45 protein-coding genes and 1 pseudogene are annotated in these 52,402 nt (G+C 59.0%); 20 read left to right on the plus strand and 26 right to left on the minus strand.

The genetic code is table 11. The features are described from left to right. Positions 1-268: 268 nt before the first annotated feature. Positions 269-646 (minus strand): DUF6124 family protein, encoded by a 378-nt coding sequence (locus BK662_RS13795; protein ID WP_123358521.1) that lies wholly within the window; start codon positions 644-646, stop codon positions 269-271. Positions 647-979: 333 nt separating this feature from the next. Further along, on the minus strand, positions 980-1,948 hold the full coding sequence (locus BK662_RS13800) for a LysR family transcriptional regulator (protein ID WP_123358522.1): 969 nt from the start codon (positions 1,946-1,948) through the stop codon (positions 980-982). 375 nt (positions 1,949-2,323) lie between these two features. Here BK662_RS13800 and BK662_RS13810 point away from each other — a divergent pair, with 375 nt between their 5' ends. From BK662_RS13810 to BK662_RS13825, 4 genes are all read left to right on the plus strand, one after another. Further along, the gene (locus BK662_RS13810; protein ID WP_123358524.1) at positions 2,324-3,823 is read left to right on the plus strand and encodes an efflux transporter outer membrane subunit; all 1,500 of its coding nucleotides are present in this window, start codon (positions 2,324-2,326) and stop codon (positions 3,821-3,823) included. 139 nt (positions 3,824-3,962) lie between these two features. After that, positions 3,963-6,167, plus strand: coding sequence for an FUSC family protein (locus BK662_RS13815; protein WP_123358525.1), 2,205 nt, complete (start codon positions 3,963-3,965; stop codon positions 6,165-6,167). Then, entirely contained in the window at positions 6,157-6,357 is a 201-nt protein-coding gene (locus tag BK662_RS13820) for a DUF1656 domain-containing protein (protein WP_007896379.1), read from the plus strand. Before BK662_RS13815 ends, BK662_RS13820 begins: the two co-directional genes overlap by 11 nt. 10 nt (positions 6,358-6,367) lie before the next feature. Beyond that, positions 6,368-7,216 (plus strand): efflux RND transporter periplasmic adaptor subunit, encoded by an 849-nt coding sequence (locus BK662_RS13825; protein WP_123358526.1) that lies wholly within the window; start codon positions 6,368-6,370, stop codon positions 7,214-7,216. A 128-nt stretch (positions 7,217-7,344) separates the two neighbouring features. On the opposite strand, the gene BK662_RS13830 is transcribed toward BK662_RS13825, so the two are convergent. From BK662_RS13830 to yaaA, 16 genes are all read right to left on the minus strand, one after another. Further along, on the minus strand, positions 7,345-7,743 hold the full coding sequence (locus BK662_RS13830; protein WP_123358527.1) for a DUF4440 domain-containing protein: 399 nt from the start codon (positions 7,741-7,743) through the stop codon (positions 7,345-7,347). Between the two features lie 79 nt (positions 7,744-7,822). Further along, complete coding sequence (locus tag BK662_RS13835) at positions 7,823-8,647, minus strand: SDR family oxidoreductase (protein WP_123358528.1); 825 nt, start codon at positions 8,645-8,647, stop codon at positions 7,823-7,825. A gap of 29 nt (positions 8,648-8,676) precedes the next feature. Next, on the minus strand, positions 8,677-9,141 hold the full coding sequence (locus tag BK662_RS13840; protein WP_123358529.1) for a multidrug transporter: 465 nt from the start codon (positions 9,139-9,141) through the stop codon (positions 8,677-8,679). A gap of 290 nt (positions 9,142-9,431) precedes the next feature. Then, on the minus strand, positions 9,432-10,883 hold the full coding sequence (locus BK662_RS13845; RefSeq protein ID WP_123358530.1) for a mannose-1-phosphate guanylyltransferase/mannose-6-phosphate isomerase: 1,452 nt from the start codon (positions 10,881-10,883) through the stop codon (positions 9,432-9,434). 213 nt (positions 10,884-11,096) lie between these two features. Further along, on the minus strand, positions 11,097-11,750 hold the full coding sequence (locus tag BK662_RS13850) for an alginate O-acetyltransferase AlgF (RefSeq protein ID WP_123358531.1): 654 nt from the start codon (positions 11,748-11,750) through the stop codon (positions 11,097-11,099). A gap of 15 nt (positions 11,751-11,765) precedes the next feature. Continuing rightward, on the minus strand, positions 11,766-12,941 hold the full coding sequence (locus tag BK662_RS13855) for an alginate O-acetyltransferase (RefSeq protein ID WP_123358532.1): 1,176 nt from the start codon (positions 12,939-12,941) through the stop codon (positions 11,766-11,768). 11 nt (positions 12,942-12,952) lie between these two features. Beyond that, positions 12,953-14,518: an MBOAT family O-acyltransferase gene (locus BK662_RS13860; protein ID WP_123358533.1), complete on the minus strand. Its 1,566-nt coding sequence runs from the start codon at positions 14,516-14,518 to the stop codon at positions 12,953-12,955. Positions 14,519-14,730: 212 nt separating this feature from the next. Further along, on the minus strand, positions 14,731-15,861 hold the full coding sequence (locus tag BK662_RS13865; protein ID WP_123358534.1) for a mannuronate-specific alginate lyase: 1,131 nt from the start codon (positions 15,859-15,861) through the stop codon (positions 14,731-14,733). 11 nt (positions 15,862-15,872) lie between these two features. After that, positions 15,873-17,336, minus strand: a complete 1,464-nt coding sequence (locus tag BK662_RS13870) for an alginate O-acetyltransferase (protein WP_123358535.1) — start codon at positions 17,334-17,336, stop codon at positions 15,873-15,875. Between the two features lie 10 nt (positions 17,337-17,346). Then, on the minus strand, positions 17,347-18,936 hold the full coding sequence (gene algG / locus BK662_RS13875; protein WP_123358536.1) for a mannuronan 5-epimerase AlgG: 1,590 nt from the start codon (positions 18,934-18,936) through the stop codon (positions 17,347-17,349). Between the two features lie 26 nt (positions 18,937-18,962). Then, complete coding sequence (locus BK662_RS13880; protein ID WP_123358537.1) at positions 18,963-20,450, minus strand: alginate export family protein; 1,488 nt, start codon at positions 20,448-20,450, stop codon at positions 18,963-18,965. Continuing rightward, positions 20,447-21,958 carry an alginate biosynthesis TPR repeat lipoprotein AlgK gene (gene algK, locus BK662_RS13885; RefSeq protein ID WP_375538992.1) on the minus strand — a complete coding sequence of 504 codons (1,512 nt, stop codon included), beginning with the start codon at positions 21,956-21,958 and terminating at the stop codon, positions 20,447-20,449. Before algK ends, BK662_RS13880 begins: the two co-directional genes overlap by 4 nt. Positions 21,959-21,967: 9 nt before the next feature. Continuing rightward, the gene (locus BK662_RS13890; protein WP_123358538.1) at positions 21,968-23,137 is read right to left on the minus strand and encodes an alginate biosynthesis protein Alg44; all 1,170 of its coding nucleotides are present in this window, start codon (positions 23,135-23,137) and stop codon (positions 21,968-21,970) included. Positions 23,138-23,172: 35 nt separating this feature from the next. Beyond that, complete coding sequence (gene alg8, locus BK662_RS13900; RefSeq protein WP_375538993.1) at positions 23,173-24,654, minus strand: mannuronan synthase; 1,482 nt, start codon at positions 24,652-24,654, stop codon at positions 23,173-23,175. 203 nt (positions 24,655-24,857) lie between these two features. After that, complete coding sequence (locus tag BK662_RS13905; RefSeq protein ID WP_123358540.1) at positions 24,858-26,174, minus strand: nucleotide sugar dehydrogenase; 1,317 nt, start codon at positions 26,172-26,174, stop codon at positions 24,858-24,860. Positions 26,175-26,993: 819 nt separating this feature from the next. Continuing rightward, on the minus strand, positions 26,994-27,773 hold the full coding sequence (gene yaaA, locus BK662_RS13910; protein ID WP_123358541.1) for a peroxide stress protein YaaA: 780 nt from the start codon (positions 27,771-27,773) through the stop codon (positions 26,994-26,996). A gap of 232 nt (positions 27,774-28,005) precedes the next feature. Between yaaA and BK662_RS13915 the strand changes: the two genes are divergently transcribed. The 12 genes and pseudogenes from BK662_RS13915 to cyoE all read left to right on the plus strand — a co-directional run bounded on the left by BK662_RS13915 (position 28,006) and on the right by cyoE (position 38,867). Then, on the plus strand, positions 28,006-29,130 hold the full coding sequence (locus BK662_RS13915; RefSeq protein WP_123358542.1) for a polysaccharide deacetylase family protein: 1,125 nt from the start codon (positions 28,006-28,008) through the stop codon (positions 29,128-29,130). 337 nt (positions 29,131-29,467) lie between these two features. Beyond that, positions 29,468-30,862: a PhoH family protein gene (locus tag BK662_RS13920; protein ID WP_008010591.1), complete on the plus strand. Its 1,395-nt coding sequence runs from the start codon at positions 29,468-29,470 to the stop codon at positions 30,860-30,862. Positions 30,863-31,098: 236 nt separating this feature from the next. Continuing rightward, on the plus strand, positions 31,099-31,572 hold the full coding sequence (gene moaC / locus BK662_RS13925; protein ID WP_123358543.1) for a cyclic pyranopterin monophosphate synthase MoaC: 474 nt from the start codon (positions 31,099-31,101) through the stop codon (positions 31,570-31,572). Next, entirely contained in the window at positions 31,569-31,811 is a 243-nt protein-coding gene (moaD, locus tag BK662_RS13930) for a molybdopterin converting factor subunit 1 (protein WP_008010586.1), read from the plus strand. The genes moaC and moaD overlap by 4 nt, the downstream gene beginning before the upstream one ends. Positions 31,812-31,814: 3 nt before the next feature. Beyond that, a complete protein-coding gene (moaE, locus tag BK662_RS13935; RefSeq protein WP_123358544.1) occupies positions 31,815-32,267 on the plus strand; it encodes a molybdopterin synthase catalytic subunit MoaE in 453 nt (150 codons plus the stop codon). A gap of 226 nt (positions 32,268-32,493) precedes the next feature. Then, positions 32,494-32,659, plus strand: a pseudogene (locus BK662_RS35700) (ester cyclase); the annotation flags it as partial. 25 nt (positions 32,660-32,684) lie between these two features. Further along, entirely contained in the window at positions 32,685-33,194 is a 510-nt protein-coding gene (locus tag BK662_RS13945) for a disulfide bond formation protein B (protein WP_123358545.1), read from the plus strand. A gap of 829 nt (positions 33,195-34,023) precedes the next feature. Then, complete coding sequence (cyoA, locus tag BK662_RS13955; RefSeq protein WP_123358546.1) at positions 34,024-34,968, plus strand: ubiquinol oxidase subunit II; 945 nt, start codon at positions 34,024-34,026, stop codon at positions 34,966-34,968. 3 nt (positions 34,969-34,971) lie between these two features. After that, positions 34,972-37,002, plus strand: coding sequence for a cytochrome o ubiquinol oxidase subunit I (gene cyoB / locus BK662_RS13960; RefSeq protein ID WP_123358547.1), 2,031 nt, complete (start codon positions 34,972-34,974; stop codon positions 37,000-37,002). A 3-nt stretch (positions 37,003-37,005) separates the two neighbouring features. Further along, positions 37,006-37,632, plus strand: coding sequence for a cytochrome o ubiquinol oxidase subunit III (locus tag BK662_RS13965; RefSeq protein WP_123358548.1), 627 nt, complete (start codon positions 37,006-37,008; stop codon positions 37,630-37,632). Then, positions 37,633-37,968 (plus strand): cytochrome o ubiquinol oxidase subunit IV, encoded by a 336-nt coding sequence (gene cyoD / locus BK662_RS13970; RefSeq protein ID WP_008025399.1) that lies wholly within the window; start codon positions 37,633-37,635, stop codon positions 37,966-37,968. 11 nt (positions 37,969-37,979) lie between these two features. After that, positions 37,980-38,867, plus strand: a complete 888-nt coding sequence (cyoE, locus tag BK662_RS13975; RefSeq protein ID WP_095055612.1) for a heme o synthase — start codon at positions 37,980-37,982, stop codon at positions 38,865-38,867. Between the two features lie 277 nt (positions 38,868-39,144). Here the strand turns inward: cyoE and BK662_RS13980 are convergent, their stop codons facing one another. The 3 genes from BK662_RS13980 to BK662_RS13990 all read right to left on the minus strand — a co-directional run bounded on the left by BK662_RS13980 (position 39,145) and on the right by BK662_RS13990 (position 42,226). Next, complete coding sequence (locus BK662_RS13980) at positions 39,145-39,849, minus strand: hypothetical protein (RefSeq protein WP_123358549.1); 705 nt, start codon at positions 39,847-39,849, stop codon at positions 39,145-39,147. Between the two features lie 137 nt (positions 39,850-39,986). Then, positions 39,987-41,513: a sensor histidine kinase gene (locus BK662_RS13985; RefSeq protein ID WP_123358550.1), complete on the minus strand. Its 1,527-nt coding sequence runs from the start codon at positions 41,511-41,513 to the stop codon at positions 39,987-39,989. Continuing rightward, the gene (locus BK662_RS13990) at positions 41,510-42,226 is read right to left on the minus strand and encodes a response regulator transcription factor (protein WP_052966637.1); all 717 of its coding nucleotides are present in this window, start codon (positions 42,224-42,226) and stop codon (positions 41,510-41,512) included. The genes BK662_RS13985 and BK662_RS13990 overlap by 4 nt, the downstream gene beginning before the upstream one ends. 153 nt (positions 42,227-42,379) lie before the next feature. Here BK662_RS13990 and msrB point away from each other — a divergent pair, with 153 nt between their 5' ends. From msrB to msrA, 3 genes are read left to right on the plus strand one after another with little or no spacing between them, the layout of a single operon-like run. Next, complete coding sequence (gene msrB / locus BK662_RS13995; protein ID WP_123358551.1) at positions 42,380-42,895, plus strand: peptide-methionine (R)-S-oxide reductase MsrB; 516 nt, start codon at positions 42,380-42,382, stop codon at positions 42,893-42,895. 43 nt (positions 42,896-42,938) lie between these two features. Further along, positions 42,939-44,726, plus strand: coding sequence for a cytochrome c biogenesis protein DipZ (locus BK662_RS14000; protein WP_123358552.1), 1,788 nt, complete (start codon positions 42,939-42,941; stop codon positions 44,724-44,726). A 27-nt stretch (positions 44,727-44,753) separates the two neighbouring features. Then, positions 44,754-45,461, plus strand: coding sequence for a peptide-methionine (S)-S-oxide reductase MsrA (gene msrA / locus BK662_RS14005; RefSeq protein WP_123358553.1), 708 nt, complete (start codon positions 44,754-44,756; stop codon positions 45,459-45,461). 8 nt (positions 45,462-45,469) lie between these two features. Here the strand turns inward: msrA and BK662_RS14010 are convergent, their stop codons facing one another. From BK662_RS14010 to BK662_RS14025, 3 genes are all read right to left on the minus strand, one after another. Continuing rightward, positions 45,470-45,874 (minus strand): GNAT family N-acetyltransferase, encoded by a 405-nt coding sequence (locus tag BK662_RS14010; RefSeq protein WP_123358554.1) that lies wholly within the window; start codon positions 45,872-45,874, stop codon positions 45,470-45,472. Next, the gene (locus BK662_RS14015; RefSeq protein ID WP_123358555.1) at positions 45,871-46,884 is read right to left on the minus strand and encodes a sensor domain-containing diguanylate cyclase; all 1,014 of its coding nucleotides are present in this window, start codon (positions 46,882-46,884) and stop codon (positions 45,871-45,873) included. Before BK662_RS14015 ends, BK662_RS14010 begins: the two co-directional genes overlap by 4 nt. A gap of 343 nt (positions 46,885-47,227) precedes the next feature. Next, positions 47,228-48,133, minus strand: coding sequence for a LysR family transcriptional regulator (locus tag BK662_RS14025; protein WP_123358556.1), 906 nt, complete (start codon positions 48,131-48,133; stop codon positions 47,228-47,230). Between the two features lie 102 nt (positions 48,134-48,235). Here BK662_RS14025 and BK662_RS14030 point away from each other — a divergent pair, with 102 nt between their 5' ends. Then, positions 48,236-49,411: an aspartate aminotransferase family protein gene (locus BK662_RS14030; protein WP_123358557.1), complete on the plus strand. Its 1,176-nt coding sequence runs from the start codon at positions 48,236-48,238 to the stop codon at positions 49,409-49,411. Positions 49,412-49,569: 158 nt separating this feature from the next. Here BK662_RS14030 and BK662_RS14035 read toward each other — a convergent pair whose 3' ends face one another. Both BK662_RS14035 and BK662_RS14040 read right to left on the minus strand, forming a co-directional pair. Further along, positions 49,570-50,097 (minus strand): P-loop NTPase family protein, encoded by a 528-nt coding sequence (locus tag BK662_RS14035; protein WP_123358558.1) that lies wholly within the window; start codon positions 50,095-50,097, stop codon positions 49,570-49,572. A 16-nt stretch (positions 50,098-50,113) separates the two neighbouring features. After that, positions 50,114-52,051, minus strand: coding sequence for an alkaline phosphatase D family protein (locus BK662_RS14040; protein WP_123358559.1), 1,938 nt, complete (start codon positions 52,049-52,051; stop codon positions 50,114-50,116). Between the last annotated feature and the right edge of the window lie 351 nt (positions 52,052-52,402).

Raw genomic sequence — 52,402 nt, forward strand, 5'->3', positions numbered from 1 at the left:
TGAAGGCGAGGACGGTTTTGTTCATTGGAGATGGCTCGTCGGGCGGTGGTGAATGCCAAGCAAGATAACATTCTTCCCGGACATTTTGCGAGTCTCGGACCGCCGGGTGTACGCCATTCAAAACCTGTAGGAGCGAACTGTGGCGAGGGGGCTTGCCCCCGTTGGGCTGCGAAGCAGCCCCAAAATCTCTGATGTATCAAATATCTTGTGAGTGCTACGCACTCAAACGGGGGCAAGCCCCCTCGCCACAGTTCGCTCCCAAAGGGGATTAGCTGTGTGGCGAAGGTTTTGGTACGGCGACGTTATCCAGCATCCGGTTCACTGCCAGCTCGGCCAACATGACGATCTGTTGAATCGCCATCGCGGTGTGCCGGTGCGGTCCTTCCAGATACCCCGCGAAATCACCCGCCATCACACTCGCCTGGGCCAGCGACTCGCAGGTGTGGGCCAATAGGTCTTCGTCTTTGATATCCGGTGCAACCAAAAACATCGTGCTGGGTTTGCGGACGACAGGGGATTTGAGGGCAGCGGGATTGAGGTAGTGATTCAACGCGCGCTCGGCGGCTTCGTTGAGTTTTTTGGAATTGGGGGATTCGTAGGGGGAAACGTCGTCGGTTTCCGGAGGGTTCGGTGTTTCTTTGATCATGCGGAAGTTACTCATTGGCAGATGAAGTGGAACTGCCATCTTTCGTTTTCCAGACGAAAGGGTGGCAGCCATGCGCGGACTGGAAAAACCGGTACACCCACCAAAACCGGCAGACCCGAAGGTCTCCCGCGCACAGCCGCCATAACAAGGATTGCGTGCAGAAAAAGCGCCGCAGTATGCCATGAGCTGTGGTAAGTGCTTGCCAGGTTTTCCAGACCTGATCGCTGATTTTGCAGCGACCCACAAAGCCTACCCATTTCCCTTCCGACCCAACAACCGACAGAACTTGTCGGAAACATCCCCCAAAATCACCGCGTCTGTAGGACCGTGAAATCAATTCGCCACCCGAACCCCACCCAGACTCCCACTCAATTCATACGCCGCCAATTCCGCCTGATGCGCCGCCAATATCTCCGGCAATGACCCACGCAAGTACTCCACCCACGTCTTGATCTTCGCATCCAGATACTGCCGCGACGGGTAGATCGCATACAGATTCAGTTCCTGCGAACGGTAATTCGGCATCACCCGCACCAGCGTGCCGTTACGCAGCCCTTCAATCGCCGCATACACCGGCAAAACGCCAACCCCCATGCCACTGGTGATCGCCGTCTTCATCGCGTCAGCGGAGTTCACCAAAAACGGCGAGCTATTAATGGTGACCATTTCCTGGCCGTCGGGGCCGTCGAAGGCCCACTTCTCCAGCGGGATCACCGGGCTTACCAGGCGCAGGCAGGCGTGGTTGAGCAAATCGCTGGGTTTGTGCGCGCAACCGTTGGCTTTTACATAGGCGGGTGATGCGCAAACGATGCTGTAGGTGATGCCCAAACGCTGGGAGACGAAGCCCGAGTCCGGCAGTTCGCTGGCGAGCACGATGGACACGTCGTAGCCCTCGTCGAGCAGATCCGGCACGCGGTTGGCCATGGTCAGGTCGAAGGTCACGTCCGGGTGGGTTTTGCGGTAGCGGGCGATGGCGTCGATCACGAAGTGCTGACCGATACCGGTCATGGTATGCACCTTGAGTTGCCCGGCCGGGCGCGCGTGGGCGTCGCTGGCTTCGGCTTCGGCTTCTTCGACGTAGGCCAGGATCTGCTCGCAGCGCAATAAGTAGCGCTTGCCGGCCTCGGTCAAAGCGATCCGGCGGGTGGTGCGGTTGAGCAGACGGGTTTGCAGGTGGGCTTCCAGATTGGAGACCGCGCGCGAGACGTTGGCCGTGGTGGTGTCGAGTTGCACGGCGGCGGCGGTGAAGCTGCCGGCCTCGGCCACGTAACTGAAGGCGCGCATGTTTTGCAAAGTGTCCATGGGGTGCTCTCTTGGCGAATGGCAAATTGTGACACGAAGTTGCTGATTCTTTACAGGCGACTAAAGGCACGACCAAGGGATTATCGCGTTAACGGTAACAAAGATTCACAGGATTCCCGGCTTATCGCCAACAGAGCCCACCCCTAGAATTGCGCCCCTGTAGGCATGGGCTTGTGTGGCGAGGGGGCTTGCCCCCGTTGGGTTGCGAAGCGACCCCAAAACCAGTCACCGCGATCTTCAAATCAGAATGCGGTGACCGGTTTACGACTGCTGCGCAGCCGAACGGGGCGATGCGGCGTTCCGACAAGCTCCCTCGCCACAAAAAGCCGTTCCCACACGTTCTCCGTACCTCTCCCATCTCAGGAAATCGCAGCAGTGCCGCGTCGCATCAACAGAGCGCTCAAGACGCTCAGTGTTTTGGCTTTAACCCTGGCAATCAGCGGCTGCATCGGCACCGCAGGTATTGCCCCACAGGGCAAGGCACTGGAGGCTGATTCACTGGCCACCGATGAAGCCATTCGGAGCGCCGCCCAGGACGCTCACTGGCCGACTGCCCAATGGTGGCAAGCCTACGGCGACCCGCAACTGAACCGCTGGATCGACCTCGCCTTGCAAGGCAGCCCGAGCATGGCCATGGCCGCGGCGCGAGTGCGTCAGGCCCGGTCCATGGCTGGCGTTGCCGAGTCCGCCGAGTTGTTGCAGATTAATGGCCAATCCACCCTCAAGCGCCACAACTGGCCCACCGATCAGTTCTATGGCCCCGGCGAGTTGGCCAACACCACCACCTGGGACAACAACGCCGCACTGGGCTTCAGCTATGCCCTCGACCTTTGGGGCCGCGAAAGCAACGCCAGCGAACGGGCCGTGGACATGGCCCACATGAGCGCCGCCGAGGCGCGGCAGGCCCAGCTCGAATTGCAGAACAACATCGTGCGCGCCTATATCGAGCTCTCGTTGCATTACGCGCAACGGGACATTGTCGCGGCGACCTTGAAGCAGCAACAGCAAATTCTCGACCTGGCACAGAGACGTCTGGACGGCGGCATCGGCACGCATTTCGAAGTCAGCCAGGCCGAAACACCATTGCCGGAAACCCATCGGCAAATCGATGCGCTGGACGAAGAAATTGCTCTAAGCCGCAACCAACTCGCCGCGCTGGCCGGCAAGGGACCGGGGGAGGGCGCGCAATTGCAACGGCCGACGCTGTCGTTGGGCGCGGCGCTGAAGTTGCCGTCGTCTTTGCCGGCGCAATTGCTCGGTCATCGCCCGGACGTGGTTGCCAGTCGCTGGCAAGTGGCGGCGCAGGCACGAGGTATCGATGTTGCCCACGCCGGCTTCTACCCCAACGTCGATCTGGTCGGCAGCCTCGGCTACATGGCCACCGGCGGTGGGGCGCTGGAGTTTTTGACCGGCAAGAAACTCAACTACAGCGTCGGCCCGGCGATTTCGTTGCCGATCTTCGATGGCGGCCGCTTGCGCTCGGAGTTGGGGGAAGCCTCGGCCGGTTATGACATCGCCGTGGCCAAGTACAACCAGACCCTGGTCAATGCACTGAAGAACATCTCCGACCAACTGATTCGCCGCGAGTCGATGGACAAGCAACAGGCCTTCGCCGCCGAGTCGGTGGCCACGGCGCAGAAGACCTACGACATCGCGATGATCGCCTATCAGCGCGGGCTCACCGATTACCTTAACGTGCTCAATGCGCAGACCTTGTTGTTCAAGCAGCAACAATTGCAGCAGCAGGTTCAGGCTGCACGCTTGAGTGCTCATGCGGAATTGGTGACTGCTTTGGGCGGAGGCCTCGGCGCTGGCAACGACGTGCCGAATGCCGAGAAAACCCAGCCCCCGAAAACCCCGGTTCTTTTGCGTTGAACACAAAACCTGTGGGAGCGAGCCTGCTCGCGATAGCGGTGTGTCAGTCGACATCAATGTTGAATGTGAAATCGCCATCGCGAGCAGGCTCGCTCCCACAGGCTCCGCGACCTGACTGAATTTCAATGAGCAAAATTCCATGACTCCCTTGCCCGCACCTTTGCGCTGGCTGTATTCCCTTGAATGGCGCCGGGGGTTCTTCGACTGGGCACGCAGCGATGGCGTGACCTGGGTGTACATTTTCAAGGTGTTGTTCGCGGCGTTCCTGACCCTGTGGCTGGCCATGCGTCTGGAGTTGCCGCAACCGCGCACCGCGATGATCACCGTGTTCATCGTCATGCAACCGCAAAGCGGCCAAGTGTTCGCCAAGAGTTTCTATCGCTTCCTCGGCACGTTGGCCGGGTCGGCGGTGATGGTCGCGTTGATTGCCTTGTTTGCGCAGAACACCGAACTGTTCCTCGGCTCGCTGGCGATCTGGGTTGGCCTCTGCTCAGCCGGCGCGGCGCGTTATCGCAACTTCCGCGCCTACGGATTTGTGCTCGCTGGTTATACGGCGGCGATGGTCGGGCTGCCTGCATTGGCTCACCCCGATGGCGCGTTCATGGCGGCAGTCTGGCGCGTATTGGAAATCTCCCTGGGGATTCTCTGCTCGACGCTGGTCAGCGCCGCGATCCTGCCGCAAACCGCCAGCGCCGCGATGCGCAATGCCTTGTATCAGCGCTTCGGCGTGTTTGCCTTGTTCGTCACCGATGGTCTGCGCGGTCGCAGCCGGCGCGAGGCGTTTGAAGCGAACAACGTGCGGTTTATCGCCGAGGCGGTGGGCCTGGAAGGGCTGCGCAGCGTCACGGTGTTCGAAGACCCGCACATGCGTCGGCGCAACGGGCGGCTCAGTCGTTTGAACAGCGAATTCATGGGCATTACCACGCGCTTCAATGCGTTGCATCAGTTGCTCGAACGCCTGCGCAGCGGCGGCACCGATCACGTAGTTGCGGCGATCAAACCGGGGTTACAGGATCTGGCCGAAGTGCTCGACGGCTTCAGCGGTCGCGCCTTGACCAGCCCCGACGCTGCACGCCTGGCCAGCGCTTTGGCGACCTATAAGGAAAATTTGCCGGCGCGGGTCCGCAGCCTGCGGGCGACCTTTCAGGAGAGTGATCCGAGCGACGCCGAGCAGCTGGATTTTCACACCGCCTACGAGCTGCTTTATCGCTTCGTCGACGACTTGCACAGTTATGCACAGACCCACGCGTCGCTCGCCGATCACAGCCACGAACGGGAACGCTGGGACGAGCCCTTTACCCCGCAAACCAACTGGCTGGCCTCGGCGGCGTCGGGCATTCGCGCCGCGTTCATCCTGGTAGTGCTCGGCAGTTATTGGGTCGCCACCGCGTGGCCGAGCGGGGCGACCATGACCTTGATCGCCGCCGCCACCGTGGGCCTTTCAGCGGCGACACCGAACCCCAAACGCATGGCGTTTCAGATGGCCTGCGGGACGTTGCTCGGGGCGCTGATCGGCTTCGTCGAGATGTTTTTCATCTTCCCCTGGATCGACGGTTTTCCGTTGCTTTGCGTGATGCTGGCGCCGGTAATCGTGTTCGGTGCGTTCCTGACTTCACGGCCGCAATACGCCGGGGTTGGCCTGGGGTTGCTGATCTTCTTCAGCACCGGTTCGGTGCCGGACAACCTCACGGTTTACAACCCTTACGCCTTCATCAACGACTACATTGCGATGATCATGGGCATGCTGGTGTGCGCGGCGGCCGGGGCGATCATTCTGCCGCCCAACAGCCGCTGGTTATGGCGGCGGTTGGAGCAGGATTTGCGCGGGCAAGTGGTGTACGCCATCAGCGGCAAACTCAAGGGCCTGGCGTCGAGTTTCGAAAGCCGCACTCGCGATCTTTTGCATCAGGCCTACGGCCTCGCAGCGGGACAGCCGCAGGTGCAACGGGACTTGCTGCGCTGGATGTTCGTGGTGCTGGAAGTCGGCCACGCGATCATCGAGTTGCGCAAGGAACAGGCGATTCTGCCGGTGCATCCGGCGTACGCAGAATCCCAGCCGTGGCGTCAGTCAATCCGGGTGATGGGGCGTTCGCTGGTGCGACTTTTTCTGCAACCGAGCCAGAGCAATCTGGAACGTGCTCTGGTCGCGGTCGACCATGCGATCGGACGCGTGCAGGCCACCGACGAACCGTTCGCACCGCACTTCGACACCTCTGCCTTGCGCCGGGTGAAGAGCTACCTGCACTTCATCCGCACCTCGCTGCTCGATCCGCAATCGCCGCTCGCGGACTACATAAATGCCATCGCCACTGCCAAGCCACAAGGACTTGAACATGCCTCGTGAAATCGCCTTCCACGGCGTGTACATGCCGACCATGACCCTGATGTTTTTCATTGCGGCGGCGCTGGCCTGGGCGCTGGATCGATTCCTGTCCGGGTTCGATCTGTACCGCTTCTTCTGGCACCCGGCGCTGCTGCGCCTGAGTCTGTTTACCTGTCTGTTTGGCGCCCTGGCGCTGACTGTTTACCGTTGAGAACACCGTGATGAAAAAGCTTTTCAGCCTGCTCGCGACCCTGCTGGTGTTGGCCCTTGCCCTGTGGATCGGCCGAACCCTGTGGGTGCATTACATGAACACGCCCTGGACCCGCGACGGCCGGGTGCGCGCCGACATCATCAACGTCGCCGCCGACGTTACCGGTGAAGTGGTGGACGTACCGGTGCGCGACAACCAGCTAGTGAAGAAGGGCGATTTGCTGATGCGCATCGACCCCGAGCATTACCGCATCGCGGTGAAACAGGCGCAGTCGCTGGTGGCCTCGCGCAAAGCCACGTGGGAGATGCGCAAGGTCAATGCCCATCGCCGCGCCGACCTCGATAACCTGGTGATCTCCAGGGAAAACCGCGACGACGCCACCAACATCGCCGACTCGGCCCTGGCCGATTACCAGCACGCACAGGCGCAACTGGAAGCCGCCGAACTGAACCTCAAACGCACCGAAGTGCGCGCGGCGGTGGACGGCTATGTCACCAACCTCAACGTCCATCGCGGCGACTACGCACGCATCGGCGAAGCGAAAATGGCCGTGGTCGATATGAACTCGTTCTGGGTTTATGGCTTCTTCGAAGAAACCAAACTGCCTCATGTGCGCGTGGGCGATAAGGCCGATATGCAACTGATGAGCGGCGAAGTGCTCAAGGGCCATGTGGAAAGCATTTCTCGGGGCATCTATGACCGCGACAACCCGGAAAGCCGCGAGCTGATCGCCGACGTGAACCCGACCTTCAACTGGGTGCGCCTGGCGCAGCGGGTGCCGGTGCGGATTCACATTGATGAAGTGCCAGAGGGCGTGCTGTTGGCGGCGGGGATTACTTGTACGGTGGTTGTTAACTAACCGTTAGACCGAGTTGCGCCCATCGCGAGCAGGCTCGCTCCCACATTGATCGAGTTCGGACGCTGATTCGGTGAACGACGAAAATCCCCTGTGGGAGCGAGCCTGCTCGCGATGGGCGCAACTCGGTCTCACTCCTTGCAAAACGTCTCATGCAAATGCCGCCAAAGCACCTTGCCATCGGCCTGTTTCTCAAACACCACCGAGGATCGCCGATCAGAATGCAGCCCCGTCGCATCGGTCTGCTGCTCGCGGTAACTCACCACTGCGCCACCGTCGTACCGCGCGACACCTCGCAACTCGCTGAGCTCAATCCTGAACCCGAGCTTCTTCCCGCCCGCCAGCAGAAACAATTCTTTCAACGCCTCAAAGTCCAGCACCCGGCCCAATGGCGAGATCATGGAAAACTGCGGCGAAAAACGCGTCAGCAATTGCTCAAGCTCGGACTCGTCTCGCTCCTCGGCCAACCATTGTTCGATGGCTATGTGGGCCTGGATCACTTCGTCAAAGTATTCGGTGTAGTCAGTCATGGGACGTTCGATCACTTATGGATTTCAGAAATGTTTCGGAGTTTTCGATGATTGTGCCCGCGAACGCGTCAACCCGGTCTCAAAGTTGCCCGCGCAACCCGAACCGCTTCATCAACCCCGACTCCAACAACCCCTTGGGCAACAACCCTGCCATCAACGGCAACGCCCGGCTGCCGTTACCCAAACGCACCAGACGCGGCGGTTTATTCTGCTGCACGGCCTTCAATAAACCGGCGGCAAATTCACTGGCCGGCGTCGGTTTGTCCTGAGACGCCTTGGCCCGCGCACGAATGCCTTCACGCAGCGGCCACCACGGAGATTGTTCGGTGATCAGTTGCTCAGCCTCTTGACCGGCATTCTTCGCGAAGCTGGAGGCGATAGCCCCCGGCTGAACTTCCATGACCCGCACGCCGAACGGCGCCAGTTCCATGCGCAACGCATCGCTCAAGGCATGCACCGCGGCTTTCGAAGCACAGTAAGCACCTGCAAACGGCGTGACCAGAACCCCGGACACGCTGCCGATGTTCACCACCAAGCCCCTGGCGCGACGCAGCACCGGGAACATCGCGCGAGTCACGCCGACAATCGCAAACACGTTGGTTTCGAATTGCCGCTGCATGGCCGGCACACCGCCATCGAGCAGCGGCCCCATGGCGCCATAACCGGCGTTGTTGATCAGCACATCGAGGCCGCCGCGCTGCTGATTGATCCGCTCGCTCAGCTGTTCGAGGGCCGGGCCATCGTTCACGTCCAGTTGCACGGCAGTGAACCCGGCGGCGGTTAGAGCGGCTACGTCTTCAGCCTTGCGGGCGCTGGCCCAGACTTCGTAACCGGCACTTTTGAAGGCGTCAGCGAGGGCGCGGCCAATGCCGCTGGAGCAACCGGTAATCAACGCAACGGGCATGGCGCGGTCCTTGTGCAAAAAAGGGAGAGTCAGTCGGAGAAACTACCCTGCAAACGCTCGGCGCGAAACTCCAGGGTTTGCGGGCGATAACCGGGGCGCAGGGGCGGCATTGGCAAGCAGTCTTCCCAATTGCCGCCGGCCTGCAATTCACCGGGGCCACGATAGCGCGGTGCGGCGTATTGATTGTCAGCCAGATTGACCGTATCGCCCGGTGCATAAGCGGCGATTCGCCAACGCAGCTCGGTCAACGGTACGTCGTTGCCGTTGTTCATGGTCAGTTTCAAGGGGCGATCCGCCGGGCAGTGTTCCGGGGCATAGACGATACGCAGCTCAAGGCGCGCCAGTTGCTTGACCTCGCGGTTGTCCAGCCAGAACACCCACACCGCCACCAGGCCCAATCCGACAGCGGCGGCCATGGACACCGGCACGGCCTTGGCCGGGTAGCGCAGCAGCAGGATCAGCCAGGTGATGACCAGCAGGACGCCGATGAACATGACGCGAAACCTCGGGAAGGGAAAGAGCATCCTACCTAAGCGTAGGTGGAATTGGCGATGGGCATTCATTCAGCGGCGGCTGGTCAGGCCCCATCGCGAGCAGGCTCGCTCCCACATTGACCGAGTTCGGACGCTGATTCGGTGAACAACGCAAATCCCCTGTGGGAGCGAGCCTGCTCGCGATGGGGCCGGTTGAGGCAACAAAAAACCAAAAAAAAGCCCCCGCCCAACCCACTGCGGATAGGGACGCAGCGGGCTGGACGGGGGCTTTTTATTTTTTACCGGTCAAATCACTGCGCGATGGTTTTCACCGACACGCCGCGTTCGATCGGGGTGGAGCGACCGTAGATATCTTCGAAGCGCTCGATATCGTCTTCACCCAGGTAGCTGCCCGATTGCACTTCGATGATCTCGAGTGGAATCTTGCCCGGGTTGCGCAGACGGTGAACCGAGGCGATCGGGATGTAGGTCGACTGGTTTTCAGTGAGCAGGAACACGTTTTCGTCGCAGGTCACTTCAGCGGTGCCACTGACCACGATCCAGTGTTCGGCGCGGTGGTGGTGCATTTGCAGCGACAGGCAGGCGCCCGGCTTGACCGAGATGCGCTTGACCTGGAAACGGCCGCCCATATCGACCGAGTCGTAGGAGCCCCACGGACGATAGACTTCGCAGTGGTTCTGGGTTTCGCTGCGGCCCTGCTCGTTGAGGGTGTTGACCATCTGTTTCACGCCTTGGACCTTGTCCTTGTGGGCGATCATCATGGCGTCCTTGGTTTCGACGACCACGATGTTTTCCAGGCCGATCACCGACACCAGTTTGCCGTTGCCGTGGATCATGCAGTTTTTGCTGTCCTGGATGACCACATCGCCCTTGGTGACGTTACCGTTGGCGTCTTTTGCATTGACTTCCCACAGCGACGACCAGCAGCCGACATCGCTCCAGCCGGCGGTCAGCGGCACCACGCAGGCACGCTGGGTTTTTTCCATCACCGAATAGTCGATGGAGTTGTCCGGGCAGCAGGCGAAGGTGGCGGGGTCGATGTCGACGGTGTCGGCATCCTGTGCGCTACGTTCCAGCGTCAGGACGCAGGTGTCGTAGATGTCCGGATCGTGTTTTTTCAGCTCTTCGAGGAAGCGGCTGGCGCGGAACAGGAACATGCCGCTGTTCCAGAAGTAACCACCAGACTGGACGAATTCGGTGGCGCGTTTTACATCGGGTTTTTCGACGAAGTGCGAGACACGGCTGACGCCTTCCGGCAGCAGGGCATCGTTGGTGGATTTGATGTAGCCGTAACCGGTTTCCGGTTTGGTCGCCGGCACGCCGAACAGCACCATCTCGCCACGCTCGGCTGCCACAGTGGCCAGGGCCAGGGCACGTTGCAGGGCTTTCTGGTCTTCCAGCACGTGGTCGGCCGGCAGCACCAGCATCAACTCGTCGCGACCTTCATTGACCAGCATCATCGCGGTCAGGGCCACTGCTGGCGAGGTGTTGCGGCCGAAGGGTTCCATCAGCACGCGCTGCACGTCCAGGTTGCGGGCGCTCAGCTGCTCGTTGACGATGAAACGGTGTTCCTTGTTGCAGACCACGATCGGGGTGTCCATGCCTTCGAACACCAGGCGTTCCAGGGTCTGCTGGAACAGCGTTTGTTCGCCGGTCAGGGCGAGGAATTGCTTGGGGAATTGCTTGCGCGAAAGCGGCCAAAGACGTGAGCCGCTACCACCTGACAAGATCACCGGAATCATGTTGTTACTCCTTTAAAATCGATTGGTTAGAGCTACTGCGTTCTGTCGTTTCACTCTTGTTCTTGTTCCGTGTCCGAATTGACGCCTCGGTTTAATGTGGGAGCGAGCCTGCTCGCGAAGGCGGTGTATCAGTCGACATCAATGCTGAATGTCAGACCGCAATCGCGAGCAGGCTCGCTCCCACAGAGGGGATGCGTCAGTCAGGAAAGTTTATTAGCGCGTCGAAACCGGGCGCTTGACCCACACTGGCGACAGGCTGCTGCCTTTGCCGGTGACGTACAGCACTGCGGCTTCACCGCGTTCCAGGGCAACCGGTTTCACGTCGCCGACTTTGGTGGCGCCGTCGTACAGTGCCAGGCTGACTTTCACCGGGTTGATTTCACGCTCGCCACGGCCCTTGGCCGCCACGGACGGGACCACTTCGGTCTTGCCGTCGGCGGTTTTCAGGGTCAGGGCCTTGTCGCTGAGGTTCTGTACGCGAACCAGGGATTTCTGCTTGTTCTTGAACGGCGGCTCTTCGATCAGTTGCGGTGCGCCGCTGGCGTTGTTGACCAGGGTGTAATAGTGGTCGCCGGCCAGTTTCACCGGCAGGGTCTGGCTGCCGACCTTGGCGCTGTAGTCGCCGCCCGGCATGAAGCTGAAGTCTGTGCTGGACAGCGGCGCGACTTCGTTCAGGTTGGTAGTACCAACGGTGGCGCTGACTTCAGCGTTACCGGCGTTGTAGACACGCACGAAGCTGGAGCCTTTCGGTGCGGTCGGGCCGTAGAGCGCGGCGTCGCCAGCGAAGGCGGACATCGACAACACGCTCATGCCAGCAACGAGAGCGAAGGTCTTGGCGAGACGGCGAGGAGTAGTAGTGAAAGTCATGGAAGTACCTCTCTTTCAGTTTTGCGCCCGGTCGGGCGTCTCGGATTTAGTGTTTGCAGCTACGTTTTGTTGGCGTGCGCCGGCTTGTTTAAGCTCTGCGACCCACTGCGGGTCGGCGTCACCGATTTCGTTATTCACAGGCAGATATCGTTCAGGGAACTCCCAGATCAGCACTTGTGGCGGGCTGTTCTTGAAAGCGTCGCTTTTCAGGTAGCTGAGCATCGGCAGAATCGGGCCATGGCCGTCTTCGGCGTAATTGACCACGTCGCTGTGCAGCGCTTCTTTCAGCGCACCGACGAAGTTCCAGTTCGGGTTGGCGCTGTAGCTGGTGCCGATCAGGGCAACCGGCACTTCAGTGTTGGCGAACAGGGCGTCATCACCGGCAGGCTGATCCTGGGCCGCCACGGTGTTGCGCTTCTGCAAAGGCTCTTGCGCCGGCATCAGGTTTTCGAAGAGCGGGTCCAGCGGCAGGAACAACCGCAGGTCGCCCTTGTGCGTCACCTTCTCCGCAGGTTCGGTGACGAAGTTTTGCGGTTCGCCGCTCAGCGGAGCCTTGTCGGCGATGGTTTTGGCCAGAGTCTCGGCAGCGATTTGCGCGCCTTCCGGGGTCCAGTGGGTGTCGGTACGCAGGAACACTTGCTGACCGTCTTGCTTGGCCTTTTGCAGCGGGCCGAGCAGGTCAGGGGCGAGGATCTTGTCGGCCGCCACACGAGCGTGGAAGTCCTTGTACAGATTGGCGTGGATACTCGCCGGCTTCACTTCACCCAGGTGTTCCGGGTACAGACGCGTCTTCGCCGGGACAATCGCCATCACCAGTTGCACGCCTTGCTTTTTCAGGGTCTGGCGCACGCCTTCGACCAGCGCGTAGTTACCTTGCAGGTTCAACTCTTCGTTGACGATCGGGTGAAACTCTTCATCGCTGTAGAGCCACTGATCGCGACCGAGCACCACGCCCGGACGACCTTCGTTGAACAGTTTGAAATCCAGCGCGGCCCAAAGATTGGTGCCCAGGCGCTTGATCGGGAACTCGTCGTCGTAGTGCGTCTCGACGGCTTTGGTCCAGCGACCGTTAAGCACGGTCGCATCGGCGTTGGTACTGAAGCCGAAGAAGCTGCGTACCGACCACACGCCAAGTACCAGCAAGGTCACCAGGAACAGGGCGATGTAGAAGATGCGTAATGAGCGGGTCATAGTCAGATCCCTCAGAACTGGAAGTAAAGGAACGGCGAGAAGCTTTGCGCCGAGAGTTTGAGAATCGAGGCGATGAACAGCAGCAGTACCAGGGCGCGCATCACGTAACGGGACCAGTCAGCGGTCCAGTAGGCCGGTTGCACAGTCGCTTCAACGCCGACGGTGTAACCCGGTTCGTGGATGCTGGCCGGGTTTTCACCCGGTACGGCTTTGATCATTCCAGGCGTAGCCGCGGCAGGGCCATCGGCCTCGACGTTGACGGCAGGCTTGGTTTTTACCGGCGGCCGGTTGGTGTAGAAATCACGGATGCCGAAGAACGCCAGGGTGACGTAGGCCACCACCAGGGTTGCCACTTGCAGACCGGTGAGGCTGGCCTGGTTGAGTTCCGACAGCGACCATTCGCCGAAGCTGAACATCGCACCGTACATGCGACCGGCAACGTGCAGGTTTTCCGAACGGAAGATCACCCAGCCCATGACCACAAGCAGGAAGGTCAGCGCCCAACGGATCGGGTTGATGCTGCGCGGCGAGGTGTTCAGGCCGAGGGCTTTTTCGATCGCCAGCCACATGCCGTGCCAGGCACCCCAGACGATGTAGGTGATGTTCGCGCCGTGCCACAGACCACCGAGCAGCATGGTCAGGAACAGGTTGCGATAGGTCATCAGCGTGCCTTTACGATTACCGCCGAGGGTGATGTAGAGGTAGTCACGCAGCCAAGTGGAGAGGCTGATGTGCCAGCGACGCCAGAACTCGGTGATCGACTGGCTGATGTACGGCTGTTTGAAGTTTTCCATGAAGCGAAAACCCATCATCAAGCCCAGACCAATCGCCATGTCGCTGTAGCCGGAGAAGTCGAAGTACAGCTGCGCGGTGTAGGCCAGGGCGCCGAGCCAGGCATCGCCCGTGGTCGGGTTCTGCAAGGCGAAGCAATGGTCGGCCACGACCGCCAGGGTGTCGGCGATGAAGACCTTCTTGATGAAGCCCTGCATGAACCGCGTGGCACCTTCGGAGAACTTGTCGAGGGTGTGGGTGCGGTTGTTGAACTGATCGGCCAGGTCACGGAAACGCAACACAGGGCCCGCGATCAAGTGCGGAAAGATCGCCACGAATGCGGCAAAGTCGATCAGGTTGCGGGTCGCCGGGGTATCACCACGGTAAACGTCGATGATGTAGCTGATGGACTCGAAGATGTAGAACGAGATCCCGATCGGCAACAGCACGTGGGTCAGGATAAACGGCGACAGACCGACCGAGGTCATCATCGCGTTGATGCTGTCCACGCCGAAGTTGGCGTACTTGAAGTAGCCGAGGATGCACAGATCCACCGCGACGCCGAGTAGCAGCCAGCGCTGGGCCGGTTTGGTCCGAACGCCTGCGGCGCCAACTTTCAGGCCGATCCAGTAGTTCCACAGCGTAACGGCAGCGAACAGCGCAAGGAAGTCCACACGCCACCAGGCGTAGAACACGTAGCTGGCAATCAGCAGCAGCAAGTTGCGATAGCGTATTCCGCTCAAGTAGTACATGCCGAGAAAGATCGGCAAGAACAGAAACAGGAACACGTTGGATGAAAATACCATCCCGATCTCTCCATGTTTAACCAACAGTCAAGGGCCAACGGCCCCCCCAAACCCCCCATGAAAAATCAGAGGGCGTAATACTCAACTCATGCCTGACACTGACCCTGTGGGAGCGAGCCTGCTCGCGATTGCGATCTGACATTCAACATTGATGTCGACTGGCAATCAGTCATCGTGAGCAGGCTCGCTCCCACAGGGGGTTTGCGTGTGTCTTAAGAACCTTTGCCCTTGTCATTGGCCGGGTCGTAGACCTTGGTCAAATCCCCGCCGAGGCGGAAACTCTTGAACGGCTGCATCTTGTGCTTGCGTTCCAGCACATCGGCCGGGCAGGTGTAGAGCGAGCAGAACGGTTCGAGCCAGGCGAATTTCGAATCGACCTTGAGGTCGGTCATGTCCTGATCCTTGCCGTTCTTCTTCTCGAATTCATCCGGGTCTTTCACTCCCGCGAGCACGCGATCGCCCAGGCGTTTCAAGGCGCCGTTGTTTTCCTGGCGCAAATCGACACCGTTGACCTGAGCGAAACTGGCGATCATCGCCAGTGGCGGCAGGGCGTAGTTGTGATAGGAGAGGGCGCGTTGCTGGCGCTTGAGCTCGTTGGGCAGGAAGCCTTGGGCGTCGACCTGATTGACGCCGACCTTGTATTCCTTGACGGCCCAATCGAACAGGTCGCGACGGTTGGTGGCGACCGACGTGGCCATCACTGACCAGGCTGCCCAGTACGAGTGGTTGTTGGTTTGCTCGAGCGGCAGGTTGTCCCAATCGCTGACCACCTGATCAGCCATTTTGCTGAACCAGGCTTCAATCACTTGCGCTTCTTCCTGGTGGGTAGCCAGCGGATGCGAGTCAGAGAATTTCAGGCGGACATAGGACGAAGCCATACTGCCCAATGCCCATTTGCGCATGGACTTGCCGGTGTGGTTGAAGTCCTTGGACATCAACGCGTCGGCCTTGGCCCAGGCAGTCAGCCAGTTGAGGGTGCATTCCAGCTGTTCCGGACGACCGTCACGCATGAACTGCATCACCCGCTTGCTGGTGCCGCGCTCGATCTTGGTGATGTCGGCGGTGGTCTCACGGAAGGCTTTTTCCGATGCCTCGTTCAGGGTCGAACGGGCCTTGTCGGAACCTTCGTATTTGCTGCGGAACTGCAGGGCGCCGGTGTAGGGCGTCGGCATCGCGTCGCAGCCTTCACTCTTGTCGCCGGTTTTGACTTTTTCAATTGGTGCGAAATAACCCTGGGGCGGGCGAAGTGGCGCGGCGGCCTGGGTGGCGCCGGCGAACATCGCCAGCGTCAGCAGGGAGGGCGCGAGTAACTTTTTCAGCGTTCGGGATTGCATGCAGTTCATAAGAGGTAGCCTCATTGCCCGGCTTGAGCGGTACGCTGCTCGGCGCCGGAGAACACGTTGCGTTTGCAGATTTTCGCTTCGACTTTCTGAGGCGTGGTACCTGCTTGTTCAGGTCCCTGGACTTCGACGGCCAGCAGATTCTGCGAGGCCCAGTCTTCGTCCGTGCGCAACTCGAAGGCGAAACGCCCGTCGGTATCGGAGGTTTCCGGTTTGTCGATCTTGATGTCCTCGTGGCGCCCATTCATGTACCAGAGGGTGGCTTGCAAGGTTTTCACCGAGGTGTCGGCGAAGCGGATATCGACCTGGTGACTGCTGTTGCGCAGGTCCAGGTTCTTGCTGTTGACCATCAATTCGTTTTTGCCCGGTTTCAGCGTGGCGCTGGCGCTCATCTGTGCATCTTTGCCTTCGCAACCGTTGTCCAGCAGCGCCATCATCTGGCGGTAGATGGTTTCCTGATCTAGGCGATAAAGCGGCGAGAATTCCCAGATGAGGATTTTCGGCGGTTTGGTCTGGAACTCTTCACTGCCCAGGTACTGCAGCATCGAACCTTCCAGGCCGCCGCCGGGGAACGCCACGTTGAGGATGTCGGCGCCGATGGCCTCTTCGAGGAAACCGGCGAAGTTGTAGTTCTTGCCACTGTGGCTGGTGCCGACCAGGGTGATTTCCGGATTGCCGGAATCACTGAACAGATCGCCATCGCCCGCTTCGCCTTTTGGCTCGGTGGTGAACTGATCCATGTACTGGATCGCGTAGCTGGTGCCACAGAGTTGACCAGCCATGTTGTGTAACGTTCCGGTCTTGCCCATGCGACCCGACTTATGGGTCTCGAATTCACGCTTGGGAACGTCGGCGAAGGCCGGCAATTGCTTGACCTTCTCGGCGACAATTTTCGCCGTGCGTTGGGCGCCATACGGCGTCCAGTGCTGGTCGCCGCGGAAGTAGAAGTCGTGGGCCGGCAGGGTATCGGGCAGCGATTCGTTGGTCAGCGGCGACAGGTCCGGAACTACATAGCCCATCTGCGCGAAGCGCCCGAGCATGGTTTTGTAGTTCTTCAGCGCCTTGTCGAAATCGTAGCTCGCTTTCTCTGCCGGGTTCAGCTTGTTGCGGTTCACCAGGCCACGGGTCGGCTGGTAAACGATGACCAGTTCCACGCCTTTGCTCTTGAACGCATCGTGCAGTTGCTTCATGCGTTTGTAGCCAGCGGGTGTGGTGTCGAACTCGGTGCGCAAGTCTTCTTGCGTACGGAATAGCCAATCGCCCTGCGCCTGCACCAGCGTGGTGAAGTTCTGCTGATAGCGGGTGGTGTAGTTTTTCGGGTCGTGGGCTTGCGGGCAGAGATTGCAGCAATCATCGGCCTTGAATTTCGGTGGGCTTACGCCACCGGTGGCGTCATCGGCGCGAACACCGCCGCTGGCCGCGAGAATACCCGCGGTCAGGGCCGACAGGCTGAGTAATTTGATCAAGTGTAGGTGCATAAAATTATCCTCAGTCCTGCATTTTGGTCTGGCGTTCGACTGGGTCGATCAGCACGGCTTTCTGCTGGCGCACCAGCAGGTCGAGAATTTCATCCTGGCGTTCGCCGAGGATCCCCGAGAAGCTGATGCCGCTGGATTTGGTCGGCGCGAGCATCGACACGCGATACAGCTCCACGCTCAGCGGCGAGTCGATCGACAGCGGTCCGCTGCCATTGGCGGCCAATTCACCACCGACCACAATCAGCGACACCTCGGCGTCGAACGGGTCGAGCTTGATGTCCCGGTCGGTGTCGCTCAGGTCTTTGATGTGGCCGTAGACACCGGTCAGGCCGTTGGCCATCGAAACGTTTTCGTAGAGGCGAATGTTCACGCTGTTACGAATACGGATGCCGTGGCGTCGGTTGCTGATTACCTTGTTGCCCCACAACAGGTTGTCGGCACTCTCGTAGAGGGTGATGCCGTCGGTGTGGTTCTTGTAGATCTCGTTGTAGGCGATCAGGTTGTTCACACTGTTACGGTCGATCACCAGGCCCGACAATTTGTTGTCGTAGCTGCGGTTGTTGAAGATGAAGCTGTCATTGACCTCACGGGAAATAATGATCCCGTGCTTCTTCTTGGTCCCGAACACCGTGTTGTCGGCGATGATCAGACCGTGGGAACGGTCATGGGGGTCGATGCCGTAGACAATGTTGTCTTTGTAGGTGTTGCCCTTGACCACGAAGTCACGGGTTTCGTAGCAGTAGAAGCCGTACCACATGTCCGAGAACTCGGAGCCGACAATCCAGCCGGTCGGTTCAGGGCGCTTGAGCACCTTGGCCATGTTCGGCGTGTATTGGGAAATACTCACGCCGTAGGACTTACTGTTGGCGTAACCGAAACTGGCGATCTTGCTGTTGGCAATGTAGGTCTGTGTACCACCCCAGGACAGCAGGAACGGACGGAATTCCTTGGGCGACTTGAAGGCCGCCGGACCGTTTGCCTTCTCGCTCCAGCCAGTGATTTTGGTATCTCGCACGAACAGCTGGCCGTCGTTGACCAGGAACGAACCGGCCTCTTGGGACAGGCGCAATTCCTGGGTCTGCTTGTCGATTTCCAGAATGCCCTTGTTACCCACCACGATCGGCAACTTCGCCAGGAACACGCCCGGCGAAGTTTCGCTGAAGTACTGCTTGGGCAGCTTCTTCGCCAGGTCCTTGAGGTTCATGTAGCCGTCGTCAACGAAGATCGCCTGCGGGATGCCATGCTGACGCACCACCCACTCGGCCATCTTGTTGTCACCGCCGATGAAGTCCTTCAGGGCGTCTTCCTGCATCATCCGACGCACGCTGATTTTGCCGGGCTTGGTGCGCACGATTTTCGCGGCGATGGCTTCGGCGGTGTAGCCAGAGGTGTCCGGCAGTTTCGGCTTGGCCAGGTCCAGCGGCGCGGTTGGCGCGCTGCTGACGGTGTAGGTCTTGGCCTGTTGCAGCCCTTTGGCTATGGTCGCCGATTTGCCCTGTTGCACAGGCTTGGCCGGTTCGACGGTGGCGAAGGCGGCTGCGCTGGCGAGCAGCAGCGCGCCGGCCAGCAGGCTGATCGAGCCTTTCTTGGCACTGTTCATGTCGGGCACTCCCTTCGCGGTTTGCATCAGAAGCGCCAGACCACGTCGACAAACGCGCGGTGCATGTAGGAGTCGACGCCTTTGCCATACGCATCGCCAGGCTTGAACACACCGCCACGGAACCGCACCAGAGCCGAAGGCTCATCGACCGACTGGCTCAACGAAGCCGGCAGCAGGCCTTGCTTGAAGTACTTGGTGACGACTACGTCCATTTCCTGACCGAGGTCATTGTTGCCATCTTCCAGCGGCAGGGAGGTGCTGGAGAGGATCGCGCCGGTCACGTCGTCGGTGTTGTTTTCGACGGCGTTGATGCCGTTGCTGCCCACCGGCTTGTTGCCGTCCACGCGCCAGAACTTGTGGTAGATCACACTGGCGTCGTATTCGTCGTTGAGCATCCACGAGCCGAACAGGGTAGCGGTCTGCATGTTGTTCATTTCGCCACGGAAGGCTTCGCCGAAACGGTGAACCCGCGAACGCGTACCGGTGTAGTTCGAGCGGTTACTTTCCAGGCCGGTCTGTTCGTACTCGGCGCTGGCACGGGCATACGCCGCACCGACTTGCCACTGCGGGTCGAGGCGCAGACGCACGCCAATGTCGGTGGCCCAGCCATTGAGGTCTTCACCGCGTTTGGCTTCGGTCGGGCGCGTGCCATCGGCGTTCAGCGGGTTGACCGTGTCGGTGTCGCCGCTCATGCCGGTGATGCTGCCCCAGTAATTGACGGTATTGGTGTTGCGCCAGTTGTAGGCATCGCTATCGGCGGTAAGGCCGAGCCAGCTGATGTCGCCGTTCTGTTTTTTATCCAGCGAATCGCCGGCCACGCCCGGCTCCGGGTAGTCGAGCTTGCCGTCATCATGGGTGTGATGACCGCGAATGCCGACCCAGTTACCCGGCGACCATTGAGTGGCAACGTCGCCGAAAACGTGCAGGCGATCCTTGTCCTTGGGCGCCAGCTCTTTCAAGTCGGTGCGGTATTCGCTGAAACGTTCGGCGACACCGACGTTGGCGCGCAACAGAGTGGTGTCGAAGGTCCAGTTCAGGGCTTCGATGTTGGTGTCGCGCCATTGGCCATCGTCGTTGCGCAGGCGTTGGCGACCGAGCTTGAGGATCTCGCCAGGGTAAGGCGTGAGGCCGCTGTAGCCGACCCAGAACTCGCGCATCGCCAGGTAGTTCTTCTTGGTTTTGCGATCACCGTTGTCGGTGGTCTGGCTACCGTCGCTGTCGGACTGTTGCAGGGTGTCCGTTTCGATGATGTCGGTGGACGTCACGGCCTGGCCCATGGCGTAGGCGCTCCACGCGCCGCTTTCGCCGTATACCCATGGACGCAGGTCGAGGCCAACGCCGTTAACGTCGCCGCCACTGGCAGTGCCCAGGTCACGGTCGTCTTCGGACTGGCCGGTAACTTTGACTTCGAGGCCGAAATTCTTGTCTTCGGTCAGGGCCGCCAGGGTCGGGCACGACCACAGCAGGGCGAATGTCAGGCCAATACCGGCCTGAACGAATGGATTGAGCTTCATAGGGATTCCTCGCCGTCTTCTTCTTGCAGGGCGTGCAGTTCCAGCGTGTCGGGACTCACGGCACTACGAATGGCCTGCTCTTGTTTCAGCAGGCGTTGGGCCTCGGCCAGCCGGTCAGGCGGCAGTTGCGCTTCGATTGTTTGCGCAAGCTCATTGGCTTGCGGGGTGTCTTGAGCCTTCGCCAATTGGCTGAAGACATAAGCGTTGACCGGGTCGGGCCGGGTGCCCTTGCCTTGGGAGAACAGTTGAGCAATGGCGAAGTCGGCGCTGTTCTGGCCGTTACGCGCAGCGGTCAGCAGGTGATCCAGGGCTTTCTGCGGATAGACCTTGCCCAGGTAACCACGACGGTAAATCTGGCCGAGGTAGTAATCGGCGGCGACTTCCCGGCCGACAGCTTTCTTGAAGTGCTCTTCGGCGACCTTTGCGTCGGCCGGCACCATTTTTCCTTCGAAGTAGAGCTTGCCCAGCAACAGTTCGGCACGCGGCTGGTCGGCGGCGCGGCCGTTGTCCAGGTACTTCATCATGGTGTCGACGTCACCCAGTTCAGGGAAGTCGTAGAGCAATTGCGCAAGGCTGACCCAGGACGCCGGGTAGCCAGGTGCGATGCCTTCGAGCAGCGACTGAGCGGTTTTCTCGTCGGTCTTGCCCAGGCTTGCATCACCCAGTACGCGGGCCACGCTGTCCACACGTTGCGCAGTGACGACGCCACGGCTGTGACCAGCCTGCATCTGCTTGATCAGTTCAGCCTGTTGTTCTGGCTGGCCACGTTTCTGATAGACCGTGGCCAGTTCGACGTAGCAGATGTCGGTGGTGTTCAACGCCGCCTTGCAGATCTTTTCCACGTCATCCAGGTGTTGGTCGTAAGTGCCCTGGGTGCGATAGAGCAGCACTTGCGCAAGACCGGCTTCCGGTTTGCCTTCGGTGCGCCATTGGCTGATCTGCTGCTGCGCGTTGACGTTCGGGAAACTGTGCGGGTATTGCAGGTACAGCATCGCCAGCGGGATCAGGGTGTTGCCTTCGCCATTGGCCGAGGCTTTCTTCAACAGCGCTTCGGCTTCGTGATGTTCGGCTTCGGTGGCGCCGGGTTTGGCCACCAACAGACGACCCAGGCGAGCCTGAGCCCGCGGCGAGACGCTGGCCGCGGCGCGGTAAGTCGCCTCGGCTTTTTTGATTTGCGCCGGGTCACGGCTGTCGACTTGCAGATCGGCCAGGCCAACCTGAGCTTCGCTGTAACCCAGGTCTGCCAGTTGCTGGTAGTTCTGCGCCGCCAGCGTGGTGTCGCCACGCTTGAGGGCTTCGTTGGCCAGACGCTGGTCGGGCAGGCCGGCGCAACCGCTAAGGCCCACAGCCAGCGCCAGTGCACACAACGCATACCCAGTGTGGGAGCGAGCCTGCTCGCGATGCAGGCAACTCGGTGCATCAGACAGACCGCGCTGACCCCATCGCGAGCAGGCTCGCTCCCACAGGGTGTGCGGTGTTCTGAGGAAATGTGGAGTCGTCACGGGCATGTCCTCTGTTTAAAGACCGGCGGCCATGGCTTTGTTGATCAGCCAGTTCAGGTTCGGGCCACGAGTGCTGTTCACTTCCACCGGGCGACCGGCGAAGGCGCTGTCCAGTGGCTCGTCAGGTTTGATCTGCACGCGGATGTCGGACGACAGGTCGGCGCTTTTCAGGCTGGTGCTGCTGACGATCTTGCCGGTACGGGTTTGGTCTTCACCGGCGATCTGGAAGCTGACCGAAGTGCCTGGACGCACGTCGCCGAACTGGCGATAAGAGAAGCGTGCTTCAACGTTGGCTTCGGTATTGCGCGGCACCAGTTGGAAGATCACGTCGCCTTTGCTGGCGTACTGACCGTTAGCCACCAGTTGCTGAGACACGGTGCAATCGCACGGCGAAGTCAGGGTGCCGGTCATTTGCTTGCCGAACAGTTCTTCAACCTTGGACGGTTGCAGTTGGTCTTCGTCCAGATGGCCCTTGAGTACGTCGAGCATGCTGGTGCTGAAGGTCGCCAGCGGTGCGCCTTTGGCGGCAACGCCGTCAGCCTTGATCAGGCTCTGCACGGTGCCGTCGCGCGGCATGGTGATGTTCATGCCCTGCACGCTGACCAGGCCGGCCTGGGCGTGGCTGACGAAGTACATGCCGTACACCGATTTGAAAATGAAACCGAACGCCACCAGGCCGACCACGAAGATACCGGCGCTGAAGGTCACCGCTTTCAGACGACCGAGCGGAGTCATGCCGTGGCCGCCATCCTTGACCTTGCGCGCCTTGGTGAAGTTGTCGCGCTGCAGGGTCGCCAGCATTTCACCCACGCTGACGATGTCGCCGGCCAGGTGCGAAGTGATCAGGTGGCGCAGGGTGGAAATGTCACGGGGCTCCAGGTTCTGGAACTGGCAACCGATACGACCGGTCTGGCGATCGACGGAGCGGATTTGCAATTCCACGTCCATGGCCAGGCCGAGGTTATCGATCACGAATTGCAGACGGGCCTTATGCACATCGCCAACCTTTAGCGGCAGCTGACCGGCGTTGAACGCCAGGCCGCCAGCGGAAAGGTCGATAACCCGGGCTTCAACCGGAGTCCGGTCTGGACCGAAGAAACGCAGCTTGGCCGGGATTTTCACGCGGGCGTGTTGGCGCTGGGCTTCGGATTCGTGCACTACGTTGGAGTTGACGGCGGTATTCATATGGGCGATTTCCTAGTTAATTCAGGCGAGTTCGGTCAGACCATCATCAGCAGCACGGCGACAAAAATGCTGCCGGCGGAGAAGGTCATGGTCCGAGACGACCAAGTGTTGAACCAACGTTGAAAGCTGGCGAGATCACGGGTCAGAGAAGTGGGCTGGCGAGTCCAGGACTGCTGATCGAGGCGGAAGAACACGTAGATTTTCACCAGCGCGCCGACGATCTGGTTGTAATAGAGAATCGCCGGGTAAGCCGGGCCGATCCGGTGACCGGAGCAGGACAGCAGCACGGTCAGGATCAGGCGGGTGATGCCGATCCACAGCAGGTAAACCAGGATGAACGCGCTGCCGTACTTGAAGGTGGCGATGAGCGCCACGGTCAGTCCCAGCAAGGATGTCCACATCGACACGCGCTGATCGAACAACACTACCGAGGTGAACAGGCCGAGACGTTTCATCCCCAGGCCCAGGGCGCGGGAGTTCTGCCGCAGGTTGTTGCCGTACCAGCGGAACATCAGTTTGCGACTGGCCTTGATGAAGCTCTTCTCGGGCGGGTGCTCCACGGTGTGGATAGCGGCGTCCGGCACGTAGAAAGTGTCATAGCCCAGGCGCATCAGGCTGAACCAGCTCGACTTGTCGTCACCGGTGAGGAACTTGAAGCGGCCCAGGCGCCAGTGTTGCAGCGAGTCGCTTTCCACATCGGCGATGAAGTCCGGGTTGGTGACCACGGTGGCGCGGAATACCGACATCCGGCCGGTCATGGTCAGCACGCGCTTGGACAGGGCCATGGAGCACATGTTGATGTGGCGCTGGGCGAATCGCAGTTTGTGCCATTCGCTCATGATGTAGCCGCCGCGCACTTCGCAGAACTCGTTGGTGGTCAGGCCGCCGACATTGCCGAACAGCTGGAACCACGGCACGGTCTTGAGCACGACGCCTTCGGCCAGCACGGTGTCGCCATCGATCACGGCAACCACGGCGCGGTCGTCAGGCAGGTGGCGCGAGATGGCGCGGAAACCGTAAGCCAGGCCATCGCGCTTGCCGGTGCCGGGAATGCGCACGAAGTCGAGCTTGACCCGTGGCGGTGGGTTCATGCGTTTCCAGAGGCTCTTGACCAGCAGCTCATCGGACATTTCCACGATGGAGCACACCACGGTGGTCGGCAGGCCGCAGTCGATGGCCTCGCGGATTACCGAGCTGTAGACCTGAGCGGTGGTCAGGGCGTCGATACGGAAACTGGTGACCATCAGAAATACATGGGACGGGTCTGCCGCTTTGCCCAGCTTGCGCACTTTGCGCCGCAGGTGCGGGTAGACCACGTACAGAAACAGCATGCCGCGCAGAAAGTGCGTGGCACCCATCGAGTAACGCCAGATACCGACGATACCGATCAGGAAGATGAAGTCCTTCGACTCGGAGTCGAACGTGGACGTAGGCAGCGCCGTGGCGATGCCCATCAGTAAACTTAGGTAAAACAGCCAACCGGCGGCCTGAAGTAGGCCGTGCTTTAGCCTGTGCATAATCTGCATCCGTCTCGATCTCGGGCGAGCCTGTGGGGTGGCCCGATGGGGTTAAGGCAGGCCTGTGAAAACTGACGTCACCCGCTCTGGATGACGCCAGAAGTCCTGGTAGGAGCTGCCGCAGGCTGCGATCTTTTGGCGTCAGTGAGATCGCTGAAAATCAAAAGATCGCAGGCTTCGCCAGCTCCTACACAGATGCAGCGTTACCAGCAGATGCCTTCAGTCCGGCCACTTACGCTGGTGGCTTTGGACATGAAGCCAACCAGGTCGACCACTTGCTTGCCGTGTGGAGCTTCCTGCGCCAGGGCGCGGAATTTCTCGTCACGGTTGCCGAGGATGATCACGTCGGAGTTTGCGATCACGTCGTCGAAGTCGGAGTTGAGCAAGGACGAGACGTGAGGGATCTTAGACTCGATGTAATCCTTGTTCGCACCGTGAACGCGGGCGTATTCGACGTTGCTGTCGTAGATGCTCAGGTCGTAGCCCTTGCCGATCAGCATTTCCGCCAGATCAACCAGCGGGCTTTCGCGCAGGTCGTCGGTGCCGGCCTTGAAGCTCAGGCCCAGCAGGGCGACTTTGCGTTTGTCGTGGCTGGAGACGATGTCGAACGCGTTCTGTACCTGGGACACGTTACTGCGCATCAGCGAGTTGAGCAGTGGTGCTTCCACGTCCAGGGAACCGGCGCGGTAGGTCAGGGCGCGGACGTCTTTAGGCAGGCAAGAGCCGCCGAACGCAAAGCCTGGGCGCATGTAGTACTGGGACAGGTTCAGTGTCTTGTCCTGGCAGACCACTTCCATCACTTCGCGACCGTCGACACCGACGGCTTTGGCGATGTTGCCGATCTCGTTGGCGAAGGTCACCTTGGTGGCGTGCCATACGTTGCAGGTGTACTTGATCATCTCGGCAACGGCGATGTCCTTGCGGATGATCGGCGCGTCGAGCTCTTCGTACAGCGATTGCAGAACGTCACCCGAGGCCTTGTCGAACTCACCGATAACGGTCATCGGTGGCAGGTCGTAATCGGCGATCGCGGTGCTTTCACGCAGGAACTCTGGGTTGACCGCCACGCCGAAGTCGACGCCGGCCTTTTTGCCGGAGCAGTCTTCGAGGATCGGGATCACCACGTTTGCCACGGTGCCCGGCAGGACGGTGCTGCGAACCACGATGGTGTGGCGGGTGGTCTTGTCACGCAGGACAAAACCGATCTCGCGGCACACCGCTTCGATGTAGTTCAGTTCCAGGTCGCCGTTCTTCTTGCTCGGCGTACCGACGCAGATCATCGACAGGTCGGTGTCGCGAATCGCCTCGGCGAAGTTGGTCGTGCCGCGCAATTTGCCCGTCTCGATACCCTTCTGCAGAAGTTCGCCCAAACCCGGTTCAACGATCGGCGATTTGCCGGCGTTGATCATATCGATTTTGTCTTTGGCAACATCGACGCCAACGACGTCATGGCCCCGTGCAGACAGGCAACCGGCACATACTGCGCCGACGTAACCCAAACCAAATATGCTGATGCGCATCGCAATTACCTCTGTATTTATCAAGCCATTACATGGCCGGAGTTAATGGTGTTCAGCGGTCATAGTGCACTCGCAAGTGCGACTTAAAGGCGCCACAATGCCGTGTGCAGGCATACTAAGTTCCGAGTGTCTAAATAAATGCACTCAAGATGTGCGCAACCAGGCCTTATTGTTATGACTTGCCCTGTTATGCAGCCGATCCTCTTTTCAGAAGACTTCCGTGCAAAGGTCTTGCGCGCTCAATGCCAGGCCCGAAAGCCCGTAAATCAAGCGGTTGGGTGCTCAGGTGAGCACGTTTATAGGGGCGCAGCCGTGGCCTTGTAGGGGATAGTAATGGTGCGTTATCTCCTGTCCTTCATGTGTTGCCCAAATAAGTGATCAGTAAGCCCAAGTAAGTGTGACAACTTCGCTACATGGATCTCTTGTCTGTGTAAGTTATCTCGCACAATCACCGAGAGAATCGTTACCGGTGGTATGAGCGACGCATTTGGACATAGTTCCTGTCCGCCCATCGCGAATGCTGAAATTTCTTGAAATATTGAAAAAGATGGCACTGCTTTCATATTGATAGCACTTGCCGTTTGGCCCTTTGTATATGGGGCGATTGTTGCTTTGGGTACTTTTTTGCCACTACAAGTAAAAATTTTCAGTGCCACTACTGAAAAAAATGATCAATGTCGAGTGAAACTAAAGTTAGAAAATGAAGTGCTTGAATATTGGCGCCAATAAAGCGGCGAAAAGGAAAGGATTGTTCGACGATCAAAGGGGGCGCGCACGACGAAGTAATGGGTGTCGTGCGCTGACTTGGTGCAGGCTCTATTACTCCGGTGCGTGATCGCGCAGGAACACCAGATTGTCCGGTTTAGACTGTTCGGCGCTGTAGCGATAACCCTGAACGTCAAACTGCTTGAGGGCGATCGGGTCATTGATGCGTTCTTCGATGACGAAGCGACTCATCATCCCGCGGGCCTTTTTCGCATAGAAGCTGATGATTTTGTACTGGCCGTTCTTCAGGTCCTTGAACTCGGTATTGATGATGCGTGCGTTCAAGGCACTGCGTTTGACCGCCGAGAAGTACTCGTTGGAAGCCAGGTTCAGCAGCACGTCGTCGCCTTGATCGGCCAAGGCTTCGTTCAGCCATTCGCTGATCCGCGTGCCCCAGAAGGCGTACAGGTCTTTGCCACGGGCATTGGCCAGTTTGGTGCCCATCTCCAGCCGATAGGGCTGCATCAGGTCCAAGGGGCGCAGCAGGCCGTACAGGCCGGAGAGCATGCGCAAGTGCTGTTGGGCGTAATCGAAGTCGGCTTCGCTGAAGGTTTGTGCATTCAGGCCGGTGTACACATCGCCCTTGAATGCCAGCAACGCCTGCTTGGCGTTGGCCGGAGTGAAGGCCGGAGTCCAGCTGCCAAAACGCGCGGCATTGAGGCCGCCGATCTTGTCGGAGACGTGCATCAGCTCGCTGATCTGCGCCGGCGTCAGGTCGCGCAGTTGCAGGATCAACTCCTGGGAATGGTCGAGGTATTGCGGCTGAGTGAAGCGCTGGGTCGCCGGCGGTGTTTCGTAATCGAGGGTCTTGGCGGGGGAAATCACCATCAGCATGAAGTCGTCTCCTTTAATCGTGGCGGCGATTCTAGGGGGTTGTCCTTGTTGACTCCAGCTATGGGTGTCATAGGTGATCGGTGGTGTCATGGAACAAGATCGCAGCCTCGCTTCGCTCGGCAGCTCCTACGGTGCGCGTACATCTGTAGGAGCTGTCGAGCGAAGCGAGGCTGCGATCTTTTGATCTTCCCGCGATATAGTGCCGCGCGGGTTTTGTTATGGAGGCATCCCATTGCGTATCGTTTTTCTATTCTCGGCCTGGCTCTTGAGCTTTGGCGCCATGGCGGCACCGGGCGATGTGGCGACGCTGGATCGCAGCACCTGGCCTGAGCAGCTCAGCAGCCCGACGCTGTTTGATGTCGCCTCGCGGGCCGAAATCCTCATGTTCGCCCGGGTTCTGCTGGCCAGTGAATCGCTGGATGAAGCGAGACTGGCTCAACGCCTTGGCCTGCGCACCCTCAATCTGGAGTCGGTCAACCAGCTGCGCCAGCGCATGTGGCAGCGTTTGCTGACCAATTACAACTTCGCCCAGCAGAGTTGCGATCAGGATGCCTCCTTCTGTTTCCTGGTCGAGGACATGGCCACCTTGCGTGAGCAAGCGGCCAAGTTTCAGGTGAGCGACGACAGCTACTACATCAAGTGGGCCGAGCCGAGCCGGTTGTTCCACGCGCAATACCTGGACGAGCAGTTGCGCAAGGCCGCGCTGTTTCCGCAGACCAGCAGCGAAGTCGATCGTTTTGGCGACTATGAGCGCAATGGCGATGCCATGAATGATCGCCTGTTCCTGCTGACCTTCGACAGCGCCGCCAATGCCACGCCAGATAACACGGCCTGGGTCACCGAGTACCTGCGCAAATCGAACCTGAGTGCTACGTTCTTCGTCCTCGGCAAGGACATTCAGGCCCGTCTGGCCGAGCGTTCGGTGGCCAGCCTGCAAGGGACTTATTCGCAGCAATGCGTGGGCGTGCAAGGCTGGGAGTTCCGCTCCCACAGCCATTGGCAAGACTGGCAGGACTCGGTGCGACGCAGCATCGAGTTGGTCAAAGGCAAGTTGCCGGAGAATTACGTGCCGCTGTTTCGCCCGCCCGATGGCCAGCGCCGGTCCGATGCCGAGGGCTTCTTCACGTATCAGGGCTTGCAGGTGGCGTTGTGGGACATCGATGCCCAGGACGGCGCCGGCAAGCTCAAGGGCAGCCAGAGCGCACAACGGGTGTTGACCCTGATGCTGCTGTGGCGGCACGGGGTGATCAATTTCAATGTGAAGCAGGATGCGCTGAAAACGGCGATGCCTTGGCTCATCACGCAAACGGCGCCAAGCGGGATCGGTTGGGCAGACTGTCGGGACGCGTTTCGCTGAAAACTGCAAAAGGCCGTAAACATTGGGTGAAGGGCGATTTCGGGAGCGAAATCGGTGCAGGCGGACTTCCGACTTTAACGGCACATTGCCTGCACGCCAAGGGCTATTCGTCACTCTGAAAAATAAACTTCAAAAAAACGTCAAAGTGCTTTTTTCTGTCACGTGTTTTGGAGTATTACGAAGACAGACCGCCGAAACCTGCAACACAGGTGGCGTCTCCCAAGACCCCAGTTTGTGTGCAGTTCACTTGACTCCTCGCAGGTGAATTCGGCGGCCACTTCGAGGCGCAGCACTGTCATGGTACTGCGTCGACTGGCTCCCACAAAGGTGACCGAGTATGGATGATCACGGACGTAGCCCTTCTTCCAACCAGCCAATCCTTTATGTACTCGATACCAACGTATTGATTCACGATCCAAACGCCCTGCTTAATTTCGAAGAACACCACGTCGCCATCCCGATGACCGTGCTTGAAGAGCTGGACAAGCTCAAGAGTGGGCATCACAGCGTTGCCGCGGAATGCCGCCAGGCGATTCGCCTGATCGACAAGACTTTGGGCGATGCCAGCCCCGAAGACGTCGAACTCGGCGTACCGATCCAGCGCGGCAAGAGTGGGCCCAAGGGTTTGCTGTCAATTCTGATGAGCAAGCGCACTGAGCCGAACATCATTCTGCCCGAGCATCTGAACGACAACATCATCATCAACCAGCTGATCGACCTGCACGCGCGCGAACCAAAGCTGCCCGTGGTGCTGGTCACCAAAGACATCAACATGCGCCTCAAGGCCCGGGCTTGCGGGATCGCGGCCGAGGACTACAGCACCGACCAACTGGTCGATGATGTGTCGCTGCTACCCAACGGTTATCACAACATGGACGGGTCCTTCTGGGATCGCGTGAAGAATGTCGAAACCCGTCAGGACCACGGTCGCACCTGGCATCAGGTGCAGCTGATCGACAACCTGCCGGCTGTGCATATCAATGAGTTCATCATCGACGAACAGGGCTTTGTCGGCTGGATCAAGGAGATCGAGGAAGACCGCCTGCTGATTCTCGACCTGCATCAGGAACCCCTGTTGCACCAGGAAGCCTGGGGCCTGAAACCGCGTGACATCTATCAAAGCCTGGCGCTGTACGCCTTGCTCGACCCGGATATCCACCTGGTCAACCTGACCGGGGCAGCAGGTTCCGGTAAAACCATCCTCGCACTGGCAGCGGCCATCGAGCAGACCATGGTCAGCAAACGCTACCGGCGCATCATCGCCACCCGCAGCGTGCAGGGGCTGGACCAGGAAATCGGCTTCCTGCCCGGCACCGAAGCGGAAAAAATGGAGCCTTGGCTCGGCGCCATCACCGACAACCTCGAAGCGCTGCACATGGACGACGAAAACACCCATGGCAGCGTCGACTACATCCTCAGCAAAGTGCCGTTGCAGTTCAAATCCCTCAACTACATTCGAGGCCGCAGCTTCCAGCAGAGTCTGATCCTGATCGATGAATGCCAGAACCTCACCCCGCACCAGATGAAAACCATCATCACCCGTGCCGGCGCCGGTTCCAAAGTGGTGTGCCTGGGCAACCTGGCACAGATCGATACCCCTTACCTGTCCGCGACCAGCTCCGGGCTGACGTACTTGACCGAGCGCTTCAAGGACTTCCCCAACGGTGTACACATCACCCTGCAAGGGGTGCCACGCTCGATTCTGGCCGAATACGCCGAATCGCATCTGTAACCCTCACCAGAACCGGGCGGCCTGATGGTCGCCCGGTTTTTTATGGGCAACTCTTTTACCCCTGTGGGAGCGAGCCTGCTCGCGATGGCGGTCTGGCATTCGGCATTGATGTCGACTGTCACGCCGCTATCGCGAGCAGGCTCGCTCCCACAGGGATGTGTAATGACCCGATAATCAAACGTGCGGAAATTTGACCCACAGGTTTACAATCGGTGCTCCTGATCAGGAGTATCCCTGTGCTGACTCATCTCGATTCCCAAGGTCGCGCCCATATGGTCGACGTCACTGAAAAAACCGTGACGTTCCGTGAAGCGACGGCCCAAGCGCTGGTGCGCATGCTGCCCGAAACCCTGCAGATGATCGTCACTGGCGGCCATCCCAAGGGTGACGTGTTCGCCGTGGCGCGGATCGCCGGCATCCAGGCGGCGAAGAAAACCAGCGATCTGATTCCTCTGTGCCACCCGTTGATGCTCACCGGCGTCAAGGTCGAACTCAGTGCCGAAGGCGACGACACCGTGCGCATCGTGGCGTGCTGCAAGTTGTCCGGGCAGACCGGCGTCGAAATGGAAGCGCTGACCGCGGCCAGCGTCGCGGCGCTGACCATTTATGACATGTGCAAGGCCGTGGATCGCGGCATGACCATCGAGAGCGTGCGGCTGCTGGAGAAACTCGGCGGCAAGAGCGGCCATTTCCAGGCGGATCAGCCATGAACGTTACTGTGAAGTTTTTCGCCCGTTACCGCGAAGCACTCGGCGTGGACTCGGTGAAGGTCGAAGGTGATTTCGCCACGGTCGACGATGTGCGCGCGCTGTTGGCCCAACGTGACGGCGCCGAAGTGCTGAGCGAGCAGAACCTGATGTGCGCCCGCAACGAAGACCTCTGCCAGCTCGATGAACCGGTGAGCGATGGCGATGAAGTGGCGTTTTTTCCGACGGTGACCGGGGGCTGAACCATGGCGATTCGTGTGCAATCCACGCCGTTCGACCCGGGCACTGAAGTTAACGCCATGCACGCGGCCAACGTGGGCGTCGGTGCGGTGGTGAGTTTTGTCGGCTACGTGCGCGACTTCAATGACGGGCTCGAAGTCGCCGGGATGTTTCTGGAGCATTACCCGGGCATGACCGAAAAAGCCCTGGGCAAGATTGCCGCGGAGGCCGAGCAGCGCTGGCCGCTGTTGAAGCTGGAAGTGTTGCACCGCATTGGCACCCTGGAGCCGGGCGAGCCGATCGTCTTCGTCGGCGCCGCCAGCGCCCACCGTCAGGCAGCGTTCGATGCCTGTGCCTTTGTCATGGACTACCTGAAAACCCGCGCGCCGTTCTGGAAGAAAGAAAACACCCGTGATGGGCCGCGTTGGGTGGAAGGGCGTGACAGCGATCATGCGGCGGCAGATCGGTGGAAGCAGTAAGCAATCGATCCGTCTTCGCGGGCTCGATTTTTGAGAAACACTTGAAAGTTAATCCGTTCTTAACCGGTTTATCGTTTCTTCCTTGTGGCGAGCGAGCTTGCTCGCGTTGGGCTGCGTAGCTGTCCCAAAAATCTGAATGCTACGCACTCAAGCGGGAGCAAGCTCCCTCGCCACAGGTTTCTCACTGGCTCAAGACTCTCTTAAGTGAGCAGCATTGCCACCCGAAGGCCGGGTTCAGGGGCCGTTCAAGGCTCTCAAAGGTCAGGGCCAGCGTGTAGACTTCCGGGCAACCGATATCAGATCGACAACGGTCGCATTGCCGCCAGTTGGCATATGAAGAAGACAACATCAGCTTGATGCAGCCGCTGCAAGCGCAGCCGCCGGCGAGCTGATCCACGGACACAAAAAGGAAACGCGATGAGCGAGGAAACGATGCGGTTGGGACGTGAACGGCGCTATCTGGTGTTGCTGGGCATTATTTGCCTGGCGCTGATCGGTGGTGCGCTGTACATGCAAGTGGCTCTGGGCGAGGCACCGTGCCCGCTGTGCATCCTGCAACGCTACGCGCTGTTGCTGATTGCGCTGTTCGCCTTTATCGGCGCGGCGATGCGTACTCGCCGCAGCATCACGCTGTTCGAAGTGTTGGTGGTGATCTGCGCCATCGCGGGCGCCGGAGTGGCCGGGCATCACGTCTATACCCAGTTTTACCCGGCGGTCAGTTGCGGCATCGATGTGCTGCAACCGATCGTCGACGGTCTGCCGCTGGCGAAGATCTTCCCGCTGGGCTTCCAGGTCGATGGCTTCTGCTCTACGCCGTACCCGCCGATCCTTGGCTTGTCCCTGGCACAGTGGGCGCTGCTGGCGTTCGTGCTGATCGTGGTGCTGGTGCCGCTGCTCACTTCGCGTAACCGCAAAGCGTTGCGCTGAGGCTGTACGCCGTACCGTTGCAGGAAACAATAAAACGCCCCGGTTCTCGTTGAGAGGCCGGGGCGTTTTGCATATCCGCAGGTCAGGTAAAAAGACCTTGATGCTCGACAAGGAAGGGTGCGACACGTGTGCGACATGTTGTCACAGCTTGAGTGTCGCAAGGCATTTCAAATCGGTTATCCAGGGCATCGCTTCGCACTAAAAACCAGCTCTTCCAGGTGCTGCGGGTTTCAGCGCTCGGCAATCGAAACAGGCAGTTTTAACACGGCCTGGCAAATTGCCAAAGTCCTTGTCGCATAGGGGGTAGAGCAGGGTTTAAGGCGAGCACAGAGCCTTGGAAACTGTCTGAACTTCGTGTGATAGACCTACATTTTTTGGTGTTTTTGTTGAGAATGGATTTCGATACCATGGCGCACTTTTGCAAAAGCCGTTACGGATTGTTGTCGGATTGGATATAAATTATTTCGGGATGAGACATGGTTTATGAATCGTTACATATCTACAATCGCCCGCACTGAATTCCCGGCACTGCTCACCCTTACTCAGGTGCATGAGCAGAACTAGGGTGTCGAGAGGCCTGATGGCTTCATGCGACTCCCAGGTGTCGGTGCCTTCCGACTATCCGCACCAAATGGAATTGGTCTGTAACAAGGCCCTTGACCACGAATTCGAATAAGAACTCACCGCAGGCCCAGCAATTGTCGAACAGCGTCTGACGCGCGACGGGCAGGCCCTTATTCAATCCAAGAAAAATGCCAACCCTTGGCAGGGTGAAGTGTTGGCGATCAAAACCCAACTGCATTGCGCAAGCTGCTTTAGAGGTCGTGAGATGAGTAAAAACAGGTACCCCAGACTACTAGGCTTATTGCCGCTGCTCGGCACGTTGTTGCTGGGAGGCTGCAACATGACCTTGCTCGATCCCAAGGGCCAGGTCGGCCTGGATGAGCGAAACCTGATCATCACCGCAACGCTGCTGATGCTGTTGGTCGTCGTGCCGGTCATTTTCATGACCTTCGCGTTCGCCTGGAAATACCGCGCTTCCAACAAGGACGCCGTCTACACGCCAAAATGGTCCCACTCCACCAAGATCGAAATCGCGGTGTGGACTATTCCGGTACTGATCATCATTGCCCTGGGTTACGTCACCTACAAGTCGACCCACGCGCTTGACCCTTACAAGCCGCTGGAATCCGACGTCAAGCCGATCACCATTGAAGTGGTCGCGCTGGACTGGAAGTGGCTGTTCATCTACCCGGAACAAGGCATTGCCACGGTCAACAAGATCGTGTTCCCGGCGCACACCCCGATCAACTTCAAGATCACTTCCGACGCCGTGATGAACTCATTCTTCATCCCTGCTCTGGGCGGCCAGATCTACGCGATGGCGGGCATGCAGACCAAACTGCACCTGATCGCCAACCAGAACGCTGAAATGGACGGTATCTCCGCCAACTACAGCGGCGCGGGTTTCACCGGTATGAAGTTCAAAGCTATCGCCACCTCTCAGGAAGATTTCGATGCCTGGGTAAGCGAAGTCAAAAAGGCACCTAAACAGCTTGAAAAAGCTGAATACGAAGCCCTTGCCAAGCCAAGCCAGAACAACCCAGTCGAGCTCTATTCCTCGTTCACGCCGAACCTGTTCCAGACCATCGTCGACAAGTACGAAGGCATGAAACCAGGCAAGCCGATGCACCACGAGAAGAAAGAGCACGAAATGGCCGCCATGGAAGGGATGGACATGAGTTCGCATTCAGCTGCCGGGGCAGAGGAGTAAACGATGTTTGGTAAATTAAGCTGGGAAGCGGTCCCGTTCCACGAACCGATCGTGATGATAACCATCGCCATGATCGCGCTCGGTGGTCTGGCGCTGTTCGCTGCAATCACCTACTTCAAGAAGTGGACTTATTTGTGGACCGAGTGGCTGACCTCGGTCGACCACAAGAAAATCGGCGTGATGTACATCATCGTCGCCATGGTCATGTTGCTGCGCGGTTTTGCCGACGCCATCATGATGCGTACCCAGTTGGCCATGGCCACCGAGGGTTCGCCTGGCTACCTGCCGCCTGAACACTATGACCAGATCTTCACCGCTCACGGTGTGATCATGATCATCTTCATGGCGATGCCATTCTTCACCGGCCTGATGAACCTTGCAGTGCCGCTGCAGATCGGCGCGCGTGACGTTGCCTACCCGTTCCTGAACTCCCTGAGCTTCTGGCTGCTGGTTTCCGGCGTAGTACTGATCAACCTGTCCCTGGGCGTCGGCGAATTCGCCAAGACCGGCTGGGTTGCCTATCCGCCGCTGTCGGGCCTGCAATACAGCCCTGGCGTGGGGATGGATTACTACATCTGGGCGCTACAGCTATCCGGGCTAGGTACGACGCTGACCGGGGTCAACTTCCTGGCCACCGTGCTGAAGATGCGTACCCCTGGCATGAAGCTGATGGACATGCCGATCTTCACCTGGACCTGCACCTGGGCCAACGTCCTGATCGTGGCTTCGTTCCCGATCCTGACCGCTACCCTGGCACTGCTGACGCTTGACCGTTACATGGATTTCCACATTTTCACCAATGAACTTGGTGGCAATCCGATGATGTACGTCAACCTGTTCTGGGCCTGGGGTCACCCCGAGGTTTACATCCTGATTCTGCCGGCGTTCGGGATCTTCTCCGAAGTCATCTCGACCTTCACCGGCAAGCGTCTGTTCGGCCACCACTCGATGGTCTACGCATCGGGCGCGATCTCGATCCTGGGCTTCATGGTTTGGCTGCACCACTTCTTCACCATGGGTTCGGGTGCCAGCGTCAACGCCTTCTTCGGTCTGGCGACGATGCTGATTTCGATCCCGACGGGGGTGAAGCTATTCAACTGGCTGTTCACCATCTACCAGGGCCGTCTGCGTTTCACCAGCCAGGTGCTGTGGACCCTGGGCTTCATGGTGACCTTCGCCATCGGCGGCATGACCGGCGTACTGCTGGCCATCCCGGGTGCTGACTTCGTTCTGCACAACAGCCTGTTCGTGATCGCGCACTTCCATAACGTGATCATCGGCGGCGCGGTATTCGGTTACATCGCAGGTTTCGCCTTCTACTTCCCGAAAGCGTTCGGCTTCAAGCTGCACGAAGGTTGGGGCAAGGCAGCGTTCTGGTTCTGGATCACCGGCTTCTTCGTCGCATTCATGCCGCTCTACGTACTGGGCTTCATGGGCATGACCCGTCGTCTGAACGCCACCACCAACCCTGAGTGGGTGCCGTACCTGTACGTTGCCATGTTCGGTGCGGTGATGATTGCCTTCGGTATCGCCTGCCAGCTGATCCAGTTGTACGTCAGCGTGCGTGATCGCAACAAGCCAGAGAACATGTGCGAACACGGCGACCCGTGGAATGCCCACACGCTGGAATGGTCGACCTCGTCGCCACCACCGTTCTACAACTTTGCCGTGCTGCCAAAAGCGGAAACCATCGACCCGTTCACCGAAGCCAAGGAAAACGGTACTGCGTACCAGGCTCCGGCCCGTTACGAGCCGATCCACATGCCAAACAACACCGCGACCGGTGTGGTCATGGGTGCTCTGTTGACCGTGTTCGGTTTCGCGATGATCTGGCACATCTGGTGGTTGGCCATCGTTAGCCTGGTCGGCACCGTGGGGTACTTCGTTATCCATGCTGCACGTGATGATCAGGGCTATATGGTGCCGGTCGACGTGATCGAGCGCATCGAAGCCGAGCAGCACAAGCGTCTGGTAGCGGCCGGGAAAGTTCCAGCCACCGCCACCCGTGTTGAAACCTCGTTGGAACAGGCTTAAACCATGTCGAACTTAGTGACCAATGCTGGACACACCCATGTCGATGGACATGGGCATGATGACCATCACCACGACTCGGGCGAGATGACCGTATTCGGTTTCTGGCTCTACCTGATGACCGACTGCATCCTGTTTGCGTCGATCTTCGCGGCGTACGCGGTACTGGTTAACAACGTAGCGGGTGGCCCGTCGGGCCACGACATCTTCGAACTGCCATACGTACTGGGCGAAACCGCTCTGCTGCTGTTCAGTTCGATCACCTACGGCTTCGCCATGCTGGCGTTGTTCAAGGGCAAGAAGAACCAGGTCCTGGGCTGGCTGGCCCTGACCTTCATGTTCGGTGCCGGCTTCATCGGCATGGAGATCAACGAGTTCCACATGCTGATCTCCGAGGGCTTCGGTCCTAGCCGCAGCGGCTTCCTGTCCGGGTTCTTCACCCTGGTCGGCACCCACGGTCTGCACGTGACCAGCGGTCTGATCTGGATGGCGATCATGATGTACCAGGTGCAGAAAAAAGGCCTGACGGCGACCAACAAGACCCGTCTGAGCTGCCTGAGCCTGTTCTGGCACTTCCTGGACGTGGTGTGGATCTGCGTATTCACCGTTGTTTATCTGATGGGGACTATGTAAATGGCTAACGCTCATTCCCACGATAGCCACGACGCCGGCCACGGCAGCGTCAAGTCCTATGCTATCGGTTTCATTCTGTCGGTGATCCTGACCGTCATTCCTTTCGGCCTGGTGATGTACCCGTCGCTGCCGAAAGCCCTGACCCTGTGGATCGTACTGGCCTTCGCAGTCATCCAGGTGCTGGTGCATCTGGTGTACTTCCTCCACCTGGACCGTTCGGCGGCGCAGCGTAACAACGTCATTGCGTTTGTTTTCGCCGCGATCGTAATCGTCCTGTTGGTAGGCCTGTCGCTGTGGATCATGTTCAGCATCCACACCAACATGATGGCGCACTGAGGTAAGTCCGGATGTCCTTGAAGCACTTTATCCAAATCACCAAACCGGGGATCATTTTCGGTAACGTGCTTTCAGTGGCAGGCGGATTTTTCCTGGCCTCCAAAGGGCATGTCGATCTGGCCATCTTCCTGGCTGCGATGATCGGCACGTCCCTGGTGGTGGCCTCCGGTTGCGTGTTCAACAACTGCATCGACCGCGACATCGACCTGAAGATGGAACGCACCAAGAACCGGGTGCTGGTCCAGGGCTTGATCTCCCTGAAACTGGCCCTGGCTTTTGCGACCATCCTTGGTGTTTTCGGCGTTGCACTGTTGTACAAGGTGGCCAACCCGTTGGCTGCACTGTTCGCGGTGATCGGTTTTGTCATCTACGTCGGCTTCTACAGCCTGTACCTCAAGCGCAAGTCGGTTCACGGCACGCTGGTGGGCAGCCTGTCGGGGGCGATGCCGCCGGTGATTGGCTACGTGGCTGTGACTAACAGCTTCGACATGGCCGCACTGACGCTGCTGGTGATGTTCAGCCTGTGGCAGATGCCGCATTCCTACGCCATCGCTATCTTCCGCTTCAACGATTACCTGGCCGCATCGATTCCGGTGTTGCCGGTCAAGCGCGGAATCCAGGTGGCCAAGAAGCACATCCTGCTCTACATCCTGGCGTTCCTCGTAGCGACCTTGATGCTGACCTTCAGCGGCTACGCCGGCATGAGTTACCTCGCCGTCGCCGCGGCCATGGGCATGTACTGGTTGTACATGGCCTGGACCGGTTACAAGGCAGTGGATGACACGGTCTGGGCACGCAAGCTCTTCGTGTTCTCCATCTTCACCATTACTGCGTTGAGCGTGATGATGTCGCTGGATTTTAAAGTGCCGAGTGAGCTGTTGCTGACTTACGCGCCTTAAGCTTCGGATGCTGTAAAGAAAGCCCCGCCCTTCGAGAGAATGGCGGGGCTTTTTATTGGGTTCTTTTTGACGGACCGTGTCGTCCCTATCGCGAGCAGGCTCGCTCCCACACTGGCTCGGTGCTGTCGCCACTTTTGTGCTCGACGCTGACCCCCTGTGGGAGCGAGCCTGCTCGCGATGGCTGCGCTGCGGTGCATCAGGAAAAATGTTAATTAGGCGAACAGGCAATAAAAATCCCCGCTCTGATGGCGGGGATTTTTATGTGCGGCGTTTAGCGTTACTGCGCGGCGATGCTGTAACCGTCGAACGCGGTTTGCTGCTGAAGCGCGGTGATGATGTTCTTGCGGTTGACTGCTTGTTCGGCCCCGGCATTGTCCAGGAAGGTTTCGCTTTCCAGCTCGGCTTCATCGCCTTCGCCGACGAAATTGAAGCCCAGGAATTCCAGCGCTTCACGGTCAACGTTCAGGCGCGAGCGCGGGGTGCGCAGGGGCAGGGTGACGCTGATGCCATCCTTGCTGATGGTGAACACTTCGACTTCTTTCTTGGCGCGAGTCGCTTTGCTCTTGCCGCTGCTCGGGTTGCTGATGGCCTGGTGAGTCTGGTTCAGTACCTTCAGCGCCAAGCCATAAACGATTTCCTGAAACGCGGGGTCGTCCTTGAAGCTGGACAGAATGCGGCTGATCGAGAATTTGCTGCTCAGGTCTTCCAGGGCAGTAATGTCGGCCGCTTCGGCGTCTTTCAGTTGCTTGAGTTCGCCCATCAACTCATAGGCTTTGTCGTCGTCGAAGCTGTCATGAGCCTGGCGGATCGCGGTGCGCAGCTCGCGAATCTGGTCGCTTTCACGGGTGGATTGAAAAGCGTCCAGAACCATCTCGCTGATGGTCTTGGCCTGTGGCACATGCTGTGAAAGATTGATGGAGTTTTCGTATTCCGCTTTGGACGACAAGGTGACTACGGATTCAGCGGTATTGGAATCGGACATTGAAATTTCACTACTTCTTTAACTTGGATTGAGGCGAGAAAGCACGAGGCCTTTTCAGGCCGCCTAATCTATTGGACCGAGGCTGCGTTGTCACGAATGAACAGGCGGCTGGTCAGCATTTTTGCCAGTGCTGTCGACTATTTCCCCATCGAATTTATATTCATCGAGCGAACCACACATTGTTCTGCTGTTTGCTCATCCACCGGCAAGGAGAAGCGAAAGGTCGCGCCGCGTCCGGGCATATCGATCAATTCGATCTCGCGACCGTGCAATTGCAGGATCCGATGCACGATCCGCAGCCCCAGTCCGCCATCGCGCCTGGCGCCGCCAATATTGAACGGGCGCAGGAACAGACCTTCTCGCAGTTCGGGAGCGATTCCCGGGCCGGTATCGCTGATTGTCACTTCGATAAAAGGTCCTTGTGGGCGTAGGCTGAGTTCAATCTCTCCACCTTGAGGCGTATGACGCAGCGCGTTGTCGAACAGGTTGGTCAGCACCCGCTCGATCAACCCCAGATCTGCGCAGGCCGCCGAGACGTTGGGGGCGAAGGTGGCCTTGAGTTCGATCTGGCGTGCTTCGGCGCCGAGTTCGAATTTCTGAAAGATGTCCTGCACCAGATCGGTCAGGGAGAAGCGCTCCAGCACCGGTTGCACGAAACCATGTTCCAGCCGCACCAGTTCCAGCAATGATTGCGCCAGGCCGCCGACCTTGCGGCTTTGATCCAGGGCGATCCCCAGATAGCGGCGGCGGTCGGCGGGGGACAACGTGGCGTCCTTGAGCGACAGGGTTTCCAGGTAACCATGCAGCGAGGCCAGCGGTGTGCGCAGGTCGTGGGAGATGTTCGCCACCAGTTCGCGACGCTCCTGATCCTGACGGGTCAGCGAGCACCATTGTTCGCCTAGGCGCATTTGCATCTGCCGGAAGGCGGCGTCGAGTACGGCAATTTCATCGTGGCTGACGGCTTTTTCTACCGGCTCTGGCTCGAGCGAGACGGGCTGCACCGACGGAGCGCCATTGATATCGAACTGACTGACTTTCTCGGTCAAGCGGCGCAATGGCCGGGTGATCAGGGCAAATGCCGTGAGGCCGGCAATCAGGCAGAGCAACGCTACCAGTCCAATGGACAGCAATGCGGTATTGAGCGCCGCGCTGGTGGCGCCGCGTTCGGCGAAGCGGTCATGCTCTTCGCTGAGCAACACCACATAGAGATAACCGGCCGGTTGACCGTTGACCCGCAATGGCGCGGCACTGAACACCTTGCTGCCATCGACACTGCGCGGATCGTCGCCGAGAATCGGCAGGGACTCACCTTTGAGCAAACGCTGGATCGGCGCCAGATCGACCCGTTCTCGGCGAATCCGGCCTTCGGGTGCGGCGCTGCCGACAATTCGGCCTCCGGTGTCCAGCAGATAGACCTCGACACTGGGGTTGACCAGCATCAGCTGGCTGAACAATTCGCGCACGGCATTGGGCATCGGGCCATTGCGGTCCATCAGCACGGTGTCGTGGGCGATGTGTTGTGCCAGATCCCGCGACAACCCTTGCACCACTTCCAGTTCATGCATGTGGTTGGAGCGCACCTGCATCCATGCCGAGGTGCCGCAGCACACCAATAACAGCACGGCGAACACCAGGGACAGGCGTTGGGTCAGGGTCAATCTCATGGCTGCTCTCCGCTCGTGGCGAATTTGTAACCACGACCCCACACGGTGAGGATGCGCGCCGGTTGCGCCGGATCGGCCTCGATCTTGGCCCGAAGGCGGTTGATGTGGGTGTTGACCGTGTGCTCGTAACCTTCATGACTGTAGCCCCACACCGCGTTGAGCAGGTCCATGCGCGAGAAGACCTTGCCGGGCTGACGGACGAAAAAGTACAGCAGGTCGAACTCCCGCGGCGTGAGGTCAAGACGCCGGCCATCGAGGGAGACTTCACGTGTGATCGGGTCGATGGACAGGCCATCGCTGATCAGGCTGCCAGCGTCCATTTTCAGGTTACGGGCCATGGCGTCGACCCGTCGCAGCAATGCCTTGACCCGTGCCACCAGCTCTAGCATGGAAAAGGGTTTGGCCAGGTAATCGTCGGCACCGAGTTCCAGCCCCAGAATCCGATGAACTTCGCTGGAGCGCGCACTGGTGATGATGATCGGTGTGTAGCGGGCCATGGCCCGGGCGCGGCGGCAGATTTCCAGGCCGTCGACGCCGGGCAGCATCAAGTCAAGGATCAGTGCGTCCCAGCTTCCTTGCTGCAGCAGTCGCATGCCCTCATCGCCGTCGGCGCAATGCACCACCTCGAACTGCTCATCGCGAAGATGCAGGCAGATAAGGTCGGCGATATGCAGGTCGTCCTCGACCACCAGGACGCGTTTGGTCTGTTCCATGGAGCTCAATCCTTTGTGACGCAATGAACACATTGTGCGGGTTTTCCTGAGGCTGAGTTATCACGAATTGTTTAACTCCTCGTGAGGATTTGGCGATCAACTCAAGCCTAGGCTGTGTTCCATGCAAGGCACCTGGAATTTTGGAGAAGGCCCATGTTTTCACGGCGACAGTTTCTCGTAGCAAGCGGCGGGCTGGGGGCTGCGGCCCTGGTGGTCGGTGTATTGCCAAAATTTTCCGCAAGCGTTGCGCTGGTCGACGAGGCCCGCGCAGCGGAGGTTTTCGAAGTGACTCACAGCGATAGCGAATGGCGCGCCATGCTCAGCGCCGAGCAGTACGAGATCCTGCGCGAAGAGGGCACCGAACGGGCTTACAGCAGCCCGCTGAACAACGAGCACGGCAAGGGCGTTTTTGCTTGCGCCGGCTGTGATCTGCGGTTGTTTTCTTCCGACACCAAGTTCGACAGCCGCACTGGATGGCCGAGTTTCTGGGCGCCACTGGACAACGCGGTGGCCACCCGTCAGGACCGCTCCTTCGGCGTGCTGCGCGAAGAGGTCCACTGCCGTCGTTGCGGTGGTCACTTGGGGCATGTTTTCGAAGACGGGCCAAAGCCCACCGGTCTGCGCTACTGCATGAACGGCCTGGCGCTGACTTTCAAGCCACAGGCGTAATCCGTGGGCACTTCCTTTCACTCACTTCACGCAGGTCGACGTTATGTGGCTTCTGGTCCTCGCTTATCTCGGTGGTGTGCTGACGATCGTCAGCCCGTGCATTCTGCCGGTATTACCCTTTGTCTTCGCTCGCACCGGGCAGCCGTTTATGAAGAGTGGCTTGCCGCTGCTGGCGGGGATGGCGCTGACCTTCGCGCTCGTCGCCTCGTTGGCGGCGGTGGGCGGCGGTTGGGTGGTGCAAGTCAATCAGTACGGTCGCTGGCTCGCGTTGCTGTTCGTTGCACTGTTCGGACTGACGCTGTTGCTGCCCCGGTTGGCCGAGCGCCTGACGCGTCCACTGGTGGCAGCCGGCGGTCGGCTGTCGGAAGCCGCGGCTGCCGATACCCGGCCACGTCCCGGCGCTTCGTTGCTGATCGGTGTCGCCACGGGCCTGCTCTGGGCGCCCTGCGCTGGGCCGATTCTGGGCCTGCTGTTGACTGGCGCGGCGCTGCAAGGAGCAAACATCGCCACCACTCTGTTGCTACTGGCTTACGCGGCCGGCGCCGCCACCTCTCTCGCCGCGGCACTGCTGCTGGGCGGTAAAGTCTTCGCCGCGATGAAGCGTTCGATAGGCGCAGGCGAGTGGCTGCGCCGAAGTTTGGGAGTCGCGATGCTGGCCGGTGTGGCGGCGATCGCTTTGGGGCTGGATACCGGGATTCTGGCGCGGGTCTCGACAGCCTCCACCGGCGGTATTGAGCAGGCGTTGGTCAGCCGGTTGGCCGATAAGTTGCCGACCGACAGTGGGGCGATGATGTCGCAGATTCCACGGGGCGGCGATCAACCCGCCGGCAGCATGAAAATGACCGCCAAGATACCGGGCGAACTGCCGATTGAAGGCAACCTCCCATCGCTGGACGGGGCAGTGCAATGGCTCAATTCACCCCCTCTCACCGCCCAGGCCTTGAAGGGCAAGGTTGTGCTGGTGGATTTCTGGACTTACTCCTGCATCAACTGCCTGCGCACCCTGCCGTATGTGAAGGCCTGGGCCGAGAAGTATCGCGATCAGGGCTTGGTGGTAATCGGCGTCCATACGCCCGAGTTTGCCTTCGAGCGTGATGCAGGCAACGTCACCAAAGCCATGAAAGACCTGGGCATCACTTATCCGGTGGCAATCGATAACGACTATAAGGTCTGGCGTGCTTTCAACAACCAATACTGGCCAGCCCACTATTTTGCCGATGCTCAGGGACGCATTCGTTATCACCACTTTGGTGAAGGCAAATACGCCGAATCGGAGCGAGTGATTCAGCAACTGCTGCGTGAGGCGGGCGCCGCGAAGGTCGCGGACGGGCTGATCAATGCTCGCGCCGAGGGTATCCAGCTCGCCCCGGATATGAATGAAGTGCAATCACCGGAAACCTATGTCGGCTATAGACGGGCGGAACATTTCGTTGCTGAAACCGATCTGGCGCCAGACAAGGTGGCGGCCTATAGCCCTCCGTCACAATTGGCCCTCAATAACTGGAGCCTGGATGGCCAATGGACTGTCGGTCCGGAGCGAGCCGTTTCAAGCGCACCGGCCAGTCGTATCGTCTACCGCTTCCACGCTCGCGATTTGCATCTGGTACTGGGCCCCGGTGCTGACGGCAAACCGGTGCGTTTCAAAGTGTTGATTGACGGCAAGCCCCCAGGTGATGCCCACGGTGTCGACGTGGCGCCCGATGGCAGCGGCAATGTCACCGAGCAGCGGTTGTATCAACTGGTACGCCAGACCGCAGGCGTAAAGGACCGGACATTCAGCATTGAATTTCTCGATCCCGGTGTGTCGGCGTATGCGTTTACGTTTGGTTGATAACCCCATTCATTCAGGAGACAAGCCATGAAAATCCTATATAACTGGCGTCGCACCCTGCTGGGATTGGCCGCCGCCAGTGTTATCGGTCAGTGCGCAGCGTTCTCTTTCGGAGGCGCCGAAGAGGCGGTCATCATTCCGCCACCAACCCTCGACGAGAAGACTCAAGCGCGCAGTGAAACGGCAATTTTTGCGGGCGGTTGCTTCTGGGGCGTCCAAGGGGTATTTCAACACGTCAAAGGGGTGAGGAACGCCGTCTCCGGTTACGCTGGTGGCACGGCCGACACCGCTCAATACGAGCGGGTCAGCAATGGCGATACCGGTCATGCGGAGGCCGTCGAAGTCACCTATGATCCCGCTCAAGTCAGCTATGGCAACCTGTTGCAGATCTATTTCTCGGTGGCCCACAACCCCACCGAACTCAACCGCCAGGGGCCGGACAGCGGCACTCAGTATCGATCGGCCCTTTTCCTGAAAAGCGCTGAACAGCAACGCGTCGCCCAGGCCTATATCGCGCAACTCGATGCCGCCCATTCGTTCAACAAACCCATCGTCACCAAACTGGAAACCTACAACGGCTTTTACCCGGCGGAGGAGGAACATCAGGACTTCCTGACGGAGCACCCGACGTACCCTTACATCGTGATCAATGACCTGCCGAAGGTGACGCAGTTGAAGCAGCTGTATCCGGATAAGTATCAGGCGAAGCCGGTGTTGGTGAAGGCTGGTCAATAATGCATTGGCTACTTCAAGCGTGAGCGTTCCATCGCAATGGTCGACGTTTCAAAGCCCAGCTTTGAAAAGAAATCCGAAGCGCCTTCACGGCCCGCGCGCAGAACCCAGGTAATGGCGGTGTTGTCGCCCATGACATGCTCAACCAGTGCGCGACCGACGCCTTCACGTCGAGTTTGCCCGCACACGACAACCATCGACAGATAACCGTTGGATAAACCATCGGTGATACCTCGGGCAAACCCGACGATGTGGGAATCCTTTATCGCAACAGCTGTACGTTGGGAATTTGCGATCAACTGAGCGAAATGCTCAGCTGAGCCGGTGCGGTGAGCCCACCCATTCTCGCCAAGAAAAAGTCGTACGGACTCCACGTCCCAGGGCTGCACATCACGGATAAGCACGGGAGTACTCACCCCGAAATCACATTCTTGCCCGCAATCTTCGACCGATACAGCGCCTGGTCGGCCCTGGCCAGCAGCCCGGTCTGCTGTTCTTCTTCAAAGCGTTGCACCACGCCAAAACTCATGGTCACTTGATAGTCCCCGACCGGCAGCAGGCTCGACAGGCCATGGCGGATTCTTTCAGCGAGCGCCCTGGCGTCGGCCAACAAGGTATTAGGCAGGATCATGATGAATTCGTCGCCTCCCCAACGGGCCAACAAATCACCTTCACGCACGTAGTGCTTAACGCTCTCGATCACCTGCACCAACGCCGCATCACCCAGGGCATGGCCGTAGTGATCGTTGATGTTTTTGAAATCATCGATGTCCATGGCGATCAGCGACAGGGGCTGGCGAAAGCGTTGGGCGCGGTCGCATTCCTGGGGCAGGGCTTTTTCCAGTCGATAGCGATTAGCGATGGAGGTCAGCACATCGGTTTCCGCCAGTTTGCGATTCTCTTCGAGTTGAATCTGCAACTGCTGATTGACCCGAGACAACTCCCGGGTGCGTTCTTCGACGATGGCTTCGAGGGATTGATTGCGTCGTTCCATTTCTTCGAACAGGCGTTTCTTGTCTTCGATACTGCGGTGCGCGCCGACCATTCGTGCCACCGAGCCGTCGGCATTACGTGCCAGCACATAGCCGCGATCTTCGATCCAGGTGTAAGTGCCATCTCGCATGCGGCAGCGATACTCGGCTTGATAGCCGGGTGCGCGCTGCTTCAAGTAGTCATCAAACAGCGCCATGACTCGTGAGTAGTCGTCGGGATGGATCACGTTTTCCCAGGTCAGCACGTTGTTATCCAGGGAATGAGGCGGATAGCCGAGCATCTCGTACCACCCGGGGTTGCGGTAGACGAACCCGGTGTTGGCATTCCAGTCCCAGATGCCATCGCTCACCAGTTCCAGAATGGTATGCAGCATGCCTTCGTTAAAATCTGACAGATTGAACTTCAACGGCTCGATATTCGATGCCTCACCCATCATCGGTCTCCCTGCCGAACTGATATCAACGTGACTCGCCAGTCGAGGAGATTAGTTCATGGGGTATTGCCCCTGCTAGGGGGCGTTCTCAATTAGTTTCCCCGCCGCGTTGTCGCCTTAAAGCGGGCCAGGCAAGGCGCAGGCCGCTGGGAATGGTTGTTCCCTTTCCAAGGCCTGCAACGCAGCCTGGCCCGTTTTAAGGCACAACCCGAAGGGCCGGGCCTGCTGTTGTGCAGGGAAGCGTTGCTCGAAGCTTATTTGGAATGACCAAACCACGCTTCTCGCGCCTTGCCCTGCACAACAGCAGACCCGGCGCGGTGGGGAAACTAATTGAGAACGCCCCCTAATGCTTGCCCCACCTCTGCAGCGCAAAATCGACGAAGCTGCGCAATTTCGGCAAACGGTAGCGGTCCTGGGCGTACACCAGGTTCATTGGCCGACTCGGCAATTGGTAGTCCTGCATCAAGGCCACCAGTTTTCCGTCCTGAAGGTCCTGCTCCACCAAGGCATCGGGCACCATCACGATGCCCATCCCGGTTCGCGCCGCTTGATGCAGCCCCGCCGAGCTGTTGATCAGCATCGGTCCGCTGACCTCCACCATGACTTCGCCTTCGGGTCCCCTCAGGCGCCATTGTTTTGCTACCGAGTGCCAGTCATCTCCGGCCGGGTAGGCGAAGGCCAGGCAGTCATGGTATTGCAGGTCGGTAGGTTTTTCCGGAGTGCCTCGGCGCGCCAGGTAGTCCTTCGAAGCGCACAGGGTCATCGTGTAGTCGATGAGCGGGCGGGCGATCATGTTGGACATCTCGGTGGTGCCCAAGCGAATCGCCACGTCGAAACCGTTGTCGAGCAGATCCAGGCGCTGGTTGGTCAAAACGACGTCGAGTTTGACTTGCGGACAACGCAGGGCGAATTCACTCAAGGCCGGCGCCAGCCGTTCGGTGCCGAAGGTCAGCGGCGCGGTGATGCGCAGGGTGCCGCTCGGCTCGTCGAGGGTCTGTTCGGCCAGACGTTCGGAATCGGCCACCAACCCCAATACCTCAAGACAACGCTGATAATAAGCCGTGCCGAATTCCGTCAAGCGTTGACGCCGTGTCGTACGGTTGAGCAAGCGCACACCCAGACGTTGCTCCAGGGCTCGAAGATGATTGCCGACCATGGTCGTGGACATTTCGCACTGCAAAGCGGCGGCGGTCATGCTGCCGGCTTCCACCACTCTTACGTAAACGGTCATTGCCTGGAACAAATCCATTATCAAGCTCAGCTTTAAAATGATTGAAGTGTTGCAGTGTTTATCCAGCTCAGGTGGCTAACCATACTGCAAAAACACCGACTATTAATGGAGTTTGATGTCATGACCGCCACCTGCCTGATGAGCACCTACCAACCCTTGGCCCTGAGTTTCAGTAAAGGCCTGGGCACGCGCTTGTGGGATAAGGCCGGTCGCGAATATCTGGATGCGGTGGCGGGCGTGGCGGTGACCAACGTCGGCCACTCCCATCCGCGAATCGTGTCGGCCATTAGCGAGCAAGCCGGGCTGCTGTTGCACACCTCCAACCTCTACAGCATCGACTGGCAACAGCGACTGGCACAGAAACTGGTTCGGCTGTCCGGCATGGATCGGGCGTTCTTCAACAACTCTGGCGCCGAAGCCAATGAAACCGCGCTGAAACTCGCGCGGCTTTACGGCTGGCATAAAGGCATCGAGCAGCCGCTGGTGGTGGTCATGGAAAACGCCTTTCATGGTCGTACTCTTGGCACCTTGTCCGCCAGTGACGGCCCGGCGGTGCGCTTGGGGTTTAACGAATTGCCAGGGAATTTCATTAAAGTGCCGTTCGGCGATCTCGCGGCGCTGGAGGCGGTGCAACACGCCCACGGCCCGCGCATCGTGGCGATCCTGATGGAGCCGATTCAGGGCGAAAGCGGTGTGCAAATGGCGCCGCCCGGTTATCTCAAAGCAGTGCGCGAACTGTGCAACCGGCGCACCTGGCTGCTGATGCTCGACGAAATCCAGACTGGCATCGGCCGCACCGGCCAGTGGTTTGCGTTCCAGCACGAAGGCATCATCCCGGACGTCATGACCCTGGCCAAAGGCCTGGGCAACGGCATCCCCATCGGAGCCTGCCTGGCCCGGGGCAAAGCAGCCGAACTATTCACCCCCGGCAGCCACGGCAGTACGTTCGGCGGCAATCCATTGGCATGCCGAGTGGGATGCACCGTGCTGGAGATCATTGAGGAACAAGGCCTGCTGGAAAACGCCAGACTTCAGGGTGAACGCTTGCTCGCCAGATTGTGTATGGAACTGGCCGATGCCCCCAACGTCTTGGCGATTCGCGGCCAGGGTTTGATGATCGGCATCGAACTCAAACAACCGATTCGCGACCTGACCCTGATTGCAGCCCGCGATCATGGACTGCTGATCAACGTGACACGGGGCAAAACCATTCGCCTGCTACCACCGTTGACGATTGATGAGCGAGAAGTGGAGATGATTGTCAGAGGAGTTGGTCGGGCGGTGAGCGCAGCCTGACCTTTCTTGGATGAATGCATTCCCCCTGTAGGAGCTGCCGAAGGCTGCGATCTTTTGATCTTGATTTTTGACAGAATTTGAATCGCTGAAGATCAATAAATCGAAGCCTTCGGCAGCTCCTACAGAATCGGTGTCTGCATCAGTGGAATCAGGAATGATCAGTCGGTTTGTTGCATCGTACTGACGAAAGCCGTGACTTCATCCCGATTCATCAGTTGAAGTTTCGAACCGCTAAACCCTTCGAACAAGCGTTGATGCGCGGCAAATCCACTGGACTCTTCGCGAGTACGATAGCTGCCGGCCCATTCCAGTAACGCTATCAGTAACTCGTCATGCTCATCGCGCTTCGCCTCTCGTTGGCGAATATGACTGACGCAGTCTTCGTCCTCCAGGCATAGCCAGATCAGCGCCGTCGCCTGTTCCACAAGTTCACTGACCATCCACCCATACACACCCTCGATAACCCAACGATTTTTGCTCGCCGCCACACGCGCCATTCCCAATGCCTCGGCGCGGGGACGAGCGATGCTGTGTTCATCGGATATCCAGTGAATCAGGTCGAGATCGATCCAGGGCACTTGTAGATGCTCGGCCAGTCGTTTGGCCAGCCAACTCTTGCCCGAGCCGGAGTTGCCGATGATAAGGGTTCGAGTGAGGTTCATGCTGTGCAGGTAATAATTGCTCATGGCGACTCGGGCAAAGTCATTCAACCGCTTCGGAAATTTCAGGCGCAATCATCCGCGTCTTCGGCGATCCATCCGCATTGAATTGATAAATATTCTGCGGCTGGCCCTTTTCATTGAAGAACACTTGGCCGATCCCTGCCGAGTTCCACAGCCGTTCCCCGGCTTCGGCGTGTTCGGGAATGTGCGGAACAATGCGCATGCGCCGGCGCTTGGTCAGCCAGTTCAGTGGCGAGCGGGGCGAGTAGAGCCAGCGGTTGAGGCGGTCGAACCATTCGAGCAGCGCTGGCGGAAACTCGTTCTTGATCCCGCTGCTGGTGATTTGCCAGATTCGTGGGCCGGCCTTGCGGTGTCGGATCAATACTTCGTAGACGAAGGAATAATGCACATCACCGGACAGCACCACGTAGTTACCGGGTGTGCGGGAGTGTCGGAAAATGTTCAGGATCACCTGGGCCGCGCCGCGATGGGCCATCCAGTTTTCGGCGTCTACCAGCAGCGGATAGCCGCACCAGCTAAACACCCGTTGCACGGTTTCGATCAGTTTGACGCCAAAGATCGGTGCCGGCGAAACGATGATCGCCGAAGGATGATCGAGCAATTCCTGTTGCAACTCGCTGAGTGCCTCCCAGTCCAGCAGACCCGACGGTTGCTTGAGGTTCATCTCGCTGCGCCAGCGCCGGGTGCGGGTGTCGAGCACCACCAGCGCCGGGCGGGTGGGCAGCACGTAATGCCACTTCTGAAAGCTCAGCAGTTCATCGATCAAGCTATCCTGGACGTCGCTGTCGAGGTAATGGTCTTGCCCCGTGGCGCTTAATAGACGGGTTTTTTCCAGCATGTTGCCAAATGCATCCGGGTTGTTGCCCCAACCCTGGCACAACATATAAGCGAGCAGCGCGTTACCGATAATGCGCTTGGAGAACGGATGGCCGTAGGCCGTTTCCTCCCATTGCGCGGAAAGATTCCAGTCATCGGTAATATCGTGGTCGTCGAAGATCATCAGGCACGGCAGATGGGCCATCGCTCGCCCCACACCACCCAGCCCCGTCTTGAACGCATCGATGCGTGTCTGCTCCAGGGCATAGCGCTTGCGGCGTTCGGGCGTCAGTGCCGGTGGTTGCGGCGCGATCAGTATCCAGGACGTTGGCGACCATACTAATAGGTACATGGCCATGACCTCGGCGAAGGTCACCTGATGGTTGTCGGCGCTGCTACTGGTAAAAATCGGCTTACGCGCTCCACCGAAAAATCGTTCGCGCAGAGTTTTGTTGCTCTCAAGCGCCGGTAACAAATCCGCACGATGGTAGTAACTGGCCGGATGCTCGTAGAGTTTGGCGCTGTCGCTGACCACTGCACCATCGAGGTGTTCGTCAAACAGCCCCAGACGCTCGATCAAGGCATGAATTGCCCGCAACATCGGCCCCGCGACATCATCCGCATACACCTGATCGCCGCTCATCATTAATAGTGCGGGGCGCTTGCAAGCGTCCGGCTCGGATTCCAGCAACCGATCGACGCACAGCAAACCATCGGCAGCCGGATGGTGAGGTTTACGGCAGGACCCATGCAGCAACTGATCGATGCGTGAGCGCAGCACGAAATTCGGGCAATGCGCTTCGCCGTACAGCAGATGCGACGCCCACTCGGCGATGCCTGACGGCGTGCCATCCGCTTCGGTGATCAGCAGGTCGTACTGGATCAACGTGTCGCAGGGCAGGGCGGCATCCAGTGGCACATCTATCAAATGAATGAAGGCATGAGTACCGACCGGGATGATCGTGCATTGCCCTGCGTCGAGACGGATGTCGATTCCTTGCAGGCGCAGCGTCAGAGTCAGCGCACGTGACCCCACCAGCCACAGCACCAGCCGCTTGGGTTCCAGGCGCCGTAATAGCGGGCCGACGAGGACCGGTGGCAATGGGGAGTGATCGGCGGGCAATGGCAAAGATACGGACATCCGGGTTCAAGGCTCTTGGTGCAGAGAGGCGGGCGATGATAGCGCAGCTGGTGGCGAGGATTGGCTGATGGCCAATGGCTTATGCCTGAATCTGTAACAGCGATAATCGCTAAAGCCAGGACCGCCCAAGAGCAGAAATCAGTACCCGCCCTGAGGCGCGTTGCTAAAGTGAAAATTAATCGCAGTAGGTGGTTGACCACGAAATAAAACACTGTATTATTCGCCTCCCGCTAACGAGCATATTAGATGCTTGTTCGGCGGCAAGTAGTTGAATCTTATGAAGAAAAACAAAGATTTTACCGCTTGACAGCAACAGAGGCTGCTGTAGAATGCGCGCCTCGGTTGAGACGA

It is taken from the genome of Pseudomonas frederiksbergensis (genome assembly GCF_003732275.1).
In the GTDB taxonomy this organism is placed as follows: domain Bacteria; phylum Pseudomonadota; class Gammaproteobacteria; order Pseudomonadales; family Pseudomonadaceae; genus Aquipseudomonas; species Aquipseudomonas frederiksbergensis_H.

What these genes read in the sequence shown, in the direction of transcription:
- BK662_RS13795 (WP_123358521.1), bottom strand. Translation starts at nt 646, where the DNA reads ATGATCAAAGAAACACCGAACCCTCCGGAAACCGACGACGTTTCCCCC.
- BK662_RS13800 (WP_123358522.1), bottom strand. Translation starts at nt 1,948, where the DNA reads ATGGACACTTTGCAAAACATGCGCGCCTTCAGTTACGTGGCCGAGGCC.
- BK662_RS13815 (WP_123358525.1), top strand. Translation starts at nt 3,963, where the DNA reads ATGACTCCCTTGCCCGCACCTTTGCGCTGGCTGTATTCCCTTGAATGG.
- BK662_RS13820 (WP_007896379.1), top strand. Translation starts at nt 6,157, where the DNA reads ATGCCTCGTGAAATCGCCTTCCACGGCGTGTACATGCCGACCATGACC.
- BK662_RS13825 (WP_123358526.1), top strand. Translation starts at nt 6,368, where the DNA reads ATGAAAAAGCTTTTCAGCCTGCTCGCGACCCTGCTGGTGTTGGCCCTT.
- BK662_RS13830 (WP_123358527.1), bottom strand. Translation starts at nt 7,743, where the DNA reads ATGACTGACTACACCGAATACTTTGACGAAGTGATCCAGGCCCACATA.
- BK662_RS13835 (WP_123358528.1), bottom strand. Translation starts at nt 8,647, where the DNA reads ATGCCCGTTGCGTTGATTACCGGTTGCTCCAGCGGCATTGGCCGCGCC.
- BK662_RS13840 (WP_123358529.1), bottom strand. Translation starts at nt 9,141, where the DNA reads ATGTTCATCGGCGTCCTGCTGGTCATCACCTGGCTGATCCTGCTGCTG.
- BK662_RS13845 (WP_123358530.1), bottom strand. Translation starts at nt 10,883, where the DNA reads ATGATTCCGGTGATCTTGTCAGGTGGTAGCGGCTCACGTCTTTGGCCG.
- BK662_RS13850 (WP_123358531.1), bottom strand. Translation starts at nt 11,750, where the DNA reads ATGACTTTCACTACTACTCCTCGCCGTCTCGCCAAGACCTTCGCTCTC.
- BK662_RS13855 (WP_123358532.1), bottom strand. Translation starts at nt 12,941, where the DNA reads ATGACCCGCTCATTACGCATCTTCTACATCGCCCTGTTCCTGGTGACC.
- BK662_RS13860 (WP_123358533.1), bottom strand. Translation starts at nt 14,518, where the DNA reads ATGGTATTTTCATCCAACGTGTTCCTGTTTCTGTTCTTGCCGATCTTT.
- BK662_RS13865 (WP_123358534.1), bottom strand. Translation starts at nt 15,861, where the DNA reads ATGAACTGCATGCAATCCCGAACGCTGAAAAAGTTACTCGCGCCCTCC.
- BK662_RS13870 (WP_123358535.1), bottom strand. Translation starts at nt 17,336, where the DNA reads ATGCACCTACACTTGATCAAATTACTCAGCCTGTCGGCCCTGACCGCG.
- algG (WP_123358536.1), bottom strand. Translation starts at nt 18,936, where the DNA reads ATGAACAGTGCCAAGAAAGGCTCGATCAGCCTGCTGGCCGGCGCGCTG.
- BK662_RS13880 (WP_123358537.1), bottom strand. Translation starts at nt 20,450, where the DNA reads ATGAAGCTCAATCCATTCGTTCAGGCCGGTATTGGCCTGACATTCGCC.
- algK (WP_375538992.1), bottom strand. Translation starts at nt 21,958, where the DNA reads ATGCCCGTGACGACTCCACATTTCCTCAGAACACCGCACACCCTGTGG.
- BK662_RS13890 (WP_123358538.1), bottom strand. Translation starts at nt 23,137, where the DNA reads ATGAATACCGCCGTCAACTCCAACGTAGTGCACGAATCCGAAGCCCAG.
- alg8 (WP_375538993.1), bottom strand. Translation starts at nt 24,654, where the DNA reads ATGCACAGGCTAAAGCACGGCCTACTTCAGGCCGCCGGTTGGCTGTTT.
- BK662_RS13905 (WP_123358540.1), bottom strand. Translation starts at nt 26,174, where the DNA reads ATGCGCATCAGCATATTTGGTTTGGGTTACGTCGGCGCAGTATGTGCC.
- yaaA (WP_123358541.1), bottom strand. Translation starts at nt 27,773, where the DNA reads ATGCTGATGGTGATTTCCCCCGCCAAGACCCTCGATTACGAAACACCG.
- BK662_RS13920 (WP_008010591.1), top strand. Translation starts at nt 29,468, where the DNA reads ATGGATGATCACGGACGTAGCCCTTCTTCCAACCAGCCAATCCTTTAT.
- moaD (WP_008010586.1), top strand. Translation starts at nt 31,569, where the DNA reads ATGAACGTTACTGTGAAGTTTTTCGCCCGTTACCGCGAAGCACTCGGC.
- moaE (WP_123358544.1), top strand. Translation starts at nt 31,815, where the DNA reads ATGGCGATTCGTGTGCAATCCACGCCGTTCGACCCGGGCACTGAAGTT.
- BK662_RS13945 (WP_123358545.1), top strand. Translation starts at nt 32,685, where the DNA reads ATGAGCGAGGAAACGATGCGGTTGGGACGTGAACGGCGCTATCTGGTG.
- cyoA (WP_123358546.1), top strand. Translation starts at nt 34,024, where the DNA reads ATGAGTAAAAACAGGTACCCCAGACTACTAGGCTTATTGCCGCTGCTC.
- cyoB (WP_123358547.1), top strand. Translation starts at nt 34,972, where the DNA reads ATGTTTGGTAAATTAAGCTGGGAAGCGGTCCCGTTCCACGAACCGATC.
- BK662_RS13965 (WP_123358548.1), top strand. Translation starts at nt 37,006, where the DNA reads ATGTCGAACTTAGTGACCAATGCTGGACACACCCATGTCGATGGACAT.
- cyoD (WP_008025399.1), top strand. Translation starts at nt 37,633, where the DNA reads ATGGCTAACGCTCATTCCCACGATAGCCACGACGCCGGCCACGGCAGC.
- cyoE (WP_095055612.1), top strand. Translation starts at nt 37,980, where the DNA reads ATGTCCTTGAAGCACTTTATCCAAATCACCAAACCGGGGATCATTTTC.
- BK662_RS13980 (WP_123358549.1), bottom strand. Translation starts at nt 39,849, where the DNA reads ATGTCCGATTCCAATACCGCTGAATCCGTAGTCACCTTGTCGTCCAAA.
- BK662_RS13985 (WP_123358550.1), bottom strand. Translation starts at nt 41,513, where the DNA reads ATGAGATTGACCCTGACCCAACGCCTGTCCCTGGTGTTCGCCGTGCTG.
- BK662_RS13990 (WP_052966637.1), bottom strand. Translation starts at nt 42,226, where the DNA reads ATGGAACAGACCAAACGCGTCCTGGTGGTCGAGGACGACCTGCATATC.
- msrB (WP_123358551.1), top strand. Translation starts at nt 42,380, where the DNA reads ATGTTTTCACGGCGACAGTTTCTCGTAGCAAGCGGCGGGCTGGGGGCT.
- BK662_RS14000 (WP_123358552.1), top strand. Translation starts at nt 42,939, where the DNA reads ATGTGGCTTCTGGTCCTCGCTTATCTCGGTGGTGTGCTGACGATCGTC.
- msrA (WP_123358553.1), top strand. Translation starts at nt 44,754, where the DNA reads ATGAAAATCCTATATAACTGGCGTCGCACCCTGCTGGGATTGGCCGCC.
- BK662_RS14015 (WP_123358555.1), bottom strand. Translation starts at nt 46,884, where the DNA reads ATGGGTGAGGCATCGAATATCGAGCCGTTGAAGTTCAATCTGTCAGAT.
- BK662_RS14025 (WP_123358556.1), bottom strand. Translation starts at nt 48,133, where the DNA reads ATGGATTTGTTCCAGGCAATGACCGTTTACGTAAGAGTGGTGGAAGCC.
- BK662_RS14030 (WP_123358557.1), top strand. Translation starts at nt 48,236, where the DNA reads ATGACCGCCACCTGCCTGATGAGCACCTACCAACCCTTGGCCCTGAGT.
- BK662_RS14035 (WP_123358558.1), bottom strand. Translation starts at nt 50,097, where the DNA reads ATGAGCAATTATTACCTGCACAGCATGAACCTCACTCGAACCCTTATC.
- BK662_RS14040 (WP_123358559.1), bottom strand. Translation starts at nt 52,051, where the DNA reads ATGTCCGTATCTTTGCCATTGCCCGCCGATCACTCCCCATTGCCACCG.